The organism is Ruegeria sp. BHSC276 (genome assembly GCF_059612945.1).
In genome coordinates this window covers 55,279-107,321 of sequence record NZ_JBXWRP010000010.1, presented here as the reverse complement: position 1 = coordinate 107,321, position 52,043 = coordinate 55,279, and the positions used below count along the sequence as shown (strand labels likewise).

Sequence of the window (52,043 nt, the reverse complement as noted above, 5' to 3'; positions counted from 1 at the left end):
AGAACGTTTTCTTCCCGGAATACCCAAGCCGCGCCAGCCTGCTGTTTCTGCCACATGGCGTGCGGGTTCTGGCGGCCTGGCTGCTTGGATGGCGGGCCATTCCGGCGCTGTTTCCCGGAGTGTTCATCGTATTCGCACTGCTGGGCGGCGCGGATGTGTTTCTGGCAAACCGACTGCTGGCGATTGCCATCGCGGTCACGACGGCACCGGCGGTGTTCTACCTGCTGAAATGGGCGGGGTGGGATCTGTTTCCCGCCCCTGGCCGCAGCCCGTGCTGGGCCTGCATCATGGGGGTCGGTGTGATCACATCGATTCTGGTGTCCATCTTGACCAACTTGGCCTTCGGCAGTTCGACTTCGGAATATGTTGCGTTTCTTATTGGTGACATGTCGGGGCTGCTGTTTTTGATGTTCGGCCTGTATTTCGCCTTTCGCGTAGTCGACCGCCAGACCTGACCGATCACCCGACCAGACCGCGCCGCAACAGGTTTGCACCGGCGACCATCAGCACCAGCAGCGTTGCCTTGCGAAATGTGGCCTGATCGATCCGGTCGTGCAAGCGCAGCCCCAACCACATGCCTGCCACCGCGGGAACTGTCAGCGCCACGGAAAACGGCACCGTATCGGCGCGCAGCACCCCCGATCCCACATGCGCCACGGCCAGCGCCACGGCACCCAATCCGTAAATCACCCCCTGTATCCGCAGCTGCTCGGACTTGGGCGTGTTCAGCGCGGTCAGATAAGCCACGGTTGGCGGCCCCCAAACCCCGGAAATGCCCCCGACGAACCCGGCCATCGCGCCAATCGCAGCTTCGATCCGCGCCGAAGGCCGGGACAGGCTCAGCCCGAACCCCAGCAACTGCATCGCGGCAAAAAACGTGACTGGAAGACCGACCAGCAACAAGAACGCCCGCGCCGGCACAAGGCTGACCAACTGCGCGCTGGCAAGCAGGAACACCAGCCCCACCATCAGGAACACCCGGAACTGCCGAATGGCCGACACCGCCGCCGCACGCCCTTCGCGCAGTGCCTGAAACCCGTTCGTGACCAACGTGGGCAGGATGAGCCCGGCCAGGGCCAGTTGCGGCGGCAGCATCATGCTCAGCCCCGAAACCAGAACCATCGGCATGGCAAACCCGACCATGCCTTTGACCGCACCGGCCAGAAAGGCCACCGCGAAGGCAAGGCAGAGCTCAGGCCAACTCAGCATCGAAAACAGTGTCATGCCCTTAAATAACACCCTGCATTTCTTCTGCACCGCAAAAATCGTTGCGTAATTTTTGGACCTTTTCGACGCATTTTGTGAATTTTTGTTGCGCTGCACTTGCAGCATGGTATGACCAGACAACCCAGCAAAGGACGTGATTCATGGCCCATGACGGACAAGATATGACGAACATGACTTCTCAGCCGGTTCTGCCCGATCTTCTGACCCTAACGGGGGCCGCGCTGCCGGCGGTTCAGTCCGTCTTTGACCGGGCGCGCGATGCAGTGCGCGAGATGGTCACGGCCGAGGGTCGCGTCTCGGGCGCCTTGGTCGAAGCGAACCAGACCGCCGCGCATGGGCTGGCCTGGCTGGCCACCTACAACCAGTCGCTGCAGCAGATGCAGAAATGGGCCGAGGCGCTGGACGCCCAGGGCAAGTTCGGCGAGATGGAGCAGTTGCTGCACCAAATCGCGTTTGGTGAATACCTGCACCAGGTCGCCGGCGGCATCCCGATGAACCAGGGCGAGGTCGTGCGCCTGCAGGATCTGGGGCTGGGCTGGGATGCGCTGTCGGGCTTCCAATGCGCCGAGGTGCAGACGCTGATGGCACAGGCCAACAGCCAGGCCGCGCGCAGCCGTCTGGTTCAGCTGATGCAAGACCAGTCCGGGGCCACGATGTTCGGCGCCTCGGGCCTGGATGAAGAGCTTGAGATGATCCGCGAGCAGTTCCGCCGCTATGCGCTGGATCGGGTCGAGCCCAACGCGCACGAGTGGCACCTGAAGGACGAACTGATCCCGATGGAAATCATCGAGGAACTGGCCGAGATGGGCGTCTTTGGCCTGACCATCCCCGAGGAATATGGCGGGTTCGGCCTGTCCAAGGCGTCGATGTGCGTGGTTTCCGAGGAACTGTCCCGCGGGTACATCGGCGTCGGCAGCTTGGGCACCCGGTCCGAGATCGCGGCCGAACTGATCTTGGCGGGCGGCACCGATGCACAAAAGGCCCAATGGCTGCCCAAGATCGCGAGCGCCGAAATCCTGCCCACCGCCGTGTTCACCGAACCGAACACCGGCTCGGACCTCGGCAGCCTGCGCACCCGCGCGGTCAAGGACGAGAACGGCGACTACAAGATCACTGGCAACAAGACCTGGATCACCCATGCCGCGCGCACCCATGTGATGACGCTGCTGGCACGCACCGATCCCGAAACCACCGACCATCGCGGATTGTCGATGTTCCTGGCCGAAAAGACGCCCGGCACCGACGACAACCCATTCCCGACCCCCGGTATGACCGGCGGCGAGATCGAGGTGCTGGGCTATCGCGGCATGAAGGAATACGAGCTGGCCTTCGACGGCTTCCACGTCAAGGGCGAGAACCTGCTGGGCGGCGAGGAAGGCAAGGGCTTCAAGCAGCTCATGGAAACCTTCGAATCCGCGCGCATCCAAACCGCCGCCCGCGCCATCGGCGTGGCCCAAAGCGCGCTGGACATCGCCATGCAATACGCGCAGGAGCGCAAGCAGTTCGGCAAGGCCCTGATCAACTTCCCGCGCGTGTCGGGCAAGCTGGCGATGATGGCGGTCGAGATCATGATCGCCCGTCAGCTGACCTATTTCAGCGCCTGGGAGAAGGACAACGGCCACCGCTGCGACCTGGAGGCCGGGATGGCCAAGCTGCTGGGCGCGCGTGTTGCCTGGGCGGCGGCCGACAACGGGTTGCAGATCCACGGCGGCAACGGTTTCGCGCTGGAATACAAGATTAGCCGCGTTCTGTGCGACGCCCGCATTCTGAACATCTTTGAAGGCGCCGCCGAGATCCAGGCGCAAGTCATCGCGCGGCGTCTGCTGGCCTGAGCGCCAGTACGTCGCGGTTTCCCCAACTTGACCCGGCCGGGTGCCGGGTCTTTTCTTTTGTGGCAATCCAGTAGTGCCGAATGACCAGATCTGCCGTATTCAATTCACCCAACTCGACCCACCAGACACGATGGCGCGCTAAATTCCCGCTTGGGCCCCGGTACAGGTTTCAGCTAAGTAGCTATCGAACCGCATCATGCTGCGCCGCGGCTACGCAGATGCCGACCTGATCTTTGCGGAGTGACGATGGCGCGCCTTCTGATCCTTGTTCTTGGCTTCCTGCTTGCGGGATGCAGCACGCCGTCCGGCACACCCTCGGGCGATGTTGCCGGTCTGACCCGCGCCATTCAGAACCTCGGCCCCGATGTCGATCCGCAGGAAGCCGCCCGCGCGGCACGAATCGCTCATGACTATGCGCTGCAGCTGAGGGCCGAGTATCGGGTCACCGATCCGGCGATCATTCACAACGCCAAGGTCATCAACGGTTTTCGCGAACGCGGGCTGTGCAATGACTGGGCCGAGGATATCCTGAAGCGGCTGCGGCAAGAGAACTTCCGCACGCTGGACCTGCACTGGATCACCTCGCCACCGACCCCGTTCCGCATCATCCACCACTCCGCCGCGATCAGCGCCAAGGGCGACGGGCCCTATGACGCGATCGTGCTGGACGGCTGGCGCAACGGGGGTGACCTGTTCTGGGCGCCGGTGCGCGAGGACACGCGCTACAACTGGCGTCCACGGATGGAGGTGCGCACCGAACTGCTGGCGCAATGACGCCAAGTCGGGATAGAAAGCCCTCATGCTGCGCCTGAGCCTGATCCTGCCCGCCCTTGCCCTGTTGCAATGTGATCGCGACGAAAGCGTCGCCGCCTATGGCGCGGCCGACCGCACCTGGGTGCTGCAGGAAGTGAACGGCCAGTCCTATGACGCGAGCGCCTTGCTGCGCTTTCCCGAAGAAGGCAAGATTGCCGGCAACGCGCCCTGCAACAGCTACTCGGGCACATTGAGCGCGCCCTATCCGTGGTTCGAAATCGCCGACCTGACCGCCACCCGCGCCGCTTGCGCCGGGCTTGAGGCCGAAGGGTTCTATTTCGCCGCGCTGCTGGCGATGACGCAGTCCGAGGTGTCGGGCGACGTGCTGATCCTGCGCAACGAGGACGGGCACGAGATGGTGTTCAAAGCCGCCGAGTGAACTGATCGACAAAGCGGGCGCGGGCTTCGGGCAGCGGCGTGTGACCCAGCGATGGCGCCACGCGATGCGCCAGGAAATAGCCGGTTGTGCGCAGCCCGGCGGCGACCTCGTCATCCGGGGCGGCCCCCTGCCCGCGCAACACGGGCGGCAGAGGCAACAGCCGGTCGGCCCAATCCCCGGCGCCTTCGGCACTGACCGCCCGACCTGTCTTGGGCGAGACATAGGCCAGCCCCTCGGTCGTGCCGGTCACGGCGCAGCGGGTCAGGTCCAGCCCAAAGCCCAACTCTTCAAGCAGGGCCAGTTCCCAGCGCAGATAGGCCAGCGGCCAAATCTCGTCCTGGCCCAGTAGATCCATCAGCTGTTCCGTCTGCCGGAAGAGGCCGGGGTGCGGTTCTCGTTCAGGTAGACAAAAAGACAGCAGCGCCACGACCGCGTTCAGCCCTGACAACGCCAACCGCCCCGAAAACGCCGCCGCCGCGCGCGAGCGCAGCGGCTCGACCTGGAAGGTGCCGATATGTTCCTGCAATCGCGCCCGCCATAGCACGTCCAACTGCGCGCCGGGTTGCAGGATGGGCGCAATCTTGCGGCTGGCACCCCCGCGCACCACGCCCGCATGGCGGCCATGGGTTTCGGTGAACACCTCGATGATGGCCGCAGTTTCGCCGTGGCGGCGGGTGGTCAGAAGAATGCCATGGTCGCGCCAGTCCATGCGGGGCCTTTGGTTTGCCTTGAGGTCGCGTCGAACCGTGACGGTACGGCGCGGCGCAAAAAGAAGCAAATTCAATCGAAGAACTCCAACTGACGCGCCGGAATTGTGGACTTGAATTCGCAGCGGCATTACCCGGAACGGGCAGCCACGAGGCCAGACATGACCGACGCAACCTTTCCCAGCATTTCCGCCGCCTTCCGCCGCGCGGACATGGCGGTGCATGCGCTGGGGCTGGCGTTGATCTTGGGCGCGGGCGGCACGCTGCTGTCAAAAGCGATGGCCCATCTGCAAGGTGCGCTGGTGGCTGCGGTCTTGGTCTATGTGGCTTGCGCGCTGGCGTCGAACCTGGCGTCCTGGGCCTATCACTTTCTGCCGCTGCACGAGCGGCGGACGCTGCTGCGGCGCATCGACCACGCGGCGATCTATCCCAGCATCGCCGGCACCTTCACGCCGTTCTTCGTTCTGGCTGGCACGCCCTGGACAATGGGTCTGCTGGTGGTGTGCTGGGCTCTGACGGCGGTGGCGGTCTGGAACAAGACAACCAATGAAACCGTGAAATCGCGCTGGTCGACCGCGTCCTACCTAGGACTGGGAGCGCTGGGGCTGCTGGCCCTGCCCGACCTGCGGAGCGTACCCGTAGCGACACTTTGGTGCATTCTGGCCGGATCGGGCTGCTATGTAGTCGGAACCGCGTTCTATGCCCGCAAGACGTTGCCCTACCGCTATGCGATCTGGCACGTCTGGGTGAACCTGGGCGGGGTCGCCATGTTCGCGGGCGTCTGGCTGGCACTGTCGCCTCTGTGGGTGCCTTGAGCATCCTGACGGGCGCGGAAAGGCCCGATCAGGAATAAGTGTTTTTCAGCGCAGATCCCACTGATAGAAAGCACTCGGAACGGGGAACTAAAACGGGATCTACCGCCATGGACTGGCCGAATGACCTTCTACGCGACATCTTCAATGACCCGGACACCCCCAACAAGATCAGAAAACGCATCCGCCGCGAATTGAAACCCACCGAGGTCGACTATCGCGGGTGCCGGATGCGCATTCATCCCGCCGACAACAACACGGAATTTCAGATCTGGCGCATGGGGCGCACCCAGGAAGAACGTGCTTTGCGGCATATTCTGAAAGACCTGCCCAAAGACCGCCCGATCGTGGCCTATGACGTTGGCGCCAATGCCGGGGCTCACACCCTGCGCCTGGCAGCGGTCGCGGCACCCGGATCAGTGATCCATGCATTCGAACCCAACCCTGTCATGCGGGCGCGGCTGGAAGAAAACATCCACCTGAACGCATTTGACTGCATCCGGGTCCATGATTGCGCGATTTCGGACAATAGCGGCGAGATGGAGCTGTTTGTGCCAGCGCAGGGAAACCTGGGGCTGGCCAGACTGGGCGAACCGATGCGCGGCGCCAACGGCATATCGGTTCAGGTGCGGACGCTGACCGAGTTTCTGCCATCCGACCCGGATACGCCGATCGACCTGGTCAAGGTGGATGTCGAGGGCCAGGAAGACCGGGTGCTTGCCCCGCTGATCACCGAAGCTTCGGCCACCCAGAAACCCAAATCGATCTTCTTCGAACTCCAGCACGAACGCTTCTGGTCGGTCGATATTGCGGGTCTTTTGGAGCAAAACGGATATGAATTACGCGGTAAATTCGGGCGCAACGCGCTGTATCGGCTGACCTGAAAGGTCCAGGTCTCAGTCCAGCCCTTCCTCGTTCAAAAGATGCCGGCTTTGCCGGTCTTCGACCTCGATTACCCAGAGGTCGGGGTCAAAGCTGCGCTGGCGGGCGATCGCCTCGTCCACCTCAGCCTCGGGACCTTTGGCCAGCTCGATCCATTTGCGTGCGCCGCTGAGCAGGTCGAAGCTGCGCTGAAAGGCGGTGGCATTGCCGTCGAGCGTGTTGAGCTTGACCAGAACCGCGCCGGCAGTGTCGTCGCCATGGGCTACGACAAAGGCGGGGATCTCGTGCAGGCGCAGCCGGGCCAGGTAGGCGTGGACCCAGAACTCGGCCGTCAGGCGGGTCATTCGTTGCCGTCTTTGAAATCCAGACCCATCTCCGAGTAGCGCTCGGCCTCTTCCAGCCAGTTGGGCCGGACCTTCACCTGCAGGAACAGGTGGACTTTGCGATCAAGGAAATCCTCCAACTCGGCCCGCGCGGCCTGGCTGATGGCTTTGATCGTCTCGCCGCGCTTGCCCAGCACGATGCCCTTGTGGCCGTCGCGCATAACATAGATCACTTGGTCGATCCTGGCCGAACCATCCTTGCGTTCTTCCCAGTTCTCGGTCTCGACGGTCAGCTGATAGGGCAATTCCTGATGCAGCCGCAGGGTCAGCTTTTCGCGCGTAATTTCGGCCGCGATCATGCGCAGCGGCAGATCGGCGATCTGGTCTTCGGGGTAGAGCCAGGGGCCTTCGGGCAATTGCTGCGCCAGCCATTTGCGCAGGTCATCGACGCCGTGGCCTTTTTCAGCCGAAATCATGAAGGTTTCGGCAAAGGGGAAGCGGTCATTCAGTTCGCGGGTCAGTGACAGCAGCGCGGGGGCCTCGACCCGGTCGATCTTGTTGATCGCCAGCGCCACCTTGCGGCCTTGCGCGATCTCGGACAGGCCATCCAGGATACGCTCAACGCCTTCGGTGATACCGCGATGCGCCTCGACCATCAGAACGATGATGTCAGCATCGGCCGCCCCGCCCCAGGCCGCCGCGACCATCGCGCGGTCAAGTCGGCGGCGGGGTTTGAACAGACCCGGCGTGTCGACGAAGACCAGTTGCGCATCACCCTCCATGGCGACGCCACGGATTCGGGCACGCGTGGTCTGCACCTTGTGCGTCACGATAGAGACCTTGGCCCCGACCATGCGGTTCAGAAGGGTGGATTTGCCTGCGTTGGGCTCTCCGATCAGGGCGATGAATCCGGCGCGTGTCGTCATGGTGTCGTTGGTCCTGGTTGCAAGTCTGTTTCCCTAGCGCAGAACGGCGTCGGGGGCCAGCCCTGGACTGCGTCGTGAGCCGGGGGGGCCAGCCCCCGGGCCCCCCGGGATATTTTCAGCCAGATGAAGGCGGGCCGATTACTTGGGCAGACTGTCCAGCAAGGCACGTGCGGCGGCCTGTTCGGCCTGACGCTTGGAGGGCGCAGTGGCCTGAGCCTCGGGGCCGGATTCCAGCCGGGCGGCGATGGTGAAGACCGGAGCGTGATCAGGCCCTGTGCGCGACAGCTCGACATAGCTGGGCGGTTTCTGACCGCGGGCCTGGGCCCATTCCTGAAGCGCGGTCTTGGCGTCGCGGGCATCAGCCTTAACCGTATGGATCCGATCTCCCCAGAGCTTGAGGATCACGTCACGTGCAGCCTCGAACCCGGCATCGCGATAGACGGCGGCAATCACCGCCTCCATCGCGTCGCCCAGCAACGCCTGTTTGCGGCGGCCGCCCGACATCATCTCGGACCGCCCCAGCTTCAGCACTGCGCCCAGGTCGATCTGACGGGCGACCTCGGCACAGGTCTCCTTGCGCACAAGCGCGTTGAACCGCGGCGCCAACTGGCCTTCGGTGGCGGTCTTGTCGGCCTCGAGCAGTGCGCTGGCCATCACCAGGCCTAACACCCGGTCACCGAGGAATTCGAGCCGCTGGTTGTCAGGCCGTGTGGCCGAAGAGACCGACCCGTGCGTCAGCGCCCGCACCAGCAGTTCGGGATTGGCGAACTGGTGCCCGAGGCGTTTCTGGAACGCCTTCATGTCAGCCGACAGCTTCAATGGATTGCCTTGAAGAACCTGTCGCCCCGCCAGGTCCAGAAGAACAGCATCGACCGGCCCGCAGACGAGAACATGATGCGATCGGCGCGACCGATCAGGTTTTCATAAGGCACGTAACCGACCCCGCCAGCCGATTGCGGCAGGCGCGAGTCGGCCGAGTTGTCGCGGTTGTCACCCATGAAGAAATAGTGGCCCTCGGGTACGAGGTAGATACCGGTGTTGTCCGATCCCTGGTTGCCGATGTTCAGGATTTCGTGCTGAACGCCGTTGGGCAGGGTTTCGATGAAGCGTGACTTCTCGCAGGTGCCGCCGACACCGACCGGGCCGTTTTCGCAGCGCGGGCGCAGGCGCTGCGGGCCTTGCGGCTCGGCGATCTCGGTGAAGGTGCCGTCGGGGGTCTGCTTGACCTCGACCCCATTGATGTAGACCACCCCACCGCGCACCTGGATGCGGTCGCCCGGCAGGCCGATCAGCCGTTTGATGTAGTCGCGGCCGGTGACCGGGTGGCGGAACACGATCACATCGCCGCGTTCCGGCTCTCCGCCCAGCAGACGGGTGTTGTCTCCACCCATCCAGCCGCAGATGTCTTCGGCATCGATGTTGAGTCCGACACTGGGGATGATCAGGCTGGGGCACGAGGCGTAGGAGTAGCCATAGGCCATCTTGTTGACGAACAGGAAGTCGCCGATCAGCAGCGTGGGTTTCATCGATCCCGACGGAATCCAGAAAGGCTGAAAGAACAGAGTGCGGAAAACGCCCGCGATCAGCAGGGCATAGACGATGGTCTTGATCGTCTCCCAGATGGCGTTTCCGGATTTGGCTTGCTCGGCCATACTGCTCTCCAGTCCTTGCGTCGTTGGGGCTACATGCGGGGCGATCGAGGCCAAGTCAAGGCCGCGTCCGAATCGGCCACGGGGCGGGCCTCGATCACAACGAAAGCCTGGGCCCAGGGGTGGTCATCAGTCAGGGTGACGTGGATGATGGCCTCGTGCCCATCGGGCGTCATCTCGCGCAGCCGCTCAGCCGCCCAGCCGGTGACGTGCATCACGGGTTGCCCGGTGTGCAGGTTGGTCACGGCCATGTCCTTCCAGGCGATGCCCATGCGCAAGCCGGTGCCCAGCGCCTTGGAGCAGGCCTCTTTCGCGGCCCAGCGCTTGGCATAGGTGCCGGCGGCGTCGGCGCGCCGCTCGGCCTTGCGCTGCTCGGTCTCGGTGAAGACACGGTTGCGGAACCGGTCGCCGAACCGGTCAAGCGTGCCCTGGATACGGTCGATATTCGCCAGATCGGTGCCGATGCCGAGGATCATGTCAGGCGTCGACCTTTCCTGAATGCGACGGCGCTCGCGCCTCGTCCATCAGGCGGCGCATTTCATGGATGGCCGGACCCAGACCGCGGAAGATGGCCTCACCGATCAGGAAATGGCCGATGTTGAGTTCGCGCAGTTCGGGGAAGGCTGCCACGGGCTGCACCGTGTCATAGGTCAGACCGTGGCCGGCGTGTACTTCGAGCCCCAGCGCATGAGCAAAGGCGGACATCTCACGCAACGCGTCCAGTTCTCGTCGCGCGTCATCCATCCGGCCTTCGGCATGGGCGTCGCAATAGGCGCCAGTGTGCAGCTCGATCACCTGCGCGCCGATGCGGTGGGCGGCCTCGATCTGCTTGCGGTCGGCGGCGATGAAGATAGATACGCGGCAGCCCGCGTCACGCAGCGGCGCGATGAAGTGGGCAAGACGATTTTCCTCGCGCGCGACTTCCAACCCGCCCTCTGTGGTGCGTTCCTCGCGCTTTTCGGGGACGATGCAGACCGCGTGCGGCTTGTGGCGCAGGGCAATCGCCTGCATCTCGGGGGTGGCAGCCATTTCAAAGTTCAGCGGCACAGACAGCACCTGCATCAAGCCTTCGATGTCGGCGTCGGAAATGTGGCGGCGGTCTTCGCGCAGATGCGCGGTGATGCCATCGGCACCGGCCTCTTCGGCCAGTTTGGCCGCGCGCAGCGGGTCGGGATATGCCCCGCCGCGCGCGTTGCGCACGGTGGCCACGTGGTCGATGTTCACGCCCAGACGCAGGTGAGTGTCAGACATCTTTCGATTCCTTTCTGGTCGCCCGCGCCGAACCTAGAGGGTTTGTTTGCGAAACGGCAGGGGCTGCTTCGGCGCGGCGTTTGATTTCCTCGAACTTGGCTTTGATCTTGGCCCGGCGGCGCTGTTGATAGGTGCGGATCAGCGGCAGGCTGATATAGCCGCAGATCACTCCGGCCACGATACCCGGGATGATACCGCCGATCATGTAAGGGTAGAATACGCCGTCATAGAACTGCGCCCAGCCATGCCAGTCGGCGACGCGGTCGGTGAACAGAGCCACGAAATTGTTCTTCAGATCCCCAAGCGCATCGGCGAATTTGCGCATCAGCCCCTGGGTGTCGCCCTCATCATATTTTGTGCCCAGCAGGAAATGCCCGGTCTGCAGGCAGATCACCCCGATCGGCACATAGGTCAGCGGGTTGCCGAAAAACGTGCCGCTGAGCGCGGCCAGAATGTTGCCGTTGATCAGCCGGGCCAGCACCGCAGCCACCACGAAATGCAACCCGTAGAACGGCGTGAACGAGGCGAACACTCCGGCGCCAATGCCGCGCGCGATACGCTCGGGCGTATCGGGCAGACGCCGGACGCGGTGTTTGACATAGTGAAAGGCCCGGGTCCAACCGCCGCGCGGATAAACGAACTCCGAGGCGGCCTGAAGAGCAGAGCGGCGATCACGGCGCTTGAATACCACTCCTGCGTGTCCCCTCTCAGCTTGCTGCGACCGCAGCGTCCCGCGTGTTTCGATACCGTTCGACCGCCGCGACATCGCTTTCGGCCTCGAGCATCAGCATCAGCGAATGCAGCTGTTGCAGGTCGCGCACCTCGACACTGAGTAAAAGGCGGTAAAAATCCGGTTTGCGGTCCACGAATTCCAAGTTCGAGATATTGGCCTTTTTCTCGCCGATCAATGTGCAAATACGCCCCAGCACCCCGGCATCGTTGCCGATGGTCAGATCCAGCGTGGCGCCGTACGCCGCCGGGTGCGTACCCGAATGCCAGTGCAGATCAACCCAGCGCTGCGGCTGGTCTTCGAATTCGGTCAGGCGACCGCAGTCGATGGCATGCACCACTACACCTTTCCCGCGCGAAGTGATGCCCACGATCCTTTCCCCCGGAAGCGGCTGACAACAGGGCGCACGCTCGAATTTCTGGCCCGGTTCCAGGCCAATCACCGCGCGGCGCAGCGGGATCGCCTCGCCCTCATCCTTGGTCAGCTCGGGATAGACCACGGCGACCACGTCATGGGCTGTCAGTTCGGCACTGCCGACCCGGGCCAGCAACTCGTCGCTGTCCTTGATCCGCAGTTGCTTGGCAGCGGTCTCCAGCGCCTTGTCGGTCGCCTTGCGGCCCACGTGCTCGAACCCCGCGCGCACCAATTCGCGGCCCAGCTTGATGAATCTTTCGCGGTCGACCTCGCGCAGGGCGCGGCGGATGGCGGTGCGGGCCTTGCCGGTCACGGCAATCTCAAGCCATGTCACCTGCGGCGTCTGGCCGTCTGCGGTGATGATGTCGACCGATTGGCCGTTCTTGAGCCGGGTCCACAGCGGCACCCGGATGCCGTCGACCTTGGCCCCCACGCAGGCATGGCCGATGCGGGTGTGGATCGCATAGGCGAAATCGATCGGCGTTGCCCCACGCGGCAACTTGACCACATCGCCCTTGGGCGTGAAGCAGAACACCTGGTCGGAATACATCTCGAGCTTGACCGCTTCGAGAAAATCCTCGTGGTCTTCCTCGGCGTTGAACTGTTCGGTCAGGCTCGCGATCCACTTGGCAGGGTCCACCGCAAAGGGGTTCTCGGTCCGCACCCCGTCCCGGTAGGACCAATGCGCCGCCACACCGGACTCGGCAACATCGTGCATCTGCCGGGTTCGGATCTGCACCTCGACCCGCTTGCCGTCACGCCCGGAAACGGTCGTGTGGATCGAGCGATAGCCGTTCGATTTGGGCTGACTGATGTAATCCTTGAACCGCCCCGGCACCGCGCGCCAGCGTTGATGGATCGCGCCCAGCGCGCGATAGCAGTCTTCCTCGGTCTGCGTGATGATGCGGAAGCCATAGATGTCGGACAGGCGCGAGAAGCCCTGATCCTTTTCCTGCATCTTGCGCCAGATCGAATAGGGTTTCTTGGCGCGGCCGAACACCTCGGCCTCGATCCCCGCTTTCTCCAACTCGTGCCGCATGTCCCCTGTGATGCGGTGGATCACGTCACCGGTTTCGCGCTGCAGCGTGATGAAACGACGGATGATCGACTGGCGACCTTCGGGGTTGAGGACACGGAAGGCCAGATCCTCAAGCTCTTCACGCATCCACTGCATGCCCATCCGGCCGGCCAGAGGCGCGAAGATGTCCATCGTCTCGCGCGCTTTCTGCACCTGCTTTTCAGGGCGCATCGCCTTGATCGTGCGCATATTGTGCAGACGGTCGGCCAGCTTGACCAGAATGACCCGCAGGTCCTTGGACATGGCCATGAACAGCTTGCGAAAATTCTCGGCCTGCTTGGTTTCGCGGCTGGAAAGCTGGAGATTGGTCAGCTTGGTGACACCGTCGACCAGCATCGCCACCTCGTCACCGAACAACTCGGCGATCTTGGAGTAGCTCGCCTTGGTGTCCTCGATCGTGTCGTGCAGCAGCGCCGTGATGATGGTCGCATCGTCCAGACGCTGTTCGGTCAGAATGGCCGCCACCGCGACTGGGTGCGAGAAATAGGGCTCGCCCGAGTGCCGGAACTGGCCTTCGTGCATCTTCTTGCCAAACTCGTAGGCCCGGATGATGCGATCGGCATTTGTCTTGGGGTTGTAGTTGCGGACCAGCGCAACCAGGTCTTCAGCTGAAATCATCCGGTCCGCACCTTCGTGTTCAGGGCTTACCCCTGGCCCTGAGCCTCCATCAGGGCGCGCAGGAGTTTTTCTTCCGACATGTCGTCATCTGCGGGCTTGTCCGATTCGGCCCCCATCAGCAACGCCATCTGATCCTCTTCAGGCTCGTCGACCTCGATCTGGGTCTGGTTGGCCTCTATCAGACGCTCGCGCAGTTCGTCCGAGGTCTGGGTTTCTTCGGCAATCTCGCGCAGGGCTACGACCGGGTTTTTGTCGTTGTCGCGGTCGATCGTGATCGGCGCGCCGGCGGAAATTTCGCGCGCGCGGTGGGCAGCGAGCATCACCAGTTCGAACCGGTTCGGAACCTTGTCTACGCAATCTTCGACCGTCACGCGGGCCATGAGGCGCTCTCCACTAATGAATCCATGTCAGGAAGACGCTTATCTAAGCGCGAATCCCCGCCATGACAAGCGGGAAATGCCCTTTTTCACGCGGCATCCAGCGGCGTGACCGCGGCGACATCGTCCGGCGGCAGGCGTTCGATCATTTCATTAACCGTCAGGCCCAGCACCGGGTGCCGCCAGCCCGGCGCCACCTCCGCCATCGGAACCAGAACGAAGGCGCGGTCCTGCAGGCGCGGATGCGGTAGGATCAACTGCTCGGGAGCCGCCTCTCGCTGCCGGTCGGGCGGCAGGTTCAGCCAATGGTCGAACGCGGCAGCATCGGGCAGAACGCGATCGCCCCAGCAGACGAGGTCCAGGTCAAGTGTGCGCATCCCCCAGCGCTGCTGGCGGGCACGGCCGAAATCGGCCTCGACCCTGTGCAGAAGGGTCAGAACCTCCTGCGGGGCCGCCTCGGTCTCGACCAGCGCGGCGGCATTGACATAATCTGGTCCGGCGCCCGCCGGAAAACACGGGGTCGAAAAGAACCGGCTGACAGCGCGAATCACCAAGCCCTCACCGGCCAACGCGTCGACAGCCCTGCGAAGTGTCACCTTGGGTTCATATGATCTCAGTTTGAGATTTGCCCCCAGCGCGATGACCGCTTTTGACGTGGAGTTGACCATAAATAACCCTATGTTCAGACCTGAGCGCACTTGCGATACATGCGGAATCTCTTATTTTAAAGCGGCCGGCGCGTGATTTCTCATCACTCACTCACTTACACCACCGCGCGCTGGTCAATACCGGAAGGACGATTTTATGTTTTACAAGGACGAACGGCTGGCGCTGTTCATCGACGGCTCGAATCTGTACGCCGCCGCGAAAGCCCTGGGATTTGATATTGATTACAAGTTGCTGCGTCAGGAATTCATGCGTCGCGGCAAGCTTCTGAGGGCCTTTTACTACACAGCGCTGCTGGAAAACGACGAATATTCGCCGATCCGCCCCTTGGTCGACTGGCTGAACTACAACGGTTTCACCATGGTGACCAAACCGGCCAAGGAATACACCGACAGCATGGGGCGCCGTAAGGTCAAGGGGAACATGGATATCGAACTGACAGTCGATGCCATGGAACTGGCGCCACGGGTGGATCATATCGTGCTGTTCTCGGGCGATGGGGATTTCCGCCCGCTGATTGCCAGCCTGCAACGTCAGGGCGTGCGCGTGTCGGTGGTTTCGACCATCCGCAGCCAGCCGCCGATGATCTCGGACGAACTGCGGCGCCAGGCCGACAACTTCATCGAACTGGACGATCTGCGCGACGTGATCGGGCGCCCGCCGCGCGAGGCGTCGGACGAGCCGCGCAATGTGGCGGTGGCCGGGAAGTAACGTCTCTCACGGCCCACACCTGCGGATCAATGGCGCGGCCGGGACGGAAAGCCCCAGCCGCGCGTCTTCAAAAAAGAACCTGTGCTCAAACACCGGCACCTTGGCATGTGTTTGTGTCAGCGAAATGACACCCGTCCCGTCTGGACCCGAGGGCGGAAAAGCCTTACCTGTCCCTGTCAAGGAGACAGACGCATGACCAAGCCCCCCCTGACCCTGTATCTGGCCGCCCCGCGCGGGTTCTGCGCTGGTGTGGACCGCGCGATCAAGATCGTGGAAATGGCCCTGCAGAAATGGGGCGCCCCGGTCTATGTCCGGCACGAGATCGTGCACAACAAGTTCGTCGTGGACGGCTTGCGCGCCAAGGGTGCCGTCTTTGTCGAAGAGCTGGACGAATGCCCCGATGACCGGCCGGTGATCTTTTCCGCCCATGGCGTGCCCAAGTCAGTGCCCGCCGCCGCAGCCGCGCGCGAGATGCTCTTTGTCGACGCCACCTGCCCGCTGGTATCCAAGGTCCATATCGAGGCCCAGCGCCACGCCGAGGCCGGGTTACAGATGATCATGATCGGGCACAAGGGCCACCCCGAAACCGTCGGCACCATGGGCCAGCTGCCCGAGGGCGAGGTTCTGCTGGTGGAAACGGTTCACGATGTGGCCGAGGTGCAGGTCCGCGACCCCGAAAAACTGGCCTTTGTCACCCAGACTACCCTCTCAGTGGACGACACGCGCGACATCGTGGCCGCGCTGCAGGACCGCTTCCCGGCCATCGTCGGCCCGCACAAGGAAGACATCTGCTATGCCACCACCAACCGTCAGGAGGCGGTGAAGACCGTCGCACCCAAGTCGGATGCGCTGCTGGTGGTGGGTGCGCCCAACTCCTCAAACTCGCGCCGTCTGGTCGAAGTGGCGTCCAAAGCGGGCTGCACCTATGCCCAGCTGGTGCAGCGGGCCACCGACATCGACTGGCGCGCGCTGGAAGGGATTTCCAGCATCGCCATCACCGCCGGCGCCTCTGCGCCCGAAGTCCTTGTGAACGAGGTGATCGACGCCTTCCGCGACCGCTATGACGTGACCGTCGAAACCGTCGAAACCGCCACCGAGAATGTCGAGTTCAAGGTGCCTCGCATTCTGCGCGTGCCCGCATGAGCGGCATCCCCCGCGCACCGTTAGTTCTGGGCCTGGCCGGTCTGATCCCCTTTGTATGGGGCGCGCTGACCTACCTGAGCGGAGACCTGAATGATTGGGGCAGCCGCGCGCTGGGCCCCCGGTTCGTGGGGCCCTATGTGCAGCTGTTCTATGGCGCTGTGATCCTCAGCTTCATGTCCGGCGTTCTGTGGGGTTTTGCCACCAAGACCTCGGGCAACCGGGCGGCGCTGTGTTATGGGCTGTCGGTCCTGCCGGCGCTGTGGGCGTTTTTCACCACCGGCGGCGGGCCGGTCGACGCGGGTACCAACCTGATGATCGGCTTTGCCGGTCTGCTGGTGCTGGACGCGCTGTTCTGGTCGTGGGGCCTGACCCCGCGCTGGTGGATGAAACTGCGGCTACTGCTGAGCGCCGTCGTTCTGGCCTGCCTGGCCGTTGGAGTATTCCTGTGAGCGACAAACGAACCATCGACGCCTACACAACCCGTGTGGACGATTATCTGAAAGTGCCGCTGCCGCCCGAACAGATCGAATCGCGCGCAGCATTCGCGCAGGCGGTCGGCGACGGGCTGGTGCTGGATCTGGGGTCGGGTCCGGGTTTGGACAGCGGATTCTTTCTGTGCCAGGGGCTTCGGGTTCGGGCGCTGGACGCCACACCTGCCTTTGTCGAACACGCCCGCGCAAATGGCGTGGAGGCGTATCTGGGCACGTTCGACGACGTGACTGAAACAGCCGAATACGATGGGGTCTATGCCAGCTTTTCCCTGCTGCACGCCCCGCGCGCCGATTTCCCGCGACACCTCACCGCCATCCACCAGGCCCTGAAGCCGGGCGGTGTGTTCTTTCTGGGCCTGAAACTGGGCACCGGAGAGCATCGCGACGAACTTGACCGCTACTACACCTATTTCACGCGCCCCGAGATCGAGACCGCGTTGGTCGAGGCCGGGTTCGTCATTGACCGTGTCACCACCGGTATGGGAAAGGGGCTGGTCGGATCGTATGACGGTTTCATTCTGGTGCTGGCCCATGCCTGATCTATTTGCCTATACCGATGGTGCCTGTTCCGGCAATCCCGGCCCCGGAGGCTGGGGCGTGCTGCTGCGGGCCATGAATGGCGAAATCGTCCTGAAAGAGCGCGAGTTGAGCGGCGGCGAGGCCGAGACGACCAACAACCGGATGGAGCTGCTGGCTGCGATCAGCGCGCTCGAGACATTGGAGCGGCCCTCGAAAATCACCATCGTGACCGACAGCGCCTATGTGAAAAACGGGGTGACGGGCTGGATCCACGGGTGGAAGCGCAACGGCTGGAAGACCGCAAACAAGAAGCCCGTCAAGAACGTGGACCTGTGGCAGCGGCTGGACGAAGCGCAACAGCGCCATGACGTGACCTGGGAATGGGTCAAGGGCCATGCCGGCCACCCCGAAAACGAACGCGCCGACGAACTGGCACGCGCGGGCATGTCCCCGTTCAAGCCGAAAAAGGCCCGCACATGAGCGGTCTGGCCCTGCTGGACTATACCTCGGTTTTGGTCTTTGCGCTGACCGGGGCGCTGGTGGCCAGCCGGGCGCAGCTGGACCTTGTGGGGTTTGCCTTCATCGCCTGTCTGACGGCGGTGGGCGGTGGCACGGTGCGTGATCTGCTGCTGGATCGGCACCCGGTCTTCTGGGTGGGCCAGCCAGACTATATCCTGATCGCGGTGGCGGCGGCGGTGGTCGTGTTCTTCACCGCGCATCTGGTCGAAAGCCGCTACAACTGGTTGGTCTGGCTGGACAGTTTCGCGCTGTCGATCGCCGTGGCCGCGGGAACCGGCGCGGCGCTGGCGCTTGGCCAGTCGGGCGTGATCGTGGTGTTGATGGGTGTGACCACCGGCTGCCTGGGCGGGCTGATGCGCGACGTGGTCTGCAACGAGGTGCCGCTGGTGCTCAAACAGGGCGAACTCTATGTCTCCTGCGCCTTCACGGGGGCGCTGGTGGCGGTGATGGCCACCCGTCTGGGGCTGGAGACGCTGCTGGCGCTGGGCCTTTGCGCGCTGTCCTGTTGGGCGCTGCGGGCCGGATCGCTGCTGTTCGGCTGGCAGTTGCCGGTCTACAAGGCACGCCCGCCGCGGCAATGACCGCCCGCCGGACAAGGGCAAAAGGCGCAAGGATTCATCCGATGACACGGTTGCTGATCTGCCTGCCCCTGCTGGCTGGATGCGCCGAGGACTACACGCCGCTGAGTTTCGTTGAGCGCGGGGACAAGATCATTGTGACGGGAACGATCGACCACACCTCGCTCAGCGCCTTCGAGGAGGTCATCGCCCATAATCCGGGGTTGCAGGACGCTGGTGTTGCAGAACATCGAAGGGTCGGTGGATGACGACGCCAACGTGATCTTCGGCCGCGTCGTACGGGCCGAAGGGTTCGATACCGTCGTTCCGTCAAACGGTCTGGTGGCATCGGGCGGAACCGATCTGTTTCTGGCGGGCAATCGACGGACCCTGCAACCGGGCGCCTGTGTCGGGGTCCATAGCTGGGCGGGCGGTGGGTTCATAGCCGCAGAGCTGCCGGAAGATCACCCCGAGCATGACAGGTATCTGGACTATTTCCGCGATATCGACGTGGACGAGGATTTCTACTGGTTCACTCTGGATGCGGCTTCGGCCGAGGACATGCACTGGATGACTGCGGGCGAAGCGAACCGGTTCGACATGACAACCCAGCCCGTTCAGCGCCTTGGATCCGCGGACATCTATGACGCGCGCTAGGGCCTCGGGTCAGCGCCGGAAATAGGTCTTCCAGATCCAGATCAGCAGCAGCGCGCCCAGCACCGCGCCGACGAATCCGGGCATCCAACCCATGACCGTCAGCAAGGCACGCATGATCAGCCCGCCCACCACGGCCCCGGCGATACCGATCAGCAGGGTGGTGGGGATGTCCGCCTCGATCCGCATCAGGCGGGTGGCCAGAAATCCGGCTGCGGCTCCGATGACGATCAGGGCAAGGACGGGCATCTCATTTCCTCCAATGCGTGGGCACGATGATCAAGGCCCCCACCGACGAGATCACCGCATCCAGCCCCGGCGGCCCAAAGCTGATGCCGAACATGATGCGGATAAAGTAGAACAGGAACGCCCCGCCCACGCAGATGATGATGGATTGCAGATAACCGTTGTGGGTAAAGCCCGTCACCTCGGACAGATAGCCGACGATGCCGGCAATCACGACGGTGCCCATCATCACCATGAACATCAGGACGTCTCCGAGCTGAGGCGGGTTCCGGCCGGGATCGACCAGCCCCGCAGGAAGGTTTCCGTATCCTGCGCCGCCCTGCCCGCCCGTTGCAAGCGCAGCAGTTCGACCGCGTCGGTGCCGCAGGCCACGCGCAGCGCGTCGTCCAGTACCTCGCCCGGCACGCCCTGCCCATCCGACAGGCGCGAGGCGAGCAGCTTGACGCGCTCGCCCTCGATCTCGGTCCAGGCGCCGGGAAAGGGCGACAGGCCACGGATCTGGCGATCGACCTCGACAGCGGGGCGCGACCAGTCCACGCGGGCCTCGGCCTTGTCGATTTTTGCGGCATAGGTCACGCCGACCTCGGGCTGCGGTTCGGGGGTTAGCTCGGGCAGGCGGTCCAGTGCCTGCACGATCAGATCGGCGCCCATCGCCGACAGGCGGTCATGCAGCTGGGCGGTGGTTTCCTCGGCTCCGATCGGGGTGGCCTGACGCAGCAGAACGGGGCCGGTGTCCAGACCGGCCTCCATCTGCATGATGCAGATGCCGGTCTCGGCATCGCCCGCCATGATCGCACGGTGGATCGGCGCGGCCCCGCGCCAGCGCGGCAGCAGGCTGGCGTGGATGTTCAGGCAGCCATGCCGGGGCGCGTCCAGAATCGGCTGCGGCAGGATCAGCCCATAGGCCACGACCACCGCCACATCGGCCTTCAGCGTGGCAAAGGCTGCCTGTTCCTCGGGCGATTTCAGCGAGGTGGGATGGCGCACCGGCAGGCCTAGCGCCTCGGCGCGGGCATGCACCGGTGTGGGCCGGTCCTTCTTGCCGCGACCGGCCGGGCGCGGGGGCTGGCAATAGACGGCGGCGATCTCATGCCCGGCCTGCACCAGCGCATCCAGCACCGGCACCGAAAACTCGGGCGTTCCCATGAAGATGACGCGCATGCCGCCCTACCCCGCTTTTTTCGCCTTGCGCAGCAGCATGTCGCGTTTGACCTTGCTGAGACGGTCGAAATACATCCGACCGTTCAGATGGTCGATCTGGTGCTGCACGCTGGTGGCTTCGATGCCGACGAAATCGCGCTGGTCGATCTCGCCTTTTTCATTGAGGAATCGGACCGTCACCGCACGCGGACGTTTGATCTTGGCCGACACGCCCGGCAAGTTCGGGCTGGCCTCGTCATGCTCGCGCAGCTCGATCGAGCTGTGCAGAATTTCGGGGTTGGCCAGGCGCACCGCGCGGCCACGCTCGGTCGAGCCATCCACGACCGCCAGCCGCAGCATCACGCCGATCTGGGGCGCCGCCAGGCCGACGCCGGGCATTGCCTCCATCGTGTCGATCATGTCATCCCAGATGGCGCGGATCTCATCGGTGATCTCGGTTACCGGCTCGGCCTTGGCGCGCAGGCGCTTGTCGGGCCACAGCAGGCAGGGACGGACGGTCATGCGCGGGCCAGCTCACGCTTGAGCTTGACCATCTTGCGCGTGATCATCTGCCGTTTCAGCGGCTTGAGATAGTCGATGAACAGCTTGCCGTTCAGGTGGTCGATCTCGTGCTGCACGCAGGTGGCCCAGAGCCCGTCGAAGGTTTCGCGCTGCGCCTTGCCGTTCTTGTCCATCCAGGCAACCTCGACCTCGGCGGGGCGGGTGACCTCGGCGAACTGATCGGGGATCGACAGGCAGCCTTCCTCGTAGACACTGGTCTCATCCGAGGCCGAGATGATCTCGGGGTTGAACATCACCAGCGGGCGGGGGGTGGCGCCTTCCTCCTTGACGCAATCCAGCACGATCAACCGTTCCAGCACGCCGATCTGGGGCGCGGCCAGCCCAATGCCCGGCGCGTCATACATGGTTTCCAGCATGTCGTCGGCCAGCGCGCGCAGCTCGTCCGACAGGTCGTCCACGGGCGCACAGACCTTTTTCAGGCGGGGATCGGGATGGATCAGGATGTTGCGTTTCATGGGGCTGATTTAGGTCATCGCGGGCGCGGCCGCAACGCCCCCCTTGCACCGGGCGAATTTCCCGATAGCTTTCAAGCCAACAAATGGAGCAGACATGACTTTCAACGACCTGATCGACCGCCGGGGCACCTTCAGCTCGAAATGGGACAAGATGGAGCAGCTGTTCGGCGTCTCGCCCGAGGACGGGCTGGCCATGTGGACCGCCGATTCCGACTATGCCACCGCGCCCTGCGTGATCGACGCGGTGCGCCGCGCGGCCGATCACGGGGTGTTCGGCTATTCCTGGCAGCACCCGGCCTATCTGCAGGCGGTGCAGTGGTGGATGCAGAACCGCCACGACTGGGCGATCGAGACCGATTGGGTTCTGACAACACAGGGTCTGGGCAACGCCATCGCGCTGAGCCTCGATGTGTGGAGCGAACCGGGGGACGGAGTGGTGATCTTCACGCCGGTCTACCACGAGTTTGCGCACAAGGTGAACAAGACCGGCCGCCGGGTGGTGGAATGCCCGCTGGTGCGGGCCGGCGATACCTATGAGATCGACCTGGACGACGCACAGTCGCGGCTGGACGGGTCCGAACGGATGTTGATCTGGTGTTCGCCGCAGAACCCGTCCGGGCGGGTTTGGACAGTGGACGAGCTGCGTGCGGTGGCGGCCTTTGCCGAACGCAACGGGCTGATCCTGATCTCGGACGAGATCCATCACGATCTGGTCTATCCGGGCCACAAATTCGTGCCGATGGACGTGGCCGCGCCGGATGCGCGGCCCTGGACGGTGACGCTGACAGCGGCGTCCAAGACCTTCAACATCGCAGGCCAGCGCACCGGCAACATGATCATTCCAGACGACACGCTGAGGGCGCAGATGCGCCACCGGCTGAACACTTTGGACTATGACCCCAGCGCACTTGGCGTGGCCATGATCACCGCGGCCTACACGCCGCAAGGCGCCGAATGGGTGGATGCCCAGATCGACCATCTGAACGGCAACCGTGCGCTGTTCGATGAGACGATTTCCGAGATCCCCGGCCTGTGGTCGATGCCCCTGCAGGCGACCTACTTGGCCTGGGTCGATTTCTCGGGCACCGGAATGAACCATGCCGAATTCGTGCGGCGTCTGCGGCAGGACGCACGGATCGCCACCTCACCCGGGCCAGGTTTTGGCACTGGGGGCGAGACGTTCGAACGCTTCAACCTGGCCACCCAACGCACGCGGGTCGAAGAGGCCTGCACGCGGTTGAAGGCGGCCTTCAGCGATTTGCAGTAGACTTGGCAGGCCTACTCCGCCGGCCCGAGCAGGGCAATCGGGGCGTCGGGGTCACGCGCATAGTCCAGTGGCGCAGTGTCGACATGGGCCGTGCTGCGTTTGAACTCATACCGCATTTCCGGGCCTTCAGTATCTGCCGCAATGATCAGGCACTGATACAGATGCCGCGCTCCGTCATAGATGTCGACCAGCCCGCGCAGGCGCGGCGTGGTATCAGATTCGACCGTGAACCCGTCCTTCCACAATCTGAGGACTCTGTAGGTTTTGTCGCCCACTTCCACCCGCAAACGGCTGGCCTTCTTCAGGGCGGCGATTCGGGCGGCGTCCAATTCCGCGCTGATTTCCTTGGAAACATAGGTACTCATGAAAAACTCCCCCGGTTGCCGATTCCATTCTGACCTCATTTTCGTAAAAATCCAGTGAACTTGGTCGCATGAGCGCGGGCGGCGTTGTGCATCCGCGCAGGGACCTTGCGCGCTGAACCTCATAGGAACGAAGGACTATGCGTCTTATCATTGTGGCCAGACGCAAAGTGGAGGAGCCGGGATGGGCCTTTTGATCGACGGCGTGTGGCACGACAAATGGTATGACACAAAATCCACCGGTGGGGCCTTCAAACGCTCGGCCGCCCAGTTTCGCAACTGGATCACAGCCGACGGCCGCCCCGGCCCGTCGGGCAAGGGCGGGTTCAAGGCCGAAGCCGACCGGTATCACCTTTATGTCAGTCTGGCCTGCCCCTGGGCGCATCGCACGCTGATCTTTCGTCAGCTTAAGGGGCTGCAGGACCTGATCACCGTATCGGTCGTTCATCCCGACATGCTGGAACACGGCTGGACCTTCCAGACGGACGACCACGGCGCCACCGGAGACACGCTCTATGGCCTGGACTATGCCTATCAGGTCTACACCCGCGCCGATCCGCAGTATTCGGGCCGGGTGACGGTACCGATCCTTTGGGACAAGGCGCAACAGACCATCGTGTCGAACGAAAGCTCCGAGATCATCCGCATGTTCAATGCGGCCTTCGACGAAATCACCGGCAACACCGACGACTACTGGCCCGCCGAAATGCGCGACGCGATCGAAGAGGTCAACGCGCGGGTCTATTCAAACGTGAACAACGGTGTCTACAAGTCGGGCTTTGCAACCACGCAAGAGGCCTATGACACGGCCGTGCACCCCCTGTTCGACACGCTGGACTGGCTGGAGGACCGGCTGTCCACGAACCGTTATCTGATGGGGGATCGCCTGACCGAGGCCGACTGGCGCTTGTTCACGACCCTGATCCGGTTTGACCCGGTCTATCACCTGCATTTCAAATGCAACAGAAGGCGGCTGATCGACTATCCCAACCTGTGGGCCTACACGCGCGAGCTGTATCAGTGGCCGGGGGTGGAAGGCACAGTGAACCTGCATCACATCGTGCGGCACTATCACTACAGCCACGACAGCATCAATCCGCACCGGATCATCCCGATCAACCCGGTTCTGGACTATTGGCAGCCGCACGGACGCAATCAGCGCCCCGCTGCGTAGTGTTCGACCATGGCCGCCAGATCCTCGGGCGGCGTGTTGCTCTGGACATAGGCACAGGCGTTCGAACTGTGCGCAAAGATCGACCCGTCCGAGAAGAAGGTGGTATTGGTGACAAAGATCACCCGCGCGTCCGGCCGGCGATAGTTGGCAAAATCCGCCACGGCCAGCGCGCTGCCGGACTCCAGCACCAAATCCAGAATGATGACTTCGAACGGCGTCGCATACAGCGCCAGGATCGCGGTCTCCTGGCTGTCAACCAGCGTTACCTCGGCACCCTGGCGCTCCAGGTGCCGCTGCCACACCCGACCGAGGTCAGGGTTACTCTCAACAATCAAAACTTTCATTTGCAACAACCTTGGCACTTGATACAGTCCGAAGTGCCATCCCCTACGCCCCTGATCCCGCGATTTCGTTAACAAAGTGTTAACGGTCACTTCCACATTTCCAGAACGGGCGGATTCCCTTGTAAATTCGGCGTGAATCCGCTTGAACCTGGGTAAATCGCGCGAACAGGCAAGAAAACGCATGACGGACAGCATCGAGGATTTGAACCCGCGCAGCCGGCGCGACCATGGCGGCGGCCTGGACCAAGCCATCGCCGGCCATGGCGGCGCGCGAGCGGACTGGATCGACCTGTCGACCGGGATCAACCCGCATCCTTATCCTGTGGCGGACCTCATGCCTGAAGACTGGACCGCCCTGCCGGATCACGGGGCCTTTGCCCGGCTCAGCGATGCGGCCCGTCGCTTCTGGGGTGTGCCGAACAGCGCGGCAATCCTGCCCGCGCCGGGCGCCTCGGCCCTGATCGCGCGGATCCCGGCGCTGGCCCCCGTTGGTGCGGTCCAGATCACCACGCCTACCTACAACGAACATGCTGCCGCCTTTGCCGCGCAGGGCTGGAGGGTGCAGCCTGACGGTCCGGCGCCGGCACGGGTGATCGTGCATCCCAACAATCCCGACGGCCGGATCTGGCAGGCCGAGGATGCCGACGCGCCACTGACCGTGATCGACGAAAGCTTTTGCGACGTGACGCCCGAGGCATCTCTGATCCGCCTGTCGGAACGCTCCGGCGTGATCGTTCTGAAAAGCTTTGGCAAGTTCTGGGGTCTTGCGGGCCTGCGACTGGGCTTTGCCATCGGGGACCCCAACCTGATCGCGCGTCTGAACGATCTGATCGGCCCCTGGGCGGTGTCCGGCCTGGCCCTGCGCATCGGCGCGCAGGCCTTGAATGACACAGCCTGGGCCGAGGCCACACGCGCCCGGCTGGTCCGTGATGCGGATCGGCTAGATACGCTGATGACTGGCAAGGGCGCGCATTTGGTCGGCGGCACCACCCTGTTCCGCCTGTATGACGTGGACGATGCCGCCGCCTGGCAGGACCGGCTGGCACAGGCCCATATCTGGAGCCGCATCTTCCCCTATTCCGACCGGTTCCTGCGGCTGGGCCTGCCCCCCGAGCATGGCTGGTTGCGGCTCGAGGCGGCGCTGTGAGCGCCGCGCTGACGCTGGCCCTGGCGATGCTGCTGGACGCCGCATTGGGCGAGCCCGACTGGCTGTGGTCGCGTCTGCGGCACCCGGCGGTGCTGATGGGCAACGCCATCGGCTGGTTGGACCGCCGCCTGAATCACGGCACGCATCGACGCGCCAAGGGCGTGCTCGTCGCCCTTCTGCTGCTCTTGAGCGGCTGGGTGGTCGGTGCGGCGCTGGCGTGGCTTGGCTGGGTGGTCGAGGTCGTAGTCTGTGCGATCCTGTTGGCGCAGAACTCTCTGGTGGCGCATGTCCGCGCCGTGGGCGTCGCACTGCGGCAGTCCCTGCCCGAGGGCCGCGCCACGGTTGCGATGATCGTGTCGCGCGACACCTCGCAGATGACCGAGGCACAGGTGGCGCGCTCGGCCATCGAAAGCGCCGCCGAGAACCTGAGTGATGGGGTGATCGCCCCCGCCTTCTGGTTCTTGCTGGGCGGCCTGCCGGGGTTGCTGGTCTACAAGGCGGTGAACACCGCCGACAGCATGATCGGGTACCGCAACGACACGTACCGAGACTTCGGCTGGGCCGCCGCCCGGCTGGACGATCTGCTGAACCTGATCCCGGCGCGGCTGACTTGCCTGATGATCGTGGCCCTGTCAGGGCAGTGGCGCCAATGGCGGGCCATCGTCGCGGACGCGCGGCGCCACATCTCGCCCAATGCCGGCTGGCCAGAGGCCGCAATGGCCCGCGCGCTGGACGTGGCACTGGCCGGGCCGCGCAGCTATGACGGGCAGATGCGCGATCTGGCCTGGGTCAACGGCGAAGCCCGGCGCTCGATCGGCGCAACGGAGGTTTTCCGCGCATGCAGAATGCTTTGGCAGGTTTGGGGGCTTGCGTTGGCGGGGCTGACGGTGTGGGTTGTTCTGAACACGGTTTTCTGAGGATGGTTTTCGTCATGCGCATTGTCTCGGGCCTTGTGGCCGCTTGCCTGTTCGCTGCCCCGGCCCTTGCACAATGCGGCGGCGGCTTCAGCGCCTTCGTTCGCGGGCTGAAGGCCGAAGCGGTGCAGCAGGGGTTCGATACGGCCACGGTCGATGCGTTCTTCAACGGTGTGCAACAGGACCCCAAGGTGCTGAAGGCCGACCGGGCACAGGGCGTGTTCCAGAAACCGTTCATCGAATTCTCGCGCCGCCTGATCTCGCAGGACCGGATCAGGCGCGGCCAGGCGATGGCGCAGAAATACGACGCCGTGTTCGACCGGATCGAGGCCGAATACGGTGTGTCGCGCGGGGTCCTGCTGGCCTTCTGGGCGTTCGAGACGGATTACGGCGCCTTCCAGGGCGATTTCAACACCCGCAATGCTTTGGTGACGCTGGCCCATGATTGCCGCCGCCCCGAGCTGTTCCGGCCGCAGATCTTCGCCGCGATCGAGCTGTTCCGGAACGGCGATTTCGACCCGAACCGCACCACCGGCGCCTGGGCGGGCGAGATCGGCATGGTGCAGATGCTGCCCCGTGACATTCTGGAAAACGGCGTTGACGGTGATGGCGACGGGCATGTGCAACTGAAAACGTCGGCCCCCGACGCGCTGATGTCCGGGGGCAAGATGCTGTCGCATCTGGGTTGGCAGCCGGGTCAGCCCTGGCTGCAGGAGGTCACCGTGCCCGCACAGATGGACTGGTCGCTGAGCGGGCCGGGCAAACCGCGCCCGGTGTCAGACTGGCAGGCGATGGGTGTGCAGGCGCGTAGCGGGTCGCTGGCCAACCTGCCGGCCTCGCTGATCCTGCCGCAGGGGCGCAAGGGGCCGGCCTTTCTGGCCTATCCAAATTTCGATGTCTATTTCGAGTGGAACCAGAGCTTTGTCTATGTCCTGACCGCGGCCTATTTCGGAACGCGTCTCGAGGGCGCACAAGTCTATGCTGCGGGCAACCCCGATCCGGGCCTGACCGGCGCCCAGATGAAGCAGCTGCAGGCCAAGCTGCATGCGCGCGGGCACGACGTGGGCAAGATCGACGGTATTCTTGGCGCCGGTACGCGGGCCGCAGTTCAGGCCGAGCAGGCCCGGCTGGGCCTGCCCGCAGATGCTTGGCCAACGGTGGATCTGCTGAACCAGCTCTGAGCGGGCGCGGCACAGGAAAGGCCAGTGCGAAGCCAACCGCTCGAACCGGCGGCCCGATGACCGACGGCAGAAAACGGTTGATCCGACGGCGCGGCATCCGCTTAACTTCCAGAGGTGAAAAGTTTCCCGGACCGGATCGCAGGGGCGGACGCGGCGATCCGCACCCGGTGCGGTCCGGCTGCAATCGGGCAAGCACCCTGCTCGGCTGTCTGGAGGTTGGTGTGATCCGTGTTCTGAGTGTTCTGCTGTGTCTTGGTGTCGGGCCGGCATTCGCCGCCCCCAACTGCGCCGAGGGTCCGGTACCCAACTTGCAAGGATTTGACATTCCCGCGCCGCCTGATCCCGGCGACACCGCGCAGCCTGCAGCAGTCGTTGTACCCTCTGACATTGTCCGCACGCCCGTCGCCGTCTCGCCCCGCCCTGCCTTACGACCGTGCAAGTTTTCCAAGATCGGAGAGGGCCGCCAGCGCATGCGCGAACGTGGCGCCTTGTGCGATGACTGGACCATCGTTGGCGAACCTCGGAGACGCTTCGCCGGAACGTACCGGGGCTGCGGCATCGGCCGCCCGGTTCAGGTCCACAGCATGTCGGACATCCGACTGAGCCAGAAGGCGTTGATGGATTGCCGAACGGCAATCACCCTCAATACATGGATCGAGACCATGGCCAAACCGGCCTTTGCAGATCTGGGCGGCGGATTGGACGAGGTCCGGCTTGTCGGACACTATTCCTGCCGGACGCAGAACAACCACCGCTATGCGCCTTTGTCCGAACATGCGCGCGGTCGGGCCGTAGACATTTCGGCGTTTCAACTCAGGGATGGCACGATCGTGTCCGTGCGGGATGGGTGGAATACACTGGAATTCGGCCCCATTCTACGCCGCCTACATCGTGAAGCCTGCGGGCTGTTCGGTACCGTGCTCGGCCCGGCGGCGGACAAGTACCACCGTGATCACTTCCACTTCGACACGGCACAGCGCCGCAAGGGGGCGCTGTGCCGCTAGCATCCGGCCAAAGCCATGCACTGCCAGGCTCCACGCATCGGGGCAGAGCCCGATGGATCTGAATGCCATGACATCAAGGCCGCACCGGAAATCGTTCGCCTTTTTCGGTGATCAGGATCAGCCGGTCTTTGTTGCGCACATACAGATCGCAGCGGTCGAACCCATTTCGATACTGCACACAGATGCTGCCATCAGCGGCGATGCTGTAGGTCCCGAAGGCCGTTCCGCCGCCATTGGCCGCTGAATAGGTATAGGAATAAGACCCACCGGCCGAGTATTTCGACTGACCGTCGTCATGGAAGGTCAGCGTGCGGCCTGCCAACGCATCCAGTTCAGCGGGGCTCAAGGGGACGTCGCCGGGGCGGGTGGCCCATTCGGCAGCCCAGAGCGGCGAGGCGGCGCAAGCCGCGGCGATCAGCAACAGATGTTTCATGCGGCCAGCCTAGCCCGGTCCGGCACGATCGCGGAATAACGTTGCGGTGAGCGGTCAGGCGACCATCTGCTCGGCCTTCTTCAGATCGACCGAGACCAGCTGGCTGACGCCCTGTTCCTGCATGGTCACGCCGAAGAGACGGTCCATCCTGGCCATGGTCACCGCGTGGTGGGTGATGATTAGGAACCGCGTGTCGGTCTGGCGGCACATCTCGTCCAGCAGATCGCAGAACCGGGTCACGTTGGCATCGTCCAGCGGCGCGTCGACCTCGTCCAGCACGCAGATCGGCGCCGGGTTGGCCAGAAACACCCCGAAGATCAGTGCGGTGGCGGTCAGGGTCTGTTCCCCGCCCGACAGCAGGCTGAGCGTCGACAGCTTCTTGCCGGGCGGTTGGCACATGATCTCGAGCCCCGCATCCAGCGGGTCGTCGCTCTCGACCATCACTAGGTTGGCCTCGCCGCCACCGAACAGATGCTTGAACAGCATGGCGAAGTTCGCGTTGACCTGCTCGAATGCGGTCAGCAGGCGCTCGCGGCCCTCACGGTTGAGGCTGGCGATACCGCTGCGCAGCGCCTTGATCGCTTCTTCAAGATCGGATTTCTCGCTGTTGAGCGTGTCGAACTCCTCCTGAACCTCCTTGGCATCCTCCTCGGCGCGCAGGTTCACCGCACCCATCGCGTCGCGCTGGCGCTTGTGGCGGTTCACCTCTGCTTCCAGGGCATCGGCGGCGGGCATGTCGTCAGGGTTCACGTCCAGCTGGTTCAACAGCTGGTTCGGTGTCAGTTGCTGATCCTCGGCGATGCGCTCGGCGGCGGCGGCGACACTTTCCTTGGCCGCCTCGAACCGCGCCTCGGCCGCGGCGCGGGCTTCGCGCGCCTCCGAGGCCTTGCGCTCGGCTTCGCGCTCAGCCAGCACGGCTTCGCGTTGCAGGGTTTCGGCATGGACCAGCTTGTCGGTGGCCTCGGCGCGGCGGGCCTCGGCGGCCTCGATCATCTCTTTCAGCTCTTCGCGCGCCTCGGCGATCTCGGCGGGCGCGGCCATCGCCTCGGTCAGCTCTTCTTCCGAGCTGGCTTTACGCTCGGCCAGCTCGGCGATGCGCTTCTCGGCGGTTTCCAAGCGGTGTTTCCAGCCGCTCAGGTCCTTGGCCACCTCCTGCGCGCGGCGGGTGCGGGCCTCGCCTTCGCGGCGCAGCTCGTCATGGGTCGAGCGGTGCGTCAGCATGGTGATCCGCGCGGCCTCGACCGTCTGCTTGATGTCCTCGACCCGTGCGCGGGCAGTGTCCAGATCGCCCAGCGCGGCCAGCGCGGCCTCGGCCTCGCGCAGCTGGGCGCGGGCCGCCATCGCATCCTGCTTGTGACGGTCGACCGCAAGCGTCAGGTTCTCCAGTTTGCCCTGCGCCAGGTTGCGGTCGGCCTCGGCCCGGCTGAGCGCGCGGGCCGCTTCGGCCATGCGTTGGTCGGCGGCGCGGCGGGCCTCGCGTGCGCGGCGGTCGGCCTCTGTCACCTCGGCCAGTTGTCGCGACAGGGCCTCGTGCGCGGCGCGGGCACCGTCGGCCTGCGCTTCGACCTGCGCCAGCTGCTGTTTCAGCACCTCGAGCTTGTTGAGCTGCTCCAGCCGCAGCGCCGCGGCGCTGGGGGCATCCTCGGCCCAGGCGCGGAACCCGTCCCAGCGCCATAGATCGCCCGAGCGCGACACCAGCCGCTGGCCGGGTTTCAACAAAGGTTGCAGCCGCGCGCCCTGATCCGCGTCGATCAGGCCGATCTGTGCGATGCGACGGCTGAGACGGTCCGGCCCCGATACGTGCAGCGCCAGCGGCTCGGCCCCGTCCGGCAAAGGCTGATCGGCGTCATAGCCCGGCACCTGCACCCAACCCGACGGCCCATCGCCTTCGACCAGCGGGGCGCGGAGGTCATCCGCCAGCGCGGCCCCCAGCGCCTTTTCAAAGCCCGGCTCGACCCGAAGCAGGTCCAGCACCTGTCCGCCCTCGGCGGTATCGCGCTCGACCAGCTTGGCCAGCGCAGTGGTCTCGGCCCGGATCGCCCCCAGCTCGCCCTCGGCCTCAGACCGTTGGGCGCGGGCCTCGGCCTCGCGCGCCTGGGTCTCGCCGCGCAGTTCGTCGGCGGCGGCCAGCGCTTCTTCGGCGGCTTCGGCGGCCTCGCGCGCCTCTTCCTCAACGGCTTGCGCGGCCTCGAACGCTTCGTCGGCGCGGGTCAGCGCGGCGCGGGCCTCGGCAACGGCCGCGCGGGCCTTTTCCTCTTCGGCCTCTGAGCGTGCCAGCGTCTTGCGGCTGTCCTCGACCAGGCGCTGCGCCGATTGGTGACGCGCGACCAGACGAGCGGTGTCCTCGGTCTCCTGCGCCAGCAGATCCTCGCGCTCCTGCAGAACCGCGGCGGCCTCGCGGGCAATTTCGGCGGCTTCGGCCAGCTTGTCGTCATGGCCCTCGGCGGCCTTGGCCAGTTCGCGGGCTTCCCATTCCAGCCGTTCGATCATCTCGCCGGCGTCGCGGTTCAAACCGGTTTCACGCTCAATGTCGCGGCCCAGTTGCTGGATGCGGGCAGTCAGGGTTTCGATGGTCTGGCGCGCGCGGGTTTCCTGATCGGACAGCTGATCGCGCTGCACCTGCTGGCGCTGCAGGACGGCGGCGGCGATGGCCTCCTCCTCGCGCAGCGGCGGCAGGGTTTCTTCGATCTCGGCGCGTTTCGCGCTGGCGGCGCGGGCCTCGGCCTCGGCGCGCGCGGCTTCGGTGATGCGGTCACGCAGACGCTCTTCGGCCTGCTGGCGGGCCATGTCGGCCTCTTTCCAACGGCGATACAGCAACATGCCTTCGGCTTGGCGCAATTGCTCGCCGATCTCGCGATACCGCGCGGCCTGACGGGCCTGGCGCGCCAGCTGCGCCAGCTGCGTGCCCAACTGTTCCAGAACGTCATCGACGCGGGTCAGGTTGGCCTCGGTGCCTTTGAGCTTCAGTTCGGCCTCATGCCGGCGCTGGTATAGGCCCGAGATACCGGCGGCCTCTTCCAGAATGCGGCGGCGAGCGCGGGGTTTGGCGTTGATCAGCTCGGCGATCCGGTTCTGCCCCACCAGCGCGGGCGAATGCGCGCCGGTCGAAGCATCGGCGAACAGCATCTGCACGTCGCGGGCGCGCACGTCTTTGCCGTTGGCCTTGTAGGCGCTGCCCACGTCGCGGGTGATGCGGCGCACGATTTCGATCTGATCGCTGTCGTTGAACCCGGCCGGAGCCAGACGTTCCGAGTTGTCCATGGTCAGGACGACCTCGGCGAAGTTGCGCGCCGGACGGGTGGCGGCACCGGCAAAGATCACGTCCTCCATCGCACCGCCGCGCATCGATTTGGGGCGGTTCTCGCCCATCACCCAACGCAGCGCCTCGAGCAGGTTGGACTTGCCGCAGCCGTTGGGCCCCACAACACCGGTCAACCCGTCCGCGATGATCAGATCGGTCGGATCGACAAAGCTTTTGAAGCCGGTGAGTTTGAGTTTGGTAAAGCGCAAAGGCCGGTTTCCATGATTCCCGTTCCTTCAAAGTCTGGACAAGGGAATGGCCGCGAGTCAACGAAGTTGCGCAGGATATGGGATATTGGGCCAAGTTATCCACAATATCTTGCTGATTTGGGCGGAATTGCGCGGAGTCAATAAGGCGAACACTCGAACACCTGGTATCCGGTGTCCGATCCGCTGTCATGGGTTCCGAAGTCGATGCATTCATAGTTGGTCGGCGTGACCGCAGCCAGCAACAGCCGGTCCGACGCCCTGCGGTCACAGGCGAGAATGCCCACGGTCACTGCCGCATCGCCGAGCACGTCGGCGACCGGACAGCCCGAGACCTGCGCCATGGCCAACGCGGCCCGATCCCGGATCGACCCTAGCCGCGGGGCATATTGGCAGTTGATGCGGACCGCCTCGGCCAGGTCACCGCGCCGGCGCACGTCGAACACACTGCCGTTTATGGCCACGCGGGTTGCGGGCAGGTCACGGAAATGGGGCGTGCCGGCCGAGCAGCCGGCCAGCAACAGCAAGGCGAGGAACCGGATCATGCCGCAGCTTTGCGGCAAAATGGTTAACGAAAGCTTTCCCGAACTTACCCGCGCAGGACCGTGCCCAACCGGGCAATGCCCTCGGCAATCCTGGCCTCGTCCGAGTTGGAGAAACTCAGCCGGATCGTATTGGCGCCGCTGCCATCTGGGTGAAAGGCCTGTCCGGGCACAAAGGCGACCTTGACCGTCTCAAGCGCGCGGGCCAGTAGCTGTGCGCCATCCGAGCCGGGCAGCAGGGTCAGCCAGATGAACATGCCACCCTCGGGCCGGGTCCATTGCACGCCTTCGGGCATGTGCCGTTCCAACGCCGCCAGCATCGCGTCGCGGCGCGCGCGGTAGGTTGCGCGCACTTTCGGGATGTGGCTGTCAAAACAGGTTTGGGCCACCTGGTGAACAGCCATCTGGTTGATGGTGGCCGAATGCAGGTCGGCGGCCTGTTTCATCAACACAAGCTGCGAGATGACGGGCCGCGCCGCCACGACCCAGCCAACTCGCAACCCGGGCGACAGAGTCTTGGAAAAACTGCCGCAATAGATGGTTCGGCACGCTTGCAGATCGCCCTTTCGCTCCAGTTCCAGCGCAAGGATCGGTGGAATCGCCTGCCCGTCATAGCGCAGGGCCTGATAGGCACCGTCCTCGATTAGGGCGCAGTCCAACTCCTCGGCCAAATCCAGAAGGGCCTCACGCCCCCGCCGATCGACTGTCTCGCCGGTCGGGTTGGCAAAGTCGGGCGACAGATAGGCGTATTTGACCGCCCCCGGCCCCGCCGCGGCCCGATATTGCGCCGCGCCCGCGTTGCCGCCTGCGCGCAACCGGTCAAAGCGCGGTTCATAGGCGTTGAAGGCCGCCAAGGCTCCCAGATATGTCGGCCATCCGACCAGCGCCGTGTCGCCGGGCGACAGGAACAGCTTGCCCAGATAGTCCAGCGCCTGTTGCGAGCCCGAGGTGATCAGAACGTCATCGGGGCCGCAGTCGATGCCGATCAGACGCATGTGGTCGGCGATCCATTCCCGCAACGGCAGGTACCCTTCGGACACGGAATACTGCAGCGCCTGCGCGCCGCTGCCAGCCCCAAACGCCTGTTGGAATGCCTGGGCAAAGGCCTCGGCCGGAAACAGCGCCGGGTCGGGGATACCGCCGGCAAAGGAAATAATGCCGGGTTGATCCAGCAGTTTCAGCAGCTCTCGGATTTCAGACGCCTTCATTCGCTTGGCGCGCGTGGCAAATAGCTGATGCATGGGCCGAGCCTCCTCCGCTGGGTCGGACCGACGCTATGACCTCCGCGCTTAAAGTCAATAATGCTGACCTATTGTTTCAGGCAATGTGATCGCCGCCCGTTCTTGCGCAGGCCGGGCTTGTGTGGTCATATGATTTGACCAATTTCCAGCGATGTTCCGATGCCCTTTCAGAAAGTCCAGACCGAGAAACTGTCCCTGGCCGTCGTCAAACAGATCGAGCTGCTGATCCTGCGCGGGATCCTGCGCCCCGGTGAACGCCTGCCGCCCGAGCGCGAACTGGCCGACCGACTGGGCGTATCGCGCCCGTCGCTGCGCGAGGCGATCTCGCAACTGCAGGATCAGGGCCTGCTGTCTGCCAAGGCCGGGTCGGGCATCTATGTGGCCGAGGTTTTGGGCTCGGCCTTTTCTCCGGCGCTGATCCGTCTGTTCAGCAGCCATGACGAGGCCGTGTTCGATTACCTTTCCTTCCGGCGCGACATGGAAGGTTTGGCGGCCGAACGCGCCGCGCGTCTGGGCTCGGACAGCGACCTGAAGGTGATCCAAGCGATTTTCGACAAGATGGAGGCCGCCCATGCCCGCAACGCGGCCGATGACGAGGCCCATCTGGACGCGCAATTCCACATGGCGATCATCGAAGCCAGCCACAACGTGGTGATGCTGCACATGATGCGGTCGATGTTCGATCTGTTGCGGCAGGGCGTGTTCTACAACCGCCAGATCATGTTCCACCAGCGCACCACGCGCGACGCAATCCTGAACCAGCACAGGGCAATCAACACAGCCCTTCAGGCCCGCGACCCCGAGGCCGCCCGACAGGCAGTGGAACAGCACCTGAGCTTCGTCGAACGCTGCATGCAGGACCAGCAGAAAGCGCAGCGCAACGAACGTATCGCGCGCCAGCGCCTGGAACACGAAACCGCCGGGCGTTAAGCGCCAGATGTCAGATCCGATGCAACTTTCGCATCAGTCTGTGCTTCCACAGCTGGGGTCGCGCAAAAGGCTTGGGGTCGCATTTACGCAGATCGGGAAAGGTCGCTTCGGCCTCTTTGCGGGTCCGCAACTTGAGTGGTTCGTCGAGGATACGGCGGACCAGATCATCCTGCGGCACGACCGAAGCGCGCTCGGCATCGATCACCTCGAGCATTTCGGCATGGTAGGCTTCGATATCTTCCGACCGTTGTCCGTTGCGGAACCTGAACGCGCCAATTTGGTCATGAACGGACAACATCGTTGTATGCTTCGAAAACCTCAGCCACAGTTCTCCGTCCACGGCAAGGCGGAGCGACTCGTTCAACCTACCGCCTGCGACTTCCCACAGGCTGCGGCGCCAGAAAGTCGATTCCTGCTGAATCCATTGATAGTCGGCCGCAAGAAACCGCGTATGGGTCACAAGTCGCGGGCGGTGGATGCTCAAAACCTGATCGGCCTCGTCGATACAGGTCACCCGACCGGTCAACCATTCTACCGAGGAATTGAACGCAAATATCGAGCCCACAAGTGACAGACTTCCGGGCAACAGGACATCGTCCGAGTTGATCCATCCCATCACATCTCCGGTCGACAACGCAAAGCCCCGATTTATTGCGTGGGCTTGTCCGTCATCCGGTTCGGACAGAACCGTAGAGAAGAAATTGCGGTACCTCTCGACGATTTCGAGGGACCCATCCGTACTGCCGCCATCCGAAAGGATCAGTTCGAGGTCTGGATAATTCTGATCGATGACAGACCGAATCGTGCGTTCGAGAAACTCGGCGCAATTGAGGTTCGGGATCACAACGCTGATCCGGGGCAGTCGTGTCATGTGTTACTCGTGGCTCAATCGGGCAAGCCTTGAAACGTGTTAATATGATGAACCTACAGTATCCGATAAAACGGCGAGGGCAAATTCTGCCCCCGCCGAAACTCCTACAACCGTCGAGGAAGTCTGAGACGCGTTCGCCACCAGGCGCCGAGACCGCCTCTGCGCCGGATCAATGCAGTTTCTGCGCCACGGTCGCGATGGCCTCGTCGATCAGTTTGTTGGCCTGGGCCGCGGTCATCTGCTTGGCCAGTACCGACTGCGCGGCGACGACAGCCGCTGCGACGGCCTGATCGCGAACCTCTTTGACCGCTGCGGCCTCAGCCGAGGCGATCTGATCCTGAGCAGCCGCAAGGCGACGGGCAATCGACTTCTCGAGGTCGGCCTTGGCCTGCTCGGCCGCCAGAACGGCGTCTTCCTTGGCAGCAGCCACGATGGCATCAGCCTGGGCCTGCACCTCGCGCTGCTTGCGCTCATACGAGGCCAGCAGGCCGCGCGCTTCTTCGTGCAAGGCGCGGGCTTCGTCCAGTTCGGCCTGGATGCCCTGGGCGCGATTGTCCAGCGCCCCGCCGATCATGCCGGGCACCTTGAAATAGAACAGCACCGCGATGAAGACGATGAAGCCCAGCAACACCACGAAGTCGGTGTTGCCCAGCGAGAAGAACGGGCCGCTTGCGGCAAAGGCCGGGCTGGCGGCGCCCGCAGTCAGGACAAGGGCAAGGATGTTCCGCATGTCACTTATCCTTTCAGCTGTGCTTCGACGGCACCTGCGATGGCGTCGGCATCCGCCTTGCCGCCCAGTGCGGTGACCAGCTCGGCCGCCACGTCCTTGGAAACCACTTGAATGCTTTCCAGCGCTCCGGCCTGGATCTCGGCAATCGCCTTTTCGGACTCGGCCGCCTTGGCCGCGATTTCCGCGTCAGCCTTGGCGATCGCGTCATCCAGATCCGCCTGGATTTCGGCGCGGGCTTCGGCCGCAATCCGCTGCGCCTCGGCACGGGCATCGGCCAGCGCCTTGTTGTAGGCTTCTTCGGCCTCGACCGCTTTGGCCTTCAGGTCTTCGGCCGCGGCCAGGTCGTTGGTAATGGTCCCCTGACGCTCGGCCAGGATCGCCGCGATGCGCGGCAGGGCCACGCGGGACAGAACCAGAAAGATGACGACCAGCGTAACGACGAGCCAGAAGATCTGGTTCGGGAACCAGTCGAAGCAAAGCTGCGGCATCCCGATGGCAGAGCCATGAGAGTCGACGCAGGTTCCTACTGCTCCGGTTGTTTCAGTCGCCATGATGTCCTCCGTCGGAACGTTGTCTTTACAACAGGTGGGCCGCTATGGCTTGGGCCCACCTGCGCGTAAGGATCAGGTTCCGCAGATTATACGGCGAACATCAGCAGCAGCGAGACCAGGAATGCGAAGATCCCCAGGGCTTCTGCGAATGCGATACCGATGAACAGGGTTGCGGTCTGCGAAGCAGCCGCCGAGGGGTTGCGCAGAGCGCCGGCCAGGAAGTTGCCAGCCACGTTGCCCACCCCGATTGCGGCCGCGCCGGAACCGATTGCTGCCAGGCCTGCGCCGATGTGTGCGAGATCGCCTTCCATGATGTATCTCCTTACGAATTGGAAGTTTCGATTTTGGGTTATCGTTCCTGTGCCGGGGTCACGCCCCGATCAGTGATGCGGATGCAGAGCGTCCTTGAGGTAAACACAGGTCAGAATGGTGAATACGTAGGCCTGGATGAAGGCCACCAGGACCTCGAGGCCATACATTGCGGTGATCGCCAGGACCGACACGGGCGAGATCGCGGCGACGGCTGCGAAGCCTGCGAACACCTTGATCACCGCGTGGCCTGCCATGACGTTGCCGGCAAGACGAATGGAGTGGCTGACCGGACGCACGAAATACGAGATCAGTTCGATGATCGCCAGGATTGGGCGGAGGGCCAGCGGTGCGCTCGACACCCAGAACAGGCTGAGGAACCCGGCGCCGTTCTTGACAAAGCCCAGCACGGTCACGGTCAGGAACACCGCCAAGGCAAGCACCACGGTCACGGCGAAATGCGAGGTGGTGGTGAACGACATGGGCAGCAGGCCCAGGAAGTTCGCGGTGACGATGAACATGAACAGCGTCATGACATAGGGGAAGTACTTGACGCCTTCCTTACCGCAGATGTCTTCCAGCATCTTGTAGATGAAGCCATAGGCCAGTTCGGCGATCGACTGCATGCGGGTCGGGACGATGGCGCGCTTCGAAGTGCTCAGCACCAGCAGACCGATGATGGCCAGAACCGCGAAGAACAGCCACAGGGTCACGTTGGTGGGCGTGTACCAGGCGACCGTTTCGCCGCCGAACAGCGGCTTGACGATGAACTGGTCCATGGGATGGAACACCAGGCTGCTGCCTTCTGCTGCGTGTTCTGCGCCTGCGGCGCCGTGTGCTGCGGTGGTCTCGCTTGCCACGTTCAGTCCCTCTCGTCCTTCTCGGCCCTTGTCGCGGCCGCTTGTTTCTCTTGGGCCTCCTGTGCGCTGCGGAGCATGACCTTCACCCCGGCGACGAGACCCAGCAATGTAAACAGCACCAGGAAGATCGGGATCGTCCCGAACAGGCTGTCCAGCCCGTACCCGATGCCAAATCCGATCCCCAGACCGGATACCATCTCGATGACCATCCGCCAGGCCAGTTCGCCCCCGGATATGTCGGCGTCTGCGCGGGCCTGCGGTTGCTTGGCCTTTTTCGCCGCTTCGATCCGCGCCTCAAGCTGCGTCAGGCGCTGCTTTGGGTCGTCATCGGTCACGGGCGGTTTCCTCGCACAGTCTTGGCGCAGTTGCTAAGCGGCACGCGGCGCAGAGTCAACGGCCTTGACGGACCCAATTGCCGCAGCTCAAGACTTTGTTTTTTCATCACTTTTCTCGTATCTGCCAGTCTCACCGTCTGAGCATCGGGTCCGCGTCAGCCCCAAAAGCCCTGAATCCGCATATTCAACCAAATGGTTGACCAAACTTTCCCGCTGTGGTTCAGCGGGGTCATGTCCGATGACCTCGATACCGTCTTTGCGGCCCTGGCCGACCCCACGCGGCGCGCAATTCTGGCGATGCTGCTCGAGGATGACATGGCCGTCACCGACGTGGCCGAGCCGTTCGAGATGTCGCTGGCGGCGATCTCGAAACACCTGACGATTCTGACCCGGGCCGGGCTGATCAGCCAGGAGAAGCGCGGCCGGGTGAAATGGTGCAAGCTGGAACCCGACTCCCTGCGCGCGGCCTCGGTCTGGATGCAAGGGTTCGGGCAGTTCGAACCGGTCAATCTGGACGCGTTCGAGCGGTTCCTGGAAAACCAGTTGTCCGCGGGTGACGAGGCCTAGCGCACCACGAAGACCGACATGCTGGCATGTTTGGCCAGGTATCCGGCATGGCTGGACAGGATGAAATCGGTGATCCGCGGCGCATGGGTGCCGATTACGATCAGGTCGGCGCCGATCTCTTCGGCGGTGCGGGCCAGATCGCCATCGACCTCGGCCGCCACGTCCACCGAATGGATATTGCGGAAATCGACCCCGCCGCCGCTGGCTTGGGACAGCTCGTCCGCCAGATCGGACAGATGATCGTGGATCGCGCTTTCGGTCTGGGTCGGGTCACCGGGCTGGTTGCTGGTGACACTGACGATGGTGATCCGGGCCCCCTGCCATCGGGCGACTTGGGCCGCAACCTCGGCGGCTTTGCGCACTTCGGGCGGCAAGTGCAGATCGACGGGAAACATGATGTGCTTGAACATGGGACACCTCCTTGACCTTGTATCAGCCTAGCCGAGCCGCGCGGTCTGCCCCTTGATCTGCCTCAACAGGTAGGCGTCAGCGCGCCACGGGCTGCCGGTCGGCGCGTCGCAGATCGTCGCCCTTCAGCAGCAGCACAAGGGCCAGGATCGTCAGCCCGATTCCCACCAGCACCAAAAGGTCCGGCGCCGGCTGGCCCAGTGCGATCTGCCAGATGATCACCCAGCTTGGCGTCAGGTAGGTATAGGCCATGACCTTGGCCGATGGCAGCAGCAGCGTTGCATATTGCAACAGAACGAAGGTGGCCGCGCTGGCGCAGATGGCGACATAGAGCAGGCCGATCCAGACGATCGCCGGCAGGTTGGCCCAGTCGGTCGCGCGGATGTCGGACCAGCCGAACACCGTCAGCACCGCGCACCCGGCCAACAACGTGCCGAAAGTGAACACGACCGGCGGCTCGCCCCGGTTCAGCTTGCGCACCATGGGCGTATAGATCGCATGGGCCACGCAGCCCCAGAAATAGATGATCTCGCCCTGCCCGATCTCGAAGGCGCGAAAGGCCAGCCAATCGGCGCGGAACACCACCCACAGCGCGCCAACCGCGCCCACGCTCAACGCCAGGGCCATGTGCGGGGTGGTGATCTGACGCAGCAACACCCAACCCGCCACCGCCGACAGGATCGGCGTCAGGGTGAACACCGCCGCCGCGCTGACCGGCGGCGCGGTTTTCAGCCCGTAGAACATCAGCACGAAATAGGCCGAGAACAGCCCGCCCAGCACCAGATACCGCCAAGGCGCGCGCGCCGCGCTGCGCGGCAGGCCGGTCGTCATCAGCGCCGCGATGCCGATCACCACGCCGGCAACCGCGAACCGCGCGGCGTTCAGCGCCGCCGGCGCGATCTCGTTGGCAATCATCGAGCCTAGCGAGAAACTGCCCGCCACCAGCGCCGAGAACACCAGCATGGCCAGATGGCCACGCGCCTGCGGGCTCATGGCAGCCAGTCCTTAGCCTGCTCCTTGAGGAATTTCAGGAAGGTCTGCACCTTGTTGGTGCGGTGCAGATCCACATGGGTCACCAGCCACAGATTTCCGGCCCATTCCGGCAGCGGCTCCATCACCTCCTGCAACTGCGGATGGCGGGCGGCCTCCCAGCGGGCCATGAAGCCGATCCCCGCCCCGGCCAGTACCGCCTCGGCCACGGTGAAGTTGTTGGAGCAGCGGAAGGTGATCGCCTCGGCCGGGACATTGGCGCGCAGCCAGCGCGAAAAGGGTGCGCGGCTGTTCTCGTCATCCGCCCCGACGAAGGCGTGGTTGGGGAAATCCTCGACGCCCGCAGGCAGGCCGCGCCGCGCGATGTAGTCCTGACTGGCATACAGCCCCACCTCTTGCGTCATGAAGGGCTGCACAACATTGTCCGGCTGGTCGGGGGCCGCACCGGCGCGGATGGCCACATGCGCCTCGCCATATTCCAGGCGGAACAGGCGGTCGCCGGTCAGATAGCGCACGATCAGGTCGGGATGGTCCTGCTGGAACGCGGTCAGCGTGGGCACCACCAGCGGCGCCAGCGAGGCGAGCGAAGTCACCACCAGCTCGCCCGAGACATCGTCTCCGCGCCCCTTCAGCCGCCCGACCAGCTGGTTGAACTGATCCTCGGTGGCCTGGGCCACACGCAGCAGATCCTCGCCCGCCTCGGTCGGGGTGTAGCCGCGCGCGTGGCGCTGGAACAGCTTGACCTTCAGCCGGGCCTCGATCGCGTCGATATGGCGGATCACCGTGGCGTGGTGCACCCCCAGAACCTCGGCCGCGCCGCTGACCGTGCCCATACGCGCAACCTGATAGGCGGTGCGGACCTCGTCCCAATTGTCCATGACAAAACCAATTCTGTGCAATTTCCAACAATGCCTGTTGAATTATCCCAGTTTCGTTCGCTCACGCAATACTCATATTGGGTTCAGACGCAAAATCCGAAGCCTGAGAAGGACACACACCATGACAAAGACCATCCTGCACATCGACGCCTCGGCCCGCCGCACCGGCTCGGCCACCCGCGACCTGTCGGCCCGCATCGTCCAGCACCTGGGCGCCAACCGCATCATCCGACGCGACCTGGCCACGCCCCTGCCCTTGCTGACCGAGGACTGGATCACCGCAAACTTCACCCCCGCCGATCAACGCGACGCCACCCAGCGCGACCTGCTGGCCCTGTCGGACGAGTTGGTCAAGGAACTGCAGCAGGCCGACACGGTGGTGATCGGGCTGCCGATCTACAATTTCTCAGTCCCCGCCGCCTTCAAGGCCTGGATCGACCTGGTCGCCCGCGCGGGGCTGACGTTCTCGTATACCGAGAATGGCCCCAAGGGCCTGCTGGAGGGCAAGCGCGCCATCCTCGCCATCGCTTCGGGCGGAACCGCCGTGGGGTCCGAGATCGACTTTGCAACCGGATACGCCCGCCATGTTCTGGGCTTCATCGGCATCCACGACGTGGATGTGGTGGCCGCCGACCGCATGGCCCTGGACCCGGAAGCCACGCTGAGCAACGCGCAGAAAGCCGTCGCCGAACTGGCCGCATGATGCAACCGGGCGCCGCCGGTGGCGCCCGGTATTCCACTCTCCGTCAGGCGCGCTCGGACGGGCGCGCCTTTCAGGGCAGCCAGGTGACCTCGCACCCGATCCGGTCGAAGAAGGCCATCAAGTCGTCGCGCGCCATGGCCACCGTCCGGTCGTTGACCAGCGGATGCATATAGATCACGTCCACGCGCTGCGCCGCGTCGTCCATGAAGAACCGTACACCGTTGCCGACACCGTTGATCATCGCCAGCGGGCTGACCGCGCCAGGACGAATGCCAAGGTTCTGCATCAGCCGATCCGCCGACCCGAAGGTCAGGTTGCCCACCCCCAGTTCGGAGCCCAGCGCCTTGAGGTCGATCTCGCAGCTTTGTTCCAGCGTCACCAGGTAGTTCCGCTTTTTCTTGTCGCGCAGATACAGGTTTTTGAGTCGCAATGCGTTTTCGCCCGGAACCATGAACTGATCCTCGACCGCCTTCGACTCTTCGACCGTCCGTAGCGGGACGTGGCTGTGCAGGCGATAGGGCAGCCCCCAATCGTCCAGCTGCGCCAGCAGTGCATCGGAACTGAGTGGCAATGTGTCCTGAAAGGCGGATGAGGCGTCCATGGTCTTCTCCCGAATATCGCGCCAGTCATGGCCGACGGGGCAAGACGATGCAACCCGGCAAGCGCGGATGGTTGACACAGGCAGCCAATGGGCCTAAACGCCAACGCAAAATCCGGAAGCGTCTGTTCTTCCGGTCCCTTGAGTCGTTCAGGGATCGCCCCCCACCAGCGAGTTTCGCCCGTGGGGGCGTTTGTGCATTGACTCGTCCGCCCCTATCTATGGGGCGCCAACCGACAACCGGCGAAGGAGGCCGAAGGCATGTTTGAAAATCTATCCGAACGCCTCTCTGGCGTCTTTGACCGGCTGACCAAACAGGGCGCCCTGTCCGAGGAAGACGTCAAGACCGCCCTGCGCGAGGTTCGCGTGGCGCTGCTTGAGGCTGACGTTTCGCTGCCGGTGGCGCGTGCGTTCGTCAAGAGGGTGCAGGAACAGGCGACCGGCCAGGCGGTGACCAAGTCGATTACGCCGGGCCAGCAGGTCGTCAAGATCGTGCATGATGCGCTGGTCGATACCCTGCGCGGCGAGGAAGACCCCGGCAAGCTGAAAATCGACAACCCGCCCGCGCCGATCCTGATGGTCGGCCTGCAGGGCTCGGGTAAAACCACCACCACCGGCAAGCTGGCGAAACGCCTGAAAGAAAAAGAGGGCAAGAAGGTCCTGATGGCCTCGCTGGACGTCTACCGCCCGGCGGCGATGGACCAGCTGGCGGTTCTGGGCACTCAGATCGGGGTGGACACCCTGCCGATCGTGCCGGGGCAGAAACCGGTGGATATCGCCAAGCGCGCCAAACAGCAGGCCACGCTGGGCGGCTATGACGTCTACATGCTGGATACCGCGGGCCGTCTGCATATCGACGAAGTCCTGATGGACGAGGTCGAGCAGGTCCGCAACGTGGTCGACCCGCGCGAGACCCTGCTGGTGGTTGACGGCCTGACCGGTCAGGTCGCCGTAGAGGTCGCCGAGGAGTTCGACGCCAAGGTCGGCATCACGGGCGTGGTCCTGACCCGGATGGACGGTGACGGCCGCGGCGGCGCGGCGCTGTCGATGCGCGCAGTGACCGGCAAGCCCATCCGCTTCGTCGGTCTGGGCGAGAAGATGGATGCGCTGGAAACCTTCGAGCCCGACCGCATCGCGGGCCGTATTCTGGGCATGGGCGACATCGTGGCCCTGGTCGAAAAAGCCCAGGAGACCATGGAGCTCGAGCAGACCGAGCGCATGATGAAGCGCATGATGAAGGGTCAGTTCAACATGAACGACCTGAAGATGCAGCTGGAACAGATGATCCAGATGGGCGGCATGCAAGGCCTGATGGGCATGATGCCGGGCATGGGCAAGATGGCCAAGCAGATGGATCAGGCCGGGTTGGACGACCGGATCCTGCGCCAGCAGATCGCCATGATCCAGTCGATGACCAAGAAGGAACGCGCCAACCCCGCGCTGCTGCAGGCCAGCCGCAAGAAACGCATCGCGGCCGGTTCGGGCATGGAGGTCAGCGACGTCAACAAGCTGCTCAAGATGCACCGGCAGATGTCGGACATGATGAAGAAGATGGGCAAGATGGGCAAAGGCAAGATGCTGAAACAGGCCATGAAGGGCATGTTCGGCAAAGGCGGGCCCAGCCCCGAGGAAATGGCCGCCGGCATGGACCCCAAGGCGCTGGAAGCCGCGGCCAAGGCGATGGGCGGCAAGGTGCCCGGCGGCATGCCCGGCATGGGCGGCGGCATGGCCCTGCCCCCCGGCCTGAGCGGATTCGGAAAGAAGAAGTAAGTGACCGCGCCCGTCGCATATCCCTGGGAGGCTCCGGCCTCCGGCCCCGCTGCCGCCCTGTCGGCGCGGCTGGCGGCGGACTTGCCGCAGCTGGAGACCGCGCGGCTTGTGCTGCGCGCGCCGCGGATCGGGGATTTCGACACTTATGCCGACATCCTGACGTCGAACCGCGCCGAACACATGGACGGCCCGTTTGACCGGCAAGCGGCCTGGCTGGATTTCACGCAATACGTTGCTGGATGGCTGCTGCGTGGCGCGGGAATGTGGGCCATCGAGGACCGCGCGGGCGGTCAGGTTCTGGGCTTCGTGTCAATCGGCATGGAATTCGGCGACCGCGAGCACGAGTTGGGCTATTTGCTGACCGAAGCCGCCGAAGGGCGTGGCATCGCAACCGAAGCGGCCGAAGCCGCCCGCGACTTTGCACTGGGTCCGCAGGCCCTGCCGTCACTGGTCAGCTATGTAGACCACGACAACGCGGCCTCGGCCCGCGTGGCCGAGCGTCTGGGCGCCCAGCGCGACCTGCAGGCCGAGGCCGGGTTCGGCGAGCCGGTTCTGGTCTATCGCCACCTGCCCGGCGACGGCGATGGCGGGATGGAGGCCTACGCATGACGACCTTCGCCATCCCAACCCTTGAGACCAAGCGCCTCATCCTGCGGGCGCCGCATCTGGACGACCTGCCGGCCATGACCGCCTTCTACGCGACCGAGCGCAGCCACATGGTGGGCGGGCCAAGGGATGCGGCAGACTGCTGGAGCGTGCTGGCGAACCGTCTGGGCCACTGGGCACTTCGTGGCTATGGCCTGTGGCACCTGACCGAAAAGGCCAGCGGCGCTTTCGTGGGCTGGACCGGCATGATCGATGTACCGGGCTGGGACGAACCCGAGCTAGGATGGACCCTCATGGAACAGGCCGAGGGCAAGGGGCTGGGCTTCGAGGCCGCGCAGGCCGCCCGCGACCACGCGGCGCGCCATCAGGGACTGAACGGCGTCATCAGCTATATCGCCCACGCCAATGACCGTTCGCGCGCTCTGGCACAGCGCCTCGGCGCGACCTACGAGCGCGAGGGCGAAGTGCTGGGCAAGTCCGCACAGATCTGGCGGCACCCGAAACTCGACACGTCAACGACCGATCTGACCACCGAAAGGACCGGCCAATGAACAATCCCGTGACGCGGGCCGCGGCCTTGCTGAAAGACCACCGCGAAAGCATCGACCGGCTGGACGCGATCCTGGTCTATACGCTGGCCGAGCGGTTCAAGCACACCCAGGCCGTTGGCAAGCTCAAGGCCGAACACGACCTTCCCCCGTCCGATCCCTCGCGCGAGGCCGCGCAGATCGCACGGCTTGAAGACCTGGCGAAAGAGGCGGATCTGGACCCCGATTTTGCCAAGGCTTTCCTGAATTTCATCATTCAGGAAGTCATTCGACACCACAAGAAACACCAGAAGTGAACCCGAGGTTCAGCAAACACCAGAAATAGCCGGAGCAATCCGGCCAACGCCATCCAAAGGAGATACCACAATGGCAATGAAAATTCGTCTGGCCCGTGGCGGCTCGAAAAAGCGCCCCTTCTACCGCATCGTTGCAGCGGACAGCCGCATGCCGCGTGACGGCCGCTTCATCGAGAAGCTGGGCACCTACAACCCGCTGCTGCCGAAAGACAGCGAAGAGCGCGTGAAGATGAACATCGAGCGCATCCAGTACTGGCTGGACCAGGGCGCGCAGCCGACCGACCGGATCGCCCGCATGCTGGAAGCCGCCGGCGCCAAGGAGAAGACCGAGCGCAACAACCCCAAGAAGGGCACCCCTGGCAAGAAAGCCCAGGAGCGCGCCGAAGAGAAGGCCGCAAAGGCAGCCGAAGCCGCTGCTCCGGCAGAAGAAGCCGCTGCAGAAGAATAAACAGGCGGGCGCGTGCAGGATCAGGCTTTTACCGACGAGTTCCGCACGCAGTTCGATCTGTTGATGCGGCTCCGGCGCGACGTGCGCCGGTTCCGCACCGACGCGGTGGACGAGGCAGTGCTGACGCGCTGCCTCGACGCGTTTCAGCTGGCCCCTTCGGTGGGTCTGAGCGAACCCTGGCGCGTGATCCGCGTCGAAAGCGACGCGGCCCGTACCGCGGCGCTGGAGAATTTCAAGGCCGCCAATGACGCCGCGCTTGCGGGCTATTTCGGCGACCGGGCGCATCTGTACAGCCAGTTGAAGCTATCGGGTATGCAAGAGGCTCCGGTGCAGCTGGCGGTGTTCTGCGATGACGCCACCGACAAGGGCCAGGGGCTGGGCGCGGGCACCATGCCCGAAATGCGCCGCTATTCGGTGGTCTCGGCCGTCACTTTGTTTTGGCTGGCGCTGCGCGCGCATGGGATGGGGTTGGGCTGGGTTTCGATCCTCGATCCCGACCGGCTGGCCCGCGACCTGTCGGTGCCCGACGACTGGCGGCTGATCGGCTATTTCTGCGTGGGCTGGCCCGAGGAAAGCTCGGACACGCCCGAGCTGGAAACTCTGGGCTGGGAGTCCCGCCGCGGCAGCCTGCCGGTGGAAACGCGTTAGGATGCCATGTTCGGATTGATACGCCTTCCCATCCTGTTGCTGATCGCCTTTATTGTGGGCGTGTTCTTTGAACGCAGCAATCAACGCGAAGTCTGCGCCGAAATCGGCCGGTGGATGAACGGAACTTGTGTGACGACGGAAATGCCCAATGACTGATCTGATCTGTGTCGGCAGCATCGCCGGGTCCTTCGGCGTACGCGGCGAGGTCCGCCTGAAAAGCTATTGCGCGGTTCCCGAGGATATTGAGAACTACTCCCCCCTGACCGACGAGACCGGCACCGAGCGCTATCCGCTGATCATCACGCGCGCAATCAAGAACGGGTTTGCCGCGCGCTTGGGCGGGGTCGAGACCAAGGAGCAGGCTGACGCCCTGAAGGGGCTGCGCCTTTTTGCCCGGCGCGATCAGTTGCCGTCGCTGCCGGATGACGAATTCTATCACGCCGACCTGATCGGGCTTGAGGTCTATGACACCGGCGGCACCCTGCTGGGCAAGGTCAAGTCAGTGCAGAACCACGGCGCCGACGACCTGCTGGAACTGCACGGGCCGGGGCTGAAAACCACCGTTCTGCTGCCCTTCACAAAGGCGGCAGTACCCACGGTTGACCTTGAGGCCGGCCGCATCGTCGCCGACCCGCCCGAGGGGCTGCTGTGATGCGGCGCATCCTGCTGCATCTGGGCCTGCACAAGACGGGCACCACGGCGGCCCAGTCGTTTCTGTTCGAAAACCGCGAACTCATCTGGCCGCACCACGCGTTGGTGCTGCCCTATGTCACCCGCAAGCGCGGGTTGTCCGAGGCGGCCACCCGCCATTCGCTCTATGGCACGGTGGGCACGCTGGCCGAGTTCGGTTCGCAGTTTCATGCCCTTCTCGACTCGCTGGATTTCGGCGAAAAGCGCGGGCTGGTGCTGAGCGAGGAGAATTTCGCCGGGCTTCGGCCTAGTCGCAATCCGGCGGTGGGCTATGACGCGGCGCCCGAACTGGCGGCCTGCATCGTGGACATGGTGCGCAACCGGCTGGCGGGGGATCCGCTGGACATCACCGTCTATCTGTCGCTGCGCCAGCGCGGCAGCTGGCTGCGCAGCCTGTGGGCACACGACCTGCAGCGCACCCGGCTGGTTCTGGATTTCGACGCCTTCCGCGACAAGCTGGCCGACCTGCCCTCGCCCCAGCAAACCGCCGAGGCGATCCGTGACCGGCTGCCTTCGGTCCGGGTGCAGACGGAATGGCTGGAAGAACTGCGCGAACGCCCGTTTGGCCCCGGCACGCCCTTCGCCGAATTCCTGAACCTGCCGCGCGAAAAGGCCGCGCAGCTGATCACGCCGACCCGGTCCAACCCCGCCCTGCCCGAGGCCACGTTGAAGGCGATGCTGGATCTGAACCGATCGGGGCTGGACGAGGCGGCGCTGGTCCGGCAGAAGGCCCGCATCGTCGAAGACGCCCGGAACAGCCTGACCCCTCAGCCATGACGGACAAACCCGCCAAATCCCACGGCCGCAAGGCCATCCGCCCCACCCTGAAGCCGCGCGAGCTGTTGACGCCGACGCCGGACCTGTACGGCGTGTGGAAGGCCAAGGTGATCACGCTGTTCCCCTCGGCCTTTCCCGGTGTTCTGGGCGAAAGCCTGACCGGCAAGGCCCTGCAAGACGGGCTTTGGCAGCTGGAAACCGTCGATTTGCGACAGTTCGGCATCGGCAAGCATCGCAATGTCGACGACACGCCCGCAGGCGGCGGCGCCGGCATGGTGCTGCGCGCCGACGTGCTGGGCGCGGCGATCGAACACACGATGGACGGCGTGCAGGGCAACTGGCCGTTGGTCTATCTCAGCCCGCGCGGCCGCCGGATGGACCAGCGCATGATGCAGAATTTCGCCCGCTGCGACGGCCTGACCCTGCTGTGCGGCCGGTTCGAAGGCGTGGATGAACGGGTGCTGGAGCACTACGGCATCCAAGAGGTCTCGCTGGGCGATTTCGTGATGACCGGCGGCGAGATCGCCGCGCAGGCGCTGATCGACGCTACCGTCCGGCTGCTTCCCGGCGTTCTGGGCAACCAGGCCTCGGCCGAGGAGGAGAGCTTTGCCTCGGGGCTGCTGGAACACCCGCAATATACCCGCCCGGCCGAATGGAAAGGCCGCCCGATCCCCGAGGTCCTGATGTCGGGCCATCACGGCCGCATCGCCGAATGGCGGCAGCAGATGTCGGAAAAGATCACCCGCGAACGCCGCCCCGATCTTTGGGCCTCCTATCGCAAAAAACAGGGCGAGGACTAGGGCCTGCCGGCCTTCCACCGCGCCCACAGATCGGGCGAGCCGTTGAAGGCGTTGATGTCCACCCGCCCCTGCACGCCCGGTACAAGCCCGGTGCCCGTGTACTGCCAGAACCGCCAGACCGCCCGGGGATAGACATTGCGCGGATGCCCCGCGACCGAGCGCAGCCAGAACTCGGTCTTGGGCAGTCGGCCAATGCTAGTGTCCGCGTAGAAATCGACCGTGGTGTAGACGATCGGCCGGCGGCCGTAGTGACGTTCGAGGATATCAAGGAACCGCTGCGCCTCGGCCCGGACGGTTTTGCCGTCGGGGCGCAAGGTGCAGGTTTTCGAATGCGGCGTCCACTCCATGTCGAGCACATGCGGCAGGTCGGCCCCACGCGGCACGTTGCGGATGAACCATCGGGCCTGCTCGGCCGCCGGACGACAGAAATAGTAGTAGTGATAGGCGCCCCAGGGCACACCCGCCGCCGCCGCGCCGCTGCTGTGGTTTTCGAACATCGGGTCGGCCACGTCGCCGCCCTCGGTCGCCTTGATGAAGACAAAGCTGATGCCCGCGGCCTTGGCTTGGCGCCAGTCGATCTGGCCCTGCCAGCGCGACACGTCCAGCCCGTGAACGGGATAATGCTCTGGTCGGCGGCGGTCCCAGTCATGCGGATCGGCATCGGCAAAGGCTGGATACAGGGCCTGCGGCGCCGAGCGGTCGTACCCGGCCGGCAGGTCGGTCACCTGCGGCGCGGGCGTGCGGCGTCCGCAAGACAGCAGCAACAGGCCGATGGCCACACCGAGTATGACTTTGCGCATCCTATCGTCCTGCCTCAGATAACGTTGCCCGATTATCACCAGCATGCCTGAGTGCCCGAATATCGCAACATTTGCGTTCCACGGCGGCGGATTTTCACCGCTGCGCCAGTTAAACCCGGTGAATCGGGCTTGATCTACCTCCGCGAATTGCCTAAACGGGCGCAATCCGGTGGCGCCCTGCGGCGACTCCGGTGTTTTGGTTTGTGTCGCAGGATCGCACCCGGCTTTCTTCGGATCGGGGAAGCTGCACACGAAACCGCACGAAAGGAACAGTCGACCTGATCTCTGGCGGGCTGCGCAAGCGGGACCCGGGGAAGACCAAGAGCTCTCGGGCCGTGCCAACTTCGTGGACCAACCACGAGCAGATAGGAGTACCTGCGATGGACCTGATCGCACAGCTTGAGGCGGAACAGATTGCCGCCCTGGGGAAAGAGATCCCCGATTTCAAAGCCGGTGACACCATCCGTGTCGGCTACAAGGTGACCGAAGGCTCGCGCACCCGCGTGCAAAACTACGAAGGCGTCTGCATCGCGCGCAAGAACGGCAATGGCATTGCCGGTTCGTTCACCGTCCGCAAGATTTCGTTCGGCGAAGGCGTGGAACGCGTGTTCCCGCTGTATTCGACCAACATCGACAGCATCACCGTTGTCCGCCGCGGCCGCGTCCGTCGCGCCAAACTGTACTACCTGCGCTCGCGCCGCGGCAAATCGGCCCGGATCGCAGAGGTCACCAACTACAAGCCCAAGGCTGACGCCGAGGCCGAAGCGTAAGGAGCGGACCCATGAAAAAAGACATCCACCCCGATTACCACATCATCGACGTCAAGATGACCGACGGCACCGTGGTTCAGATGAAATCCACCTGGGGCGCCGAGGGCGACCAGCTGGCCCTGGAAATCGACCCGTCCTCGCACCCGGCTTGGACCGGCGGTTCGTCGCGCTTGATGGACGCGGGCGGCCGTGTGTCGAAATTCAAGAAGAAATACGAAGGTCTGGGCTTCTGATCCCACGCTATCGCGTTTCAAGGCCGTCCCGTCGGGACGGCCTTTTTTGTTTGTGTGGCTCAATTGTCGGGCACGTCCAGGTCGAACACGATGATCCCCTCGGCTCCATT

70 protein-coding genes (2 of these 70 only partly in view) are annotated in these 52,043 nt (G+C 64.1%); 35 read left to right on the top strand and 35 right to left on the bottom strand.

Annotated elements, in window-relative coordinates:
- On the top strand, nt 1-455 hold the 3' portion of the coding sequence (locus AC2FMD_RS16300; protein ID WP_496679263.1) for a hypothetical protein. Its footprint begins 88 nt before the window's first position; 455 of the gene's 543 nt are visible here — the last part of the coding sequence; its start codon lies off the left edge, out of view; the stop codon is at nt 453-455.
- 4 nt (nt 456-459) lie between these two features.
- Here the strand turns inward: AC2FMD_RS16300 and AC2FMD_RS16295 are convergent, their stop codons facing one another.
- A complete protein-coding gene (locus AC2FMD_RS16295; protein WP_496741947.1) occupies nt 460-1,224 on the bottom strand; it encodes a sulfite exporter TauE/SafE family protein in 765 nt (254 codons plus the stop codon).
- A gap of 143 nt (nt 1,225-1,367) precedes the next feature.
- On the opposite strand from AC2FMD_RS16295, the gene AC2FMD_RS16290 reads away from it, so the two are divergent.
- The 3 genes from AC2FMD_RS16290 to AC2FMD_RS16280 all read left to right on the top strand — a co-directional run bounded on the left by AC2FMD_RS16290 (nt 1,368) and on the right by AC2FMD_RS16280 (nt 4,251).
- Complete coding sequence (locus tag AC2FMD_RS16290) at nt 1,368-3,059, top strand: acyl-CoA dehydrogenase family protein (protein ID WP_496741949.1); 1,692 nt, start codon at nt 1,368-1,370, stop codon at nt 3,057-3,059.
- Nucleotides 3,060-3,305: 246 nt separating this feature from the next.
- Nucleotides 3,306-3,833 carry a hypothetical protein gene (locus tag AC2FMD_RS16285; protein ID WP_496688815.1) on the top strand — a complete coding sequence of 176 codons (528 nt, stop codon included), beginning with the start codon at nt 3,306-3,308 and terminating at the stop codon, nt 3,831-3,833.
- A 25-nt stretch (nt 3,834-3,858) separates the two neighbouring features.
- Complete coding sequence (locus AC2FMD_RS16280) at nt 3,859-4,251, top strand: META domain-containing protein (RefSeq protein WP_496679269.1); 393 nt, start codon at nt 3,859-3,861, stop codon at nt 4,249-4,251.
- Here AC2FMD_RS16280 and recO read toward each other — a convergent pair.
- Nucleotides 4,235-4,960 carry a DNA repair protein RecO gene (gene recO / locus AC2FMD_RS16275; protein ID WP_496711227.1) on the bottom strand — a complete coding sequence of 242 codons (726 nt, stop codon included), beginning with the start codon at nt 4,958-4,960 and terminating at the stop codon, nt 4,235-4,237. The two genes, AC2FMD_RS16280 and recO, sit on opposite strands and share 17 nt — an antisense overlap.
- 159 nt (nt 4,961-5,119) lie before the next feature.
- On the opposite strand from recO, the gene trhA reads away from it, so the two are divergent.
- Nucleotides 5,120-5,773, top strand: a complete 654-nt coding sequence (gene trhA / locus AC2FMD_RS16270) for a PAQR family membrane homeostasis protein TrhA (protein ID WP_496795246.1) — start codon at nt 5,120-5,122, stop codon at nt 5,771-5,773.
- Between the two features lie 107 nt (nt 5,774-5,880).
- Nucleotides 5,881-6,654 (top strand): FkbM family methyltransferase, encoded by a 774-nt coding sequence (locus AC2FMD_RS16265; protein WP_496688809.1) that lies wholly within the window; start codon nt 5,881-5,883, stop codon nt 6,652-6,654.
- A 12-nt stretch (nt 6,655-6,666) separates the two neighbouring features.
- Here the strand turns inward: AC2FMD_RS16265 and AC2FMD_RS16260 are convergent, their stop codons facing one another.
- The 10 genes from AC2FMD_RS16260 to folK all read right to left on the bottom strand — a co-directional run bounded on the left by AC2FMD_RS16260 (nt 6,667) and on the right by folK (nt 14,686).
- Nucleotides 6,667-6,996 carry a DUF1491 family protein gene (locus tag AC2FMD_RS16260; RefSeq protein WP_496711224.1) on the bottom strand — a complete coding sequence of 110 codons (330 nt, stop codon included), beginning with the start codon at nt 6,994-6,996 and terminating at the stop codon, nt 6,667-6,669.
- Entirely contained in the window at nt 6,993-7,901 is a 909-nt protein-coding gene (era, locus tag AC2FMD_RS16255) for a GTPase Era (RefSeq protein WP_496741951.1), read from the bottom strand. The genes AC2FMD_RS16260 and era overlap by 4 nt, the downstream gene beginning before the upstream one ends.
- Before the next feature lie 138 nt (nt 7,902-8,039).
- Nucleotides 8,040-8,720: a ribonuclease III gene (gene rnc / locus AC2FMD_RS16250; RefSeq protein ID WP_496679279.1), complete on the bottom strand. Its 681-nt coding sequence runs from the start codon at nt 8,718-8,720 to the stop codon at nt 8,040-8,042.
- Entirely contained in the window at nt 8,717-9,553 is an 837-nt protein-coding gene (gene lepB, locus AC2FMD_RS16245; protein WP_496679280.1) for a signal peptidase I, read from the bottom strand. The genes rnc and lepB overlap by 4 nt, the downstream gene beginning before the upstream one ends.
- Before the next feature lie 29 nt (nt 9,554-9,582).
- Entirely contained in the window at nt 9,583-10,026 is a 444-nt protein-coding gene (gene acpS / locus AC2FMD_RS16240) for a holo-ACP synthase (protein ID WP_496741955.1), read from the bottom strand.
- 1 nt (nt 10,027) lies between these two features.
- Complete coding sequence (locus AC2FMD_RS16235; protein WP_496679286.1) at nt 10,028-10,801, bottom strand: pyridoxine 5'-phosphate synthase; 774 nt, start codon at nt 10,799-10,801, stop codon at nt 10,028-10,030.
- The gene (locus AC2FMD_RS16230; protein ID WP_496688802.1) at nt 10,794-11,492 is read right to left on the bottom strand and encodes a DUF2062 domain-containing protein; all 699 of its coding nucleotides are present in this window, start codon (nt 11,490-11,492) and stop codon (nt 10,794-10,796) included. The genes AC2FMD_RS16235 and AC2FMD_RS16230 overlap by 8 nt, the downstream gene beginning before the upstream one ends.
- 16 nt (nt 11,493-11,508) lie before the next feature.
- Entirely contained in the window at nt 11,509-13,641 is a 2,133-nt protein-coding gene (locus tag AC2FMD_RS16225) for a RelA/SpoT family protein (protein ID WP_496688800.1), read from the bottom strand.
- 26 nt (nt 13,642-13,667) lie between these two features.
- Nucleotides 13,668-14,021 (bottom strand): DNA-directed RNA polymerase subunit omega, encoded by a 354-nt coding sequence (gene rpoZ / locus AC2FMD_RS16220; RefSeq protein WP_496679290.1) that lies wholly within the window; start codon nt 14,019-14,021, stop codon nt 13,668-13,670.
- An 86-nt stretch (nt 14,022-14,107) separates the two neighbouring features.
- Nucleotides 14,108-14,686 carry a 2-amino-4-hydroxy-6-hydroxymethyldihydropteridine diphosphokinase gene (gene folK / locus AC2FMD_RS16215; RefSeq protein ID WP_496679292.1) on the bottom strand — a complete coding sequence of 193 codons (579 nt, stop codon included), beginning with the start codon at nt 14,684-14,686 and terminating at the stop codon, nt 14,108-14,110.
- A 136-nt stretch (nt 14,687-14,822) separates the two neighbouring features.
- Between folK and AC2FMD_RS16210 the strand changes: the two genes are divergently transcribed.
- The 8 genes from AC2FMD_RS16210 (at nt 14,823) to AC2FMD_RS16175 (ending at nt 19,281) form a co-directional block, all read left to right on the top strand.
- The gene (locus AC2FMD_RS16210) at nt 14,823-15,395 is read left to right on the top strand and encodes a LabA-like NYN domain-containing protein (protein ID WP_496679293.1); all 573 of its coding nucleotides are present in this window, start codon (nt 14,823-14,825) and stop codon (nt 15,393-15,395) included.
- Between the two features lie 192 nt (nt 15,396-15,587).
- A complete protein-coding gene (ispH, locus tag AC2FMD_RS16205; protein ID WP_496741957.1) occupies nt 15,588-16,538 on the top strand; it encodes a 4-hydroxy-3-methylbut-2-enyl diphosphate reductase in 951 nt (316 codons plus the stop codon).
- Nucleotides 16,535-16,987 carry a DUF3429 domain-containing protein gene (locus AC2FMD_RS16200; protein ID WP_496679296.1) on the top strand — a complete coding sequence of 151 codons (453 nt, stop codon included), beginning with the start codon at nt 16,535-16,537 and terminating at the stop codon, nt 16,985-16,987. Before ispH ends, AC2FMD_RS16200 begins: the two co-directional genes overlap by 4 nt.
- The gene (locus AC2FMD_RS16195) at nt 16,984-17,568 is read left to right on the top strand and encodes a class I SAM-dependent DNA methyltransferase (RefSeq protein WP_496741959.1); all 585 of its coding nucleotides are present in this window, start codon (nt 16,984-16,986) and stop codon (nt 17,566-17,568) included. Before AC2FMD_RS16200 ends, AC2FMD_RS16195 begins: the two co-directional genes overlap by 4 nt.
- On the top strand, nt 17,561-18,028 hold the full coding sequence (gene rnhA, locus AC2FMD_RS16190; RefSeq protein ID WP_496741961.1) for a ribonuclease HI: 468 nt from the start codon (nt 17,561-17,563) through the stop codon (nt 18,026-18,028). The genes AC2FMD_RS16195 and rnhA overlap by 8 nt, the downstream gene beginning before the upstream one ends.
- Nucleotides 18,025-18,648: a trimeric intracellular cation channel family protein gene (locus AC2FMD_RS16185; RefSeq protein ID WP_496679303.1), complete on the top strand. Its 624-nt coding sequence runs from the start codon at nt 18,025-18,027 to the stop codon at nt 18,646-18,648. The genes rnhA and AC2FMD_RS16185 overlap by 4 nt, the downstream gene beginning before the upstream one ends.
- A gap of 41 nt (nt 18,649-18,689) precedes the next feature.
- Entirely contained in the window at nt 18,690-18,893 is a 204-nt protein-coding gene (locus tag AC2FMD_RS16180) for a hypothetical protein (RefSeq protein ID WP_496741963.1), read from the top strand.
- Entirely contained in the window at nt 18,865-19,281 is a 417-nt protein-coding gene (locus AC2FMD_RS16175) for a hypothetical protein (protein WP_496741965.1), read from the top strand. Before AC2FMD_RS16180 ends, AC2FMD_RS16175 begins: the two co-directional genes overlap by 29 nt.
- A 9-nt stretch (nt 19,282-19,290) precedes the next feature.
- Here the strand turns inward: AC2FMD_RS16175 and AC2FMD_RS16170 are convergent, their stop codons facing one another.
- The 5 genes from AC2FMD_RS16170 to def (AC2FMD_RS16150) are packed head-to-tail and all read right to left on the bottom strand — an operon-like array spanning nt 19,291 to nt 21,701.
- On the bottom strand, nt 19,291-19,527 hold the full coding sequence (locus AC2FMD_RS16170; RefSeq protein ID WP_149776373.1) for a GlsB/YeaQ/YmgE family stress response membrane protein: 237 nt from the start codon (nt 19,525-19,527) through the stop codon (nt 19,291-19,293).
- Between the two features lies 1 nt (nt 19,528).
- Nucleotides 19,529-19,765 (bottom strand): hypothetical protein, encoded by a 237-nt coding sequence (locus AC2FMD_RS16165; protein ID WP_005981317.1) that lies wholly within the window; start codon nt 19,763-19,765, stop codon nt 19,529-19,531.
- Nucleotides 19,765-20,685 (bottom strand): methionyl-tRNA formyltransferase, encoded by a 921-nt coding sequence (gene fmt, locus AC2FMD_RS16160; RefSeq protein WP_496795245.1) that lies wholly within the window; start codon nt 20,683-20,685, stop codon nt 19,765-19,767. The genes AC2FMD_RS16165 and fmt overlap by 1 nt, the downstream gene beginning before the upstream one ends.
- A 6-nt stretch (nt 20,686-20,691) precedes the next feature.
- The gene (def, locus tag AC2FMD_RS16155) at nt 20,692-21,186 is read right to left on the bottom strand and encodes a peptide deformylase (protein WP_496795244.1); all 495 of its coding nucleotides are present in this window, start codon (nt 21,184-21,186) and stop codon (nt 20,692-20,694) included.
- Nucleotides 21,183-21,701, bottom strand: coding sequence for a peptide deformylase (gene def / locus AC2FMD_RS16150; RefSeq protein WP_170361514.1), 519 nt, complete (start codon nt 21,699-21,701; stop codon nt 21,183-21,185). The genes def (AC2FMD_RS16155) and def (AC2FMD_RS16150) overlap by 4 nt, the downstream gene beginning before the upstream one ends.
- 94 nt (nt 21,702-21,795) lie before the next feature.
- On the opposite strand from def (AC2FMD_RS16150), the gene AC2FMD_RS16145 reads away from it, so the two are divergent.
- Nucleotides 21,796-22,968: a MalY/PatB family protein gene (locus AC2FMD_RS16145; protein WP_496741971.1), complete on the top strand. Its 1,173-nt coding sequence runs from the start codon at nt 21,796-21,798 to the stop codon at nt 22,966-22,968.
- Between the two features lie 11 nt (nt 22,969-22,979).
- Here the strand turns inward: AC2FMD_RS16145 and AC2FMD_RS16140 are convergent, their stop codons facing one another.
- The gene (locus AC2FMD_RS16140; RefSeq protein ID WP_496679319.1) at nt 22,980-23,333 is read right to left on the bottom strand and encodes a hypothetical protein; all 354 of its coding nucleotides are present in this window, start codon (nt 23,331-23,333) and stop codon (nt 22,980-22,982) included.
- 181 nt (nt 23,334-23,514) lie between these two features.
- Between AC2FMD_RS16140 and AC2FMD_RS16135 the strand changes: the two genes are divergently transcribed.
- Nucleotides 23,515-24,504: a glutathione S-transferase family protein gene (locus AC2FMD_RS16135; protein WP_496741973.1), complete on the top strand. Its 990-nt coding sequence runs from the start codon at nt 23,515-23,517 to the stop codon at nt 24,502-24,504.
- Here the strand turns inward: AC2FMD_RS16135 and AC2FMD_RS16130 are convergent.
- Nucleotides 24,486-24,848: a response regulator gene (locus tag AC2FMD_RS16130; protein ID WP_490359939.1), complete on the bottom strand. Its 363-nt coding sequence runs from the start codon at nt 24,846-24,848 to the stop codon at nt 24,486-24,488. The two genes, AC2FMD_RS16135 and AC2FMD_RS16130, sit on opposite strands and share 19 nt — an antisense overlap.
- Before the next feature lie 181 nt (nt 24,849-25,029).
- Between AC2FMD_RS16130 and AC2FMD_RS16125 the strand changes: the two genes are divergently transcribed.
- From AC2FMD_RS16125 to AC2FMD_RS16110, 4 genes are all read left to right on the top strand, one after another.
- Complete coding sequence (locus tag AC2FMD_RS16125) at nt 25,030-25,995, top strand: threonine-phosphate decarboxylase (protein ID WP_496795243.1); 966 nt, start codon at nt 25,030-25,032, stop codon at nt 25,993-25,995.
- The gene (gene cbiB, locus AC2FMD_RS16120; protein WP_496741977.1) at nt 25,992-26,912 is read left to right on the top strand and encodes an adenosylcobinamide-phosphate synthase CbiB; all 921 of its coding nucleotides are present in this window, start codon (nt 25,992-25,994) and stop codon (nt 26,910-26,912) included. Before AC2FMD_RS16125 ends, cbiB begins: the two co-directional genes overlap by 4 nt.
- 14 nt (nt 26,913-26,926) lie before the next feature.
- Nucleotides 26,927-28,090 (top strand): lytic murein transglycosylase, encoded by a 1,164-nt coding sequence (locus tag AC2FMD_RS16115; RefSeq protein WP_496741979.1) that lies wholly within the window; start codon nt 26,927-26,929, stop codon nt 28,088-28,090.
- Between the two features lie 470 nt (nt 28,091-28,560).
- Nucleotides 28,561-29,094: an extensin-like domain-containing protein gene (locus AC2FMD_RS16110; protein ID WP_496679326.1), complete on the top strand. Its 534-nt coding sequence runs from the start codon at nt 28,561-28,563 to the stop codon at nt 29,092-29,094.
- Nucleotides 29,095-29,167: 73 nt separating this feature from the next.
- Here AC2FMD_RS16110 and AC2FMD_RS16105 read toward each other — a convergent pair whose 3' ends face one another.
- The 4 genes from AC2FMD_RS16105 to AC2FMD_RS16090 form a co-directional block, all read right to left on the bottom strand.
- Nucleotides 29,168-29,527 carry a hypothetical protein gene (locus AC2FMD_RS16105; RefSeq protein ID WP_496711211.1) on the bottom strand — a complete coding sequence of 120 codons (360 nt, stop codon included), beginning with the start codon at nt 29,525-29,527 and terminating at the stop codon, nt 29,168-29,170.
- A 54-nt stretch (nt 29,528-29,581) separates the two neighbouring features.
- Nucleotides 29,582-33,037, bottom strand: coding sequence for a chromosome segregation SMC family protein (locus tag AC2FMD_RS16100; RefSeq protein ID WP_496741981.1), 3,456 nt, complete (start codon nt 33,035-33,037; stop codon nt 29,582-29,584).
- 137 nt (nt 33,038-33,174) lie between these two features.
- A complete protein-coding gene (locus AC2FMD_RS16095) occupies nt 33,175-33,579 on the bottom strand; it encodes a hypothetical protein (protein WP_496741983.1) in 405 nt (134 codons plus the stop codon).
- Nucleotides 33,580-33,623: 44 nt separating this feature from the next.
- The gene (locus AC2FMD_RS16090; protein ID WP_496741985.1) at nt 33,624-34,817 is read right to left on the bottom strand and encodes an aminotransferase-like domain-containing protein; all 1,194 of its coding nucleotides are present in this window, start codon (nt 34,815-34,817) and stop codon (nt 33,624-33,626) included.
- A gap of 159 nt (nt 34,818-34,976) precedes the next feature.
- Between AC2FMD_RS16090 and AC2FMD_RS16085 the strand changes: the two genes are divergently transcribed.
- A complete protein-coding gene (locus AC2FMD_RS16085; protein WP_496711208.1) occupies nt 34,977-35,747 on the top strand; it encodes an FCD domain-containing protein in 771 nt (256 codons plus the stop codon).
- 10 nt (nt 35,748-35,757) lie between these two features.
- Here the strand turns inward: AC2FMD_RS16085 and AC2FMD_RS16080 are convergent, their stop codons facing one another.
- From AC2FMD_RS16080 to AC2FMD_RS16055, 6 genes are all read right to left on the bottom strand, one after another.
- On the bottom strand, nt 35,758-36,618 hold the full coding sequence (locus AC2FMD_RS16080) for a glycosyltransferase family 2 protein (protein WP_496741987.1): 861 nt from the start codon (nt 36,616-36,618) through the stop codon (nt 35,758-35,760).
- Nucleotides 36,619-36,787: 169 nt separating this feature from the next.
- On the bottom strand, nt 36,788-37,348 hold the full coding sequence (locus AC2FMD_RS16075; protein WP_496688765.1) for a F0F1 ATP synthase subunit B: 561 nt from the start codon (nt 37,346-37,348) through the stop codon (nt 36,788-36,790).
- 5 nt (nt 37,349-37,353) lie between these two features.
- The gene (locus AC2FMD_RS16070) at nt 37,354-37,899 is read right to left on the bottom strand and encodes a F0F1 ATP synthase subunit B' (RefSeq protein WP_496741989.1); all 546 of its coding nucleotides are present in this window, start codon (nt 37,897-37,899) and stop codon (nt 37,354-37,356) included.
- 86 nt (nt 37,900-37,985) lie between these two features.
- Nucleotides 37,986-38,210 (bottom strand): F0F1 ATP synthase subunit C, encoded by a 225-nt coding sequence (locus tag AC2FMD_RS16065; RefSeq protein ID WP_005981269.1) that lies wholly within the window; start codon nt 38,208-38,210, stop codon nt 37,986-37,988.
- A 69-nt stretch (nt 38,211-38,279) separates the two neighbouring features.
- Nucleotides 38,280-39,068: a F0F1 ATP synthase subunit A gene (locus AC2FMD_RS16060; RefSeq protein ID WP_496741991.1), complete on the bottom strand. Its 789-nt coding sequence runs from the start codon at nt 39,066-39,068 to the stop codon at nt 38,280-38,282.
- A 2-nt stretch (nt 39,069-39,070) separates the two neighbouring features.
- Nucleotides 39,071-39,403, bottom strand: a complete 333-nt coding sequence (locus tag AC2FMD_RS16055; RefSeq protein ID WP_490359927.1) for an AtpZ/AtpI family protein — start codon at nt 39,401-39,403, stop codon at nt 39,071-39,073.
- Nucleotides 39,404-39,634: 231 nt separating this feature from the next.
- On the opposite strand from AC2FMD_RS16055, the gene AC2FMD_RS16050 reads away from it, so the two are divergent.
- Nucleotides 39,635-39,970: an ArsR/SmtB family transcription factor gene (locus AC2FMD_RS16050; RefSeq protein WP_496679344.1), complete on the top strand. Its 336-nt coding sequence runs from the start codon at nt 39,635-39,637 to the stop codon at nt 39,968-39,970.
- Here the strand turns inward: AC2FMD_RS16050 and AC2FMD_RS16045 are convergent.
- The 3 genes from AC2FMD_RS16045 to AC2FMD_RS16035 form a co-directional block, all read right to left on the bottom strand.
- Complete coding sequence (locus tag AC2FMD_RS16045; RefSeq protein WP_496688760.1) at nt 39,967-40,380, bottom strand: universal stress protein; 414 nt, start codon at nt 40,378-40,380, stop codon at nt 39,967-39,969. The genes AC2FMD_RS16050 and AC2FMD_RS16045 overlap by 4 nt on opposite strands.
- 76 nt (nt 40,381-40,456) lie before the next feature.
- Complete coding sequence (locus tag AC2FMD_RS16040; protein ID WP_496679347.1) at nt 40,457-41,371, bottom strand: DMT family transporter; 915 nt, start codon at nt 41,369-41,371, stop codon at nt 40,457-40,459.
- A complete protein-coding gene (locus AC2FMD_RS16035; RefSeq protein ID WP_170367906.1) occupies nt 41,368-42,246 on the bottom strand; it encodes a LysR family transcriptional regulator in 879 nt (292 codons plus the stop codon). Before AC2FMD_RS16035 ends, AC2FMD_RS16040 begins: the two co-directional genes overlap by 4 nt.
- Nucleotides 42,247-42,367: 121 nt before the next feature.
- On the opposite strand from AC2FMD_RS16035, the gene AC2FMD_RS16030 reads away from it, so the two are divergent.
- Nucleotides 42,368-42,949 carry an FMN-dependent NADH-azoreductase gene (locus AC2FMD_RS16030; protein WP_496741993.1) on the top strand — a complete coding sequence of 194 codons (582 nt, stop codon included), beginning with the start codon at nt 42,368-42,370 and terminating at the stop codon, nt 42,947-42,949.
- A 70-nt stretch (nt 42,950-43,019) separates the two neighbouring features.
- Here the strand turns inward: AC2FMD_RS16030 and AC2FMD_RS16025 are convergent, their stop codons facing one another.
- A complete protein-coding gene (locus tag AC2FMD_RS16025; RefSeq protein ID WP_496741995.1) occupies nt 43,020-43,550 on the bottom strand; it encodes a prolyl-tRNA synthetase associated domain-containing protein in 531 nt (176 codons plus the stop codon).
- 258 nt (nt 43,551-43,808) lie between these two features.
- Between AC2FMD_RS16025 and ffh the strand changes: the two genes are divergently transcribed.
- The 10 genes from ffh to trmD all read left to right on the top strand — a co-directional run bounded on the left by ffh (nt 43,809) and on the right by trmD (nt 50,130).
- Nucleotides 43,809-45,317 (top strand): signal recognition particle protein, encoded by a 1,509-nt coding sequence (ffh, locus tag AC2FMD_RS16020; RefSeq protein ID WP_496741997.1) that lies wholly within the window; start codon nt 43,809-43,811, stop codon nt 45,315-45,317.
- Entirely contained in the window at nt 45,318-45,926 is a 609-nt protein-coding gene (locus AC2FMD_RS16015; protein ID WP_496711204.1) for a GNAT family N-acetyltransferase, read from the top strand.
- Nucleotides 45,923-46,474, top strand: coding sequence for a GNAT family N-acetyltransferase (locus tag AC2FMD_RS16010; protein ID WP_496741999.1), 552 nt, complete (start codon nt 45,923-45,925; stop codon nt 46,472-46,474). Before AC2FMD_RS16015 ends, AC2FMD_RS16010 begins: the two co-directional genes overlap by 4 nt.
- On the top strand, nt 46,471-46,767 hold the full coding sequence (locus AC2FMD_RS16005) for a chorismate mutase (protein WP_005981236.1): 297 nt from the start codon (nt 46,471-46,473) through the stop codon (nt 46,765-46,767). The genes AC2FMD_RS16010 and AC2FMD_RS16005 overlap by 4 nt, the downstream gene beginning before the upstream one ends.
- Before the next feature lie 70 nt (nt 46,768-46,837).
- On the top strand, nt 46,838-47,215 hold the full coding sequence (gene rpsP / locus AC2FMD_RS16000) for a 30S ribosomal protein S16 (protein ID WP_496795242.1): 378 nt from the start codon (nt 46,838-46,840) through the stop codon (nt 47,213-47,215).
- A gap of 12 nt (nt 47,216-47,227) precedes the next feature.
- A complete protein-coding gene (bluB, locus tag AC2FMD_RS15995) occupies nt 47,228-47,863 on the top strand; it encodes a 5,6-dimethylbenzimidazole synthase (protein ID WP_496679362.1) in 636 nt (211 codons plus the stop codon).
- A gap of 6 nt (nt 47,864-47,869) precedes the next feature.
- Nucleotides 47,870-48,019, top strand: coding sequence for a hypothetical protein (locus AC2FMD_RS15990; protein WP_496679363.1), 150 nt, complete (start codon nt 47,870-47,872; stop codon nt 48,017-48,019).
- Complete coding sequence (gene rimM / locus AC2FMD_RS15985; RefSeq protein WP_496679364.1) at nt 48,012-48,515, top strand: ribosome maturation factor RimM; 504 nt, start codon at nt 48,012-48,014, stop codon at nt 48,513-48,515. Before AC2FMD_RS15990 ends, rimM begins: the two co-directional genes overlap by 8 nt.
- Nucleotides 48,515-49,330 (top strand): hypothetical protein, encoded by an 816-nt coding sequence (locus AC2FMD_RS15980; RefSeq protein ID WP_496711201.1) that lies wholly within the window; start codon nt 48,515-48,517, stop codon nt 49,328-49,330. Before rimM ends, AC2FMD_RS15980 begins: the two co-directional genes overlap by 1 nt.
- Complete coding sequence (gene trmD / locus AC2FMD_RS15975; RefSeq protein ID WP_496742001.1) at nt 49,327-50,130, top strand: tRNA (guanosine(37)-N1)-methyltransferase TrmD; 804 nt, start codon at nt 49,327-49,329, stop codon at nt 50,128-50,130. Before AC2FMD_RS15980 ends, trmD begins: the two co-directional genes overlap by 4 nt.
- Here the strand turns inward: trmD and AC2FMD_RS15970 are convergent.
- Entirely contained in the window at nt 50,127-50,930 is an 804-nt protein-coding gene (locus AC2FMD_RS15970) for a glycoside hydrolase family 25 protein (RefSeq protein ID WP_496679369.1), read from the bottom strand. The two genes, trmD and AC2FMD_RS15970, sit on opposite strands and share 4 nt — an antisense overlap.
- A 380-nt stretch (nt 50,931-51,310) precedes the next feature.
- Between AC2FMD_RS15970 and rplS the strand changes: the two genes are divergently transcribed.
- Together rplS and rpmE are read left to right on the top strand one after the other, a co-directional pair.
- Nucleotides 51,311-51,700, top strand: coding sequence for a 50S ribosomal protein L19 (rplS, locus tag AC2FMD_RS15965; RefSeq protein ID WP_496679371.1), 390 nt, complete (start codon nt 51,311-51,313; stop codon nt 51,698-51,700).
- Between the two features lie 11 nt (nt 51,701-51,711).
- Nucleotides 51,712-51,933: a 50S ribosomal protein L31 gene (gene rpmE / locus AC2FMD_RS15960; protein WP_496679373.1), complete on the top strand. Its 222-nt coding sequence runs from the start codon at nt 51,712-51,714 to the stop codon at nt 51,931-51,933.
- A gap of 59 nt (nt 51,934-51,992) precedes the next feature.
- On the opposite strand, the gene AC2FMD_RS15955 is transcribed toward rpmE, so the two are convergent.
- Nucleotides 51,993-52,043, bottom strand: partial view of a Dabb family protein gene (locus tag AC2FMD_RS15955; RefSeq protein ID WP_496795241.1) — the 3' portion only. It continues 267 nt past the right edge of the window; only the last 51 of its 318 coding nucleotides appear in the window; its start codon lies beyond the right edge, outside the window; the stop codon is at nt 51,993-51,995.

Excerpts from the sequence above, each read along its gene's own strand:
- AC2FMD_RS16295 (WP_496741947.1), bottom strand. The coding sequence starts at position 1,224 with ATGACACTGTTTTCGATGCTGAGTTGGCCTGAGCTCTGCCTTGCCTTC.
- AC2FMD_RS16290 (WP_496741949.1), top strand. The coding sequence starts at position 1,368 with ATGGCCCATGACGGACAAGATATGACGAACATGACTTCTCAGCCGGTT.
- AC2FMD_RS16285 (WP_496688815.1), top strand. The coding sequence starts at position 3,306 with ATGGCGCGCCTTCTGATCCTTGTTCTTGGCTTCCTGCTTGCGGGATGC.
- AC2FMD_RS16280 (WP_496679269.1), top strand. The coding sequence starts at position 3,859 with ATGCTGCGCCTGAGCCTGATCCTGCCCGCCCTTGCCCTGTTGCAATGT.
- recO (WP_496711227.1), bottom strand. The coding sequence starts at position 4,960 with ATGGACTGGCGCGACCATGGCATTCTTCTGACCACCCGCCGCCACGGC.
- trhA (WP_496795246.1), top strand. The coding sequence starts at position 5,120 with ATGACCGACGCAACCTTTCCCAGCATTTCCGCCGCCTTCCGCCGCGCG.
- AC2FMD_RS16265 (WP_496688809.1), top strand. The coding sequence starts at position 5,881 with ATGGACTGGCCGAATGACCTTCTACGCGACATCTTCAATGACCCGGAC.
- AC2FMD_RS16260 (WP_496711224.1), bottom strand. The coding sequence starts at position 6,996 with ATGACCCGCCTGACGGCCGAGTTCTGGGTCCACGCCTACCTGGCCCGG.
- era (WP_496741951.1), bottom strand. The coding sequence starts at position 7,901 with ATGACGACACGCGCCGGATTCATCGCCCTGATCGGAGAGCCCAACGCA.
- lepB (WP_496679280.1), bottom strand. The coding sequence starts at position 9,553 with ATGGCCGAGCAAGCCAAATCCGGAAACGCCATCTGGGAGACGATCAAG.
- acpS (WP_496741955.1), bottom strand. The coding sequence starts at position 10,026 with ATGATCCTCGGCATCGGCACCGATCTGGCGAATATCGACCGTATCCAG.
- AC2FMD_RS16235 (WP_496679286.1), bottom strand. The coding sequence starts at position 10,801 with ATGTCTGACACTCACCTGCGTCTGGGCGTGAACATCGACCACGTGGCC.
- AC2FMD_RS16225 (WP_496688800.1), bottom strand. The coding sequence starts at position 13,641 with ATGATTTCAGCTGAAGACCTGGTTGCGCTGGTCCGCAACTACAACCCC.
- rpoZ (WP_496679290.1), bottom strand. The coding sequence starts at position 14,021 with ATGGCCCGCGTGACGGTCGAAGATTGCGTAGACAAGGTTCCGAACCGG.
- folK (WP_496679292.1), bottom strand. The coding sequence starts at position 14,686 with ATGGTCAACTCCACGTCAAAAGCGGTCATCGCGCTGGGGGCAAATCTC.
- AC2FMD_RS16210 (WP_496679293.1), top strand. The coding sequence starts at position 14,823 with ATGTTTTACAAGGACGAACGGCTGGCGCTGTTCATCGACGGCTCGAAT.
- ispH (WP_496741957.1), top strand. The coding sequence starts at position 15,588 with ATGACCAAGCCCCCCCTGACCCTGTATCTGGCCGCCCCGCGCGGGTTC.
- AC2FMD_RS16200 (WP_496679296.1), top strand. The coding sequence starts at position 16,535 with ATGAGCGGCATCCCCCGCGCACCGTTAGTTCTGGGCCTGGCCGGTCTG.
- rnhA (WP_496741961.1), top strand. The coding sequence starts at position 17,561 with ATGCCTGATCTATTTGCCTATACCGATGGTGCCTGTTCCGGCAATCCC.
- AC2FMD_RS16185 (WP_496679303.1), top strand. The coding sequence starts at position 18,025 with ATGAGCGGTCTGGCCCTGCTGGACTATACCTCGGTTTTGGTCTTTGCG.
- AC2FMD_RS16180 (WP_496741963.1), top strand. The coding sequence starts at position 18,690 with ATGACACGGTTGCTGATCTGCCTGCCCCTGCTGGCTGGATGCGCCGAG.
- AC2FMD_RS16170 (WP_149776373.1), bottom strand. The coding sequence starts at position 19,527 with ATGCCCGTCCTTGCCCTGATCGTCATCGGAGCCGCAGCCGGATTTCTG.
- AC2FMD_RS16165 (WP_005981317.1), bottom strand. The coding sequence starts at position 19,765 with ATGTTCATGGTGATGATGGGCACCGTCGTGATTGCCGGCATCGTCGGC.
- fmt (WP_496795245.1), bottom strand. The coding sequence starts at position 20,685 with ATGCGCGTCATCTTCATGGGAACGCCCGAGTTTTCGGTGCCGGTGCTG.
- def (WP_496795244.1), bottom strand. The coding sequence starts at position 21,186 with ATGACCGTCCGTCCCTGCCTGCTGTGGCCCGACAAGCGCCTGCGCGCC.
- def (WP_170361514.1), bottom strand. The coding sequence starts at position 21,701 with ATGAAACGCAACATCCTGATCCATCCCGATCCCCGCCTGAAAAAGGTC.
- AC2FMD_RS16145 (WP_496741971.1), top strand. The coding sequence starts at position 21,796 with ATGACTTTCAACGACCTGATCGACCGCCGGGGCACCTTCAGCTCGAAA.
- AC2FMD_RS16140 (WP_496679319.1), bottom strand. The coding sequence starts at position 23,333 with ATGAGTACCTATGTTTCCAAGGAAATCAGCGCGGAATTGGACGCCGCC.
- AC2FMD_RS16135 (WP_496741973.1), top strand. The coding sequence starts at position 23,515 with ATGGGCCTTTTGATCGACGGCGTGTGGCACGACAAATGGTATGACACA.
- AC2FMD_RS16130 (WP_490359939.1), bottom strand. The coding sequence starts at position 24,848 with ATGAAAGTTTTGATTGTTGAGAGTAACCCTGACCTCGGTCGGGTGTGG.
- AC2FMD_RS16125 (WP_496795243.1), top strand. The coding sequence starts at position 25,030 with ATGACGGACAGCATCGAGGATTTGAACCCGCGCAGCCGGCGCGACCAT.
- AC2FMD_RS16115 (WP_496741979.1), top strand. The coding sequence starts at position 26,927 with ATGCGCATTGTCTCGGGCCTTGTGGCCGCTTGCCTGTTCGCTGCCCCG.
- AC2FMD_RS16110 (WP_496679326.1), top strand. The coding sequence starts at position 28,561 with ATGCGCGAACGTGGCGCCTTGTGCGATGACTGGACCATCGTTGGCGAA.
- AC2FMD_RS16105 (WP_496711211.1), bottom strand. The coding sequence starts at position 29,527 with ATGAAACATCTGTTGCTGATCGCCGCGGCTTGCGCCGCCTCGCCGCTC.
- AC2FMD_RS16095 (WP_496741983.1), bottom strand. The coding sequence starts at position 33,579 with ATGATCCGGTTCCTCGCCTTGCTGTTGCTGGCCGGCTGCTCGGCCGGC.
- AC2FMD_RS16090 (WP_496741985.1), bottom strand. The coding sequence starts at position 34,817 with ATGCATCAGCTATTTGCCACGCGCGCCAAGCGAATGAAGGCGTCTGAA.
- AC2FMD_RS16085 (WP_496711208.1), top strand. The coding sequence starts at position 34,977 with ATGCCCTTTCAGAAAGTCCAGACCGAGAAACTGTCCCTGGCCGTCGTC.
- AC2FMD_RS16080 (WP_496741987.1), bottom strand. The coding sequence starts at position 36,618 with ATGACACGACTGCCCCGGATCAGCGTTGTGATCCCGAACCTCAATTGC.
- AC2FMD_RS16075 (WP_496688765.1), bottom strand. The coding sequence starts at position 37,348 with ATGCGGAACATCCTTGCCCTTGTCCTGACTGCGGGCGCCGCCAGCCCG.
- AC2FMD_RS16070 (WP_496741989.1), bottom strand. The coding sequence starts at position 37,899 with ATGGCGACTGAAACAACCGGAGCAGTAGGAACCTGCGTCGACTCTCAT.
- AC2FMD_RS16065 (WP_005981269.1), bottom strand. The coding sequence starts at position 38,210 with ATGGAAGGCGATCTCGCACACATCGGCGCAGGCCTGGCAGCAATCGGT.
- AC2FMD_RS16050 (WP_496679344.1), top strand. The coding sequence starts at position 39,635 with ATGTCCGATGACCTCGATACCGTCTTTGCGGCCCTGGCCGACCCCACG.
- AC2FMD_RS16045 (WP_496688760.1), bottom strand. The coding sequence starts at position 40,380 with ATGTTCAAGCACATCATGTTTCCCGTCGATCTGCACTTGCCGCCCGAA.
- AC2FMD_RS16040 (WP_496679347.1), bottom strand. The coding sequence starts at position 41,371 with ATGAGCCCGCAGGCGCGTGGCCATCTGGCCATGCTGGTGTTCTCGGCG.
- AC2FMD_RS16035 (WP_170367906.1), bottom strand. The coding sequence starts at position 42,246 with ATGGACAATTGGGACGAGGTCCGCACCGCCTATCAGGTTGCGCGTATG.
- AC2FMD_RS16030 (WP_496741993.1), top strand. The coding sequence starts at position 42,368 with ATGACAAAGACCATCCTGCACATCGACGCCTCGGCCCGCCGCACCGGC.
- AC2FMD_RS16025 (WP_496741995.1), bottom strand. The coding sequence starts at position 43,550 with ATGGACGCCTCATCCGCCTTTCAGGACACATTGCCACTCAGTTCCGAT.
- ffh (WP_496741997.1), top strand. The coding sequence starts at position 43,809 with ATGTTTGAAAATCTATCCGAACGCCTCTCTGGCGTCTTTGACCGGCTG.
- AC2FMD_RS16010 (WP_496741999.1), top strand. The coding sequence starts at position 45,923 with ATGACGACCTTCGCCATCCCAACCCTTGAGACCAAGCGCCTCATCCTG.
- AC2FMD_RS16005 (WP_005981236.1), top strand. The coding sequence starts at position 46,471 with ATGAACAATCCCGTGACGCGGGCCGCGGCCTTGCTGAAAGACCACCGC.
- rpsP (WP_496795242.1), top strand. The coding sequence starts at position 46,838 with ATGGCAATGAAAATTCGTCTGGCCCGTGGCGGCTCGAAAAAGCGCCCC.
- AC2FMD_RS15990 (WP_496679363.1), top strand. The coding sequence starts at position 47,870 with ATGTTCGGATTGATACGCCTTCCCATCCTGTTGCTGATCGCCTTTATT.
- rimM (WP_496679364.1), top strand. The coding sequence starts at position 48,012 with ATGACTGATCTGATCTGTGTCGGCAGCATCGCCGGGTCCTTCGGCGTA.
- AC2FMD_RS15980 (WP_496711201.1), top strand. The coding sequence starts at position 48,515 with ATGCGGCGCATCCTGCTGCATCTGGGCCTGCACAAGACGGGCACCACG.
- trmD (WP_496742001.1), top strand. The coding sequence starts at position 49,327 with ATGACGGACAAACCCGCCAAATCCCACGGCCGCAAGGCCATCCGCCCC.
- AC2FMD_RS15970 (WP_496679369.1), bottom strand. The coding sequence starts at position 50,930 with ATGCGCAAAGTCATACTCGGTGTGGCCATCGGCCTGTTGCTGCTGTCT.
- rplS (WP_496679371.1), top strand. The coding sequence starts at position 51,311 with ATGGACCTGATCGCACAGCTTGAGGCGGAACAGATTGCCGCCCTGGGG.
- rpmE (WP_496679373.1), top strand. The coding sequence starts at position 51,712 with ATGAAAAAAGACATCCACCCCGATTACCACATCATCGACGTCAAGATG.